Origin of the sequence: Aminobacterium sp. UBA4987 (genome assembly GCF_002396985.1) — a bacterium.
GTDB lineage: Bacteria > Synergistota > Synergistia > Synergistales > Aminobacteriaceae > Aminobacterium > Aminobacterium colombiense.
Genome location: NZ_DGZF01000008.1, coordinates 57,672 through 115,342 on the forward strand (window position 1 = coordinate 57,672; position 57,671 = coordinate 115,342).

61 protein-coding genes (2 of these 61 cut by a window edge) are annotated in these 57,671 nt (G+C 44.5%); 20 read left to right on the forward strand and 41 right to left on the reverse strand.

Annotated features, from left to right (window positions below; all coding sequences use genetic code 11):
- From B2U56_RS03730 to tpiA, 18 genes are all read left to right on the forward strand, one after another.
- Positions 1-788: the 3' portion of a UDP-N-acetylglucosamine--N-acetylmuramyl-(pentapeptide) pyrophosphoryl-undecaprenol N-acetylglucosamine transferase gene (locus B2U56_RS03730; protein ID WP_286952401.1), read on the forward strand. The gene continues 301 nt to the left of window position 1, outside the view; 788 of the gene's 1,089 nt are visible here — the last part of the coding sequence; its start codon lies off the left edge, out of view; it ends in the stop codon at positions 786-788.
- Positions 789-2,204, forward strand: a complete 1,416-nt coding sequence (gene murC, locus B2U56_RS03735; protein WP_213699932.1) for a UDP-N-acetylmuramate--L-alanine ligase — start codon at positions 789-791, stop codon at positions 2,202-2,204.
- Between the two features lie 3 nt (positions 2,205-2,207).
- Positions 2,208-3,107, forward strand: a complete 900-nt coding sequence (gene murB / locus B2U56_RS03740; protein WP_286952403.1) for a UDP-N-acetylmuramate dehydrogenase — start codon at positions 2,208-2,210, stop codon at positions 3,105-3,107.
- Between the two features lie 30 nt (positions 3,108-3,137).
- On the forward strand, positions 3,138-3,908 hold the full coding sequence (locus tag B2U56_RS03745) for a hypothetical protein (RefSeq protein WP_213699931.1): 771 nt from the start codon (positions 3,138-3,140) through the stop codon (positions 3,906-3,908).
- A 34-nt stretch (positions 3,909-3,942) separates the two neighbouring features.
- Complete coding sequence (gene ftsA / locus B2U56_RS03750) at positions 3,943-5,259, forward strand: cell division protein FtsA (protein ID WP_286952405.1); 1,317 nt, start codon at positions 3,943-3,945, stop codon at positions 5,257-5,259.
- 22 nt (positions 5,260-5,281) lie between these two features.
- Positions 5,282-6,445, forward strand: a complete 1,164-nt coding sequence (gene ftsZ / locus B2U56_RS03755; protein WP_286952407.1) for a cell division protein FtsZ — start codon at positions 5,282-5,284, stop codon at positions 6,443-6,445.
- A 107-nt stretch (positions 6,446-6,552) separates the two neighbouring features.
- Entirely contained in the window at positions 6,553-7,224 is a 672-nt protein-coding gene (locus B2U56_RS03760; protein ID WP_286952409.1) for an SPOR domain-containing protein, read from the forward strand.
- A 15-nt stretch (positions 7,225-7,239) separates the two neighbouring features.
- Entirely contained in the window at positions 7,240-8,466 is a 1,227-nt protein-coding gene (locus tag B2U56_RS03765; protein WP_286952411.1) for a molybdopterin molybdotransferase MoeA, read from the forward strand.
- A complete protein-coding gene (locus tag B2U56_RS03770; RefSeq protein ID WP_286952413.1) occupies positions 8,460-10,367 on the forward strand; it encodes a substrate-binding domain-containing protein in 1,908 nt (635 codons plus the stop codon). The genes B2U56_RS03765 and B2U56_RS03770 overlap by 7 nt, the downstream gene beginning before the upstream one ends.
- Positions 10,355-11,332 carry a GTP 3',8-cyclase MoaA gene (gene moaA / locus B2U56_RS03775; RefSeq protein WP_286952415.1) on the forward strand — a complete coding sequence of 326 codons (978 nt, stop codon included), beginning with the start codon at positions 10,355-10,357 and terminating at the stop codon, positions 11,330-11,332. Before B2U56_RS03770 ends, moaA begins: the two co-directional genes overlap by 13 nt.
- A 6-nt stretch (positions 11,333-11,338) precedes the next feature.
- A complete protein-coding gene (gene moaC / locus B2U56_RS03780) occupies positions 11,339-11,830 on the forward strand; it encodes a cyclic pyranopterin monophosphate synthase MoaC (RefSeq protein ID WP_286952417.1) in 492 nt (163 codons plus the stop codon).
- Positions 11,827-12,642 carry a MogA/MoaB family molybdenum cofactor biosynthesis protein gene (locus tag B2U56_RS03785; protein WP_286952419.1) on the forward strand — a complete coding sequence of 272 codons (816 nt, stop codon included), beginning with the start codon at positions 11,827-11,829 and terminating at the stop codon, positions 12,640-12,642. Before moaC ends, B2U56_RS03785 begins: the two co-directional genes overlap by 4 nt.
- Positions 12,632-13,522: an RNase adapter RapZ gene (gene rapZ / locus B2U56_RS03790; RefSeq protein WP_286952421.1), complete on the forward strand. Its 891-nt coding sequence runs from the start codon at positions 12,632-12,634 to the stop codon at positions 13,520-13,522. The genes B2U56_RS03785 and rapZ overlap by 11 nt, the downstream gene beginning before the upstream one ends.
- The gene (locus B2U56_RS03795; RefSeq protein WP_286952423.1) at positions 13,522-14,634 is read left to right on the forward strand and encodes a gluconeogenesis factor YvcK family protein; all 1,113 of its coding nucleotides are present in this window, start codon (positions 13,522-13,524) and stop codon (positions 14,632-14,634) included. Before rapZ ends, B2U56_RS03795 begins: the two co-directional genes overlap by 1 nt.
- 7 nt (positions 14,635-14,641) lie before the next feature.
- Positions 14,642-15,538: a DNA-binding protein WhiA gene (gene whiA / locus B2U56_RS03800; RefSeq protein ID WP_286952425.1), complete on the forward strand. Its 897-nt coding sequence runs from the start codon at positions 14,642-14,644 to the stop codon at positions 15,536-15,538.
- Positions 15,539-15,604: 66 nt separating this feature from the next.
- Positions 15,605-16,624, forward strand: coding sequence for a type I glyceraldehyde-3-phosphate dehydrogenase (gene gap, locus B2U56_RS03805; protein WP_286952427.1), 1,020 nt, complete (start codon positions 15,605-15,607; stop codon positions 16,622-16,624).
- Between the two features lie 3 nt (positions 16,625-16,627).
- Positions 16,628-17,821 (forward strand): phosphoglycerate kinase, encoded by a 1,194-nt coding sequence (locus B2U56_RS03810; RefSeq protein WP_273015499.1) that lies wholly within the window; start codon positions 16,628-16,630, stop codon positions 17,819-17,821.
- Positions 17,822-17,923: 102 nt separating this feature from the next.
- Positions 17,924-18,736, forward strand: a complete 813-nt coding sequence (gene tpiA / locus B2U56_RS03815; RefSeq protein ID WP_213700262.1) for a triose-phosphate isomerase — start codon at positions 17,924-17,926, stop codon at positions 18,734-18,736.
- Positions 18,737-19,147: 411 nt separating this feature from the next.
- Here tpiA and rsfS read toward each other — a convergent pair whose 3' ends face one another.
- The 13 genes from rsfS to xseB form a co-directional block, all read right to left on the reverse strand.
- Positions 19,148-19,507, reverse strand: coding sequence for a ribosome silencing factor (gene rsfS, locus B2U56_RS03820; protein ID WP_286952430.1), 360 nt, complete (start codon positions 19,505-19,507; stop codon positions 19,148-19,150).
- A gap of 19 nt (positions 19,508-19,526) precedes the next feature.
- On the reverse strand, positions 19,527-20,801 hold the full coding sequence (locus B2U56_RS03825) for an LCP family protein (RefSeq protein WP_286952497.1): 1,275 nt from the start codon (positions 20,799-20,801) through the stop codon (positions 19,527-19,529).
- Between the two features lie 5 nt (positions 20,802-20,806).
- A complete protein-coding gene (gene nadD, locus B2U56_RS03830) occupies positions 20,807-21,454 on the reverse strand; it encodes a nicotinate-nucleotide adenylyltransferase (RefSeq protein WP_286952432.1) in 648 nt (215 codons plus the stop codon).
- A gap of 19 nt (positions 21,455-21,473) precedes the next feature.
- Positions 21,474-22,790 carry a GTPase ObgE gene (obgE, locus tag B2U56_RS03835; RefSeq protein ID WP_286952434.1) on the reverse strand — a complete coding sequence of 439 codons (1,317 nt, stop codon included), beginning with the start codon at positions 22,788-22,790 and terminating at the stop codon, positions 21,474-21,476.
- A gap of 110 nt (positions 22,791-22,900) precedes the next feature.
- Complete coding sequence (rpmA, locus tag B2U56_RS03840; RefSeq protein ID WP_013048242.1) at positions 22,901-23,182, reverse strand: 50S ribosomal protein L27; 282 nt, start codon at positions 23,180-23,182, stop codon at positions 22,901-22,903.
- Positions 23,182-23,508, reverse strand: coding sequence for a ribosomal-processing cysteine protease Prp (locus B2U56_RS03845; RefSeq protein ID WP_013048243.1), 327 nt, complete (start codon positions 23,506-23,508; stop codon positions 23,182-23,184). Before B2U56_RS03845 ends, rpmA begins: the two co-directional genes overlap by 1 nt.
- Positions 23,509-23,534: 26 nt before the next feature.
- Entirely contained in the window at positions 23,535-23,846 is a 312-nt protein-coding gene (rplU, locus tag B2U56_RS03850) for a 50S ribosomal protein L21 (protein ID WP_013048244.1), read from the reverse strand.
- Between the two features lie 116 nt (positions 23,847-23,962).
- Complete coding sequence (locus B2U56_RS03855; protein ID WP_286952437.1) at positions 23,963-25,615, reverse strand: DNA repair protein RecN; 1,653 nt, start codon at positions 25,613-25,615, stop codon at positions 23,963-23,965.
- A 5-nt stretch (positions 25,616-25,620) separates the two neighbouring features.
- Entirely contained in the window at positions 25,621-26,502 is an 882-nt protein-coding gene (locus tag B2U56_RS03860) for an NAD(+)/NADH kinase (protein ID WP_013048246.1), read from the reverse strand.
- A 20-nt stretch (positions 26,503-26,522) separates the two neighbouring features.
- Positions 26,523-27,338: a TlyA family RNA methyltransferase gene (locus B2U56_RS03865; protein WP_286952499.1), complete on the reverse strand. Its 816-nt coding sequence runs from the start codon at positions 27,336-27,338 to the stop codon at positions 26,523-26,525.
- Positions 27,307-29,172 (reverse strand): 1-deoxy-D-xylulose-5-phosphate synthase, encoded by a 1,866-nt coding sequence (gene dxs / locus B2U56_RS03870; protein WP_286952438.1) that lies wholly within the window; start codon positions 29,170-29,172, stop codon positions 27,307-27,309. Before dxs ends, B2U56_RS03865 begins: the two co-directional genes overlap by 32 nt.
- A gap of 30 nt (positions 29,173-29,202) precedes the next feature.
- Positions 29,203-30,105: a polyprenyl synthetase family protein gene (locus B2U56_RS03875; protein ID WP_286952440.1), complete on the reverse strand. Its 903-nt coding sequence runs from the start codon at positions 30,103-30,105 to the stop codon at positions 29,203-29,205.
- Positions 30,095-30,319 (reverse strand): exodeoxyribonuclease VII small subunit, encoded by a 225-nt coding sequence (gene xseB / locus B2U56_RS03880; RefSeq protein WP_013048250.1) that lies wholly within the window; start codon positions 30,317-30,319, stop codon positions 30,095-30,097. Before xseB ends, B2U56_RS03875 begins: the two co-directional genes overlap by 11 nt.
- A gap of 103 nt (positions 30,320-30,422) precedes the next feature.
- On the opposite strand from xseB, the gene rpmB reads away from it, so the two are divergent.
- The gene (gene rpmB / locus B2U56_RS03885) at positions 30,423-30,617 is read left to right on the forward strand and encodes a 50S ribosomal protein L28 (protein ID WP_013048251.1); all 195 of its coding nucleotides are present in this window, start codon (positions 30,423-30,425) and stop codon (positions 30,615-30,617) included.
- 13 nt (positions 30,618-30,630) lie between these two features.
- Here rpmB and B2U56_RS03890 read toward each other — a convergent pair whose 3' ends face one another.
- Genes B2U56_RS03890 through nadE form a run of 15 tightly spaced genes read right to left on the reverse strand, consistent with a single transcriptional unit; the run spans position 30,631 to position 45,157 of the window.
- Positions 30,631-31,368: a thiamine diphosphokinase gene (locus tag B2U56_RS03890; protein WP_286952442.1), complete on the reverse strand. Its 738-nt coding sequence runs from the start codon at positions 31,366-31,368 to the stop codon at positions 30,631-30,633.
- Positions 31,355-33,718 (reverse strand): FtsK/SpoIIIE family DNA translocase, encoded by a 2,364-nt coding sequence (locus B2U56_RS03895; RefSeq protein WP_286952444.1) that lies wholly within the window; start codon positions 33,716-33,718, stop codon positions 31,355-31,357. The genes B2U56_RS03890 and B2U56_RS03895 overlap by 14 nt, the downstream gene beginning before the upstream one ends.
- On the reverse strand, positions 33,705-35,087 hold the full coding sequence (locus tag B2U56_RS03900) for a TldD/PmbA family protein (RefSeq protein WP_286952445.1): 1,383 nt from the start codon (positions 35,085-35,087) through the stop codon (positions 33,705-33,707). Before B2U56_RS03900 ends, B2U56_RS03895 begins: the two co-directional genes overlap by 14 nt.
- A complete protein-coding gene (locus B2U56_RS03905) occupies positions 35,084-35,362 on the reverse strand; it encodes a hypothetical protein (RefSeq protein WP_286952447.1) in 279 nt (92 codons plus the stop codon). Before B2U56_RS03905 ends, B2U56_RS03900 begins: the two co-directional genes overlap by 4 nt.
- A complete protein-coding gene (gene mltG / locus B2U56_RS03910) occupies positions 35,359-36,363 on the reverse strand; it encodes an endolytic transglycosylase MltG (protein WP_286952449.1) in 1,005 nt (334 codons plus the stop codon). The genes B2U56_RS03905 and mltG overlap by 4 nt, the downstream gene beginning before the upstream one ends.
- A 16-nt stretch (positions 36,364-36,379) precedes the next feature.
- Complete coding sequence (gene amrS / locus B2U56_RS03915; RefSeq protein WP_286952451.1) at positions 36,380-37,369, reverse strand: AmmeMemoRadiSam system radical SAM enzyme; 990 nt, start codon at positions 37,367-37,369, stop codon at positions 36,380-36,382.
- A 2-nt stretch (positions 37,370-37,371) separates the two neighbouring features.
- Positions 37,372-38,679 carry an AmmeMemoRadiSam system protein A gene (amrA, locus tag B2U56_RS03920; RefSeq protein WP_286952453.1) on the reverse strand — a complete coding sequence of 436 codons (1,308 nt, stop codon included), beginning with the start codon at positions 38,677-38,679 and terminating at the stop codon, positions 37,372-37,374.
- A 21-nt stretch (positions 38,680-38,700) separates the two neighbouring features.
- Positions 38,701-39,750, reverse strand: a complete 1,050-nt coding sequence (gene queA / locus B2U56_RS03925) for a tRNA preQ1(34) S-adenosylmethionine ribosyltransferase-isomerase QueA (RefSeq protein ID WP_286952455.1) — start codon at positions 39,748-39,750, stop codon at positions 38,701-38,703.
- A 17-nt stretch (positions 39,751-39,767) separates the two neighbouring features.
- Positions 39,768-41,198, reverse strand: coding sequence for a SpoIID/LytB domain-containing protein (locus B2U56_RS03930; protein ID WP_286952457.1), 1,431 nt, complete (start codon positions 41,196-41,198; stop codon positions 39,768-39,770).
- Between the two features lie 32 nt (positions 41,199-41,230).
- Positions 41,231-41,455, reverse strand: coding sequence for a DUF2905 domain-containing protein (locus B2U56_RS03935; RefSeq protein WP_286952459.1), 225 nt, complete (start codon positions 41,453-41,455; stop codon positions 41,231-41,233).
- Positions 41,443-42,501, reverse strand: coding sequence for a Holliday junction branch migration DNA helicase RuvB (ruvB, locus tag B2U56_RS03940; RefSeq protein WP_286952461.1), 1,059 nt, complete (start codon positions 42,499-42,501; stop codon positions 41,443-41,445). The genes B2U56_RS03935 and ruvB overlap by 13 nt, the downstream gene beginning before the upstream one ends.
- Positions 42,502-42,511: 10 nt before the next feature.
- Positions 42,512-43,117, reverse strand: a complete 606-nt coding sequence (gene ruvA, locus B2U56_RS03945) for a Holliday junction branch migration protein RuvA (RefSeq protein ID WP_286952463.1) — start codon at positions 43,115-43,117, stop codon at positions 42,512-42,514.
- The gene (ruvC, locus tag B2U56_RS03950; RefSeq protein WP_148211399.1) at positions 43,111-43,674 is read right to left on the reverse strand and encodes a crossover junction endodeoxyribonuclease RuvC; all 564 of its coding nucleotides are present in this window, start codon (positions 43,672-43,674) and stop codon (positions 43,111-43,113) included. The genes ruvA and ruvC overlap by 7 nt, the downstream gene beginning before the upstream one ends.
- Entirely contained in the window at positions 43,628-44,377 is a 750-nt protein-coding gene (locus B2U56_RS03955; RefSeq protein WP_286952465.1) for a YebC/PmpR family DNA-binding transcriptional regulator, read from the reverse strand. Before B2U56_RS03955 ends, ruvC begins: the two co-directional genes overlap by 47 nt.
- Before the next feature lie 33 nt (positions 44,378-44,410).
- The gene (gene nadE, locus B2U56_RS03960; RefSeq protein WP_286952467.1) at positions 44,411-45,157 is read right to left on the reverse strand and encodes an NAD(+) synthase; all 747 of its coding nucleotides are present in this window, start codon (positions 45,155-45,157) and stop codon (positions 44,411-44,413) included.
- Positions 45,158-45,365: 208 nt separating this feature from the next.
- On the opposite strand from nadE, the gene nikR reads away from it, so the two are divergent.
- Positions 45,366-45,773 carry a nickel-responsive transcriptional regulator NikR gene (gene nikR / locus B2U56_RS03965; RefSeq protein WP_286952469.1) on the forward strand — a complete coding sequence of 136 codons (408 nt, stop codon included), beginning with the start codon at positions 45,366-45,368 and terminating at the stop codon, positions 45,771-45,773.
- 45 nt (positions 45,774-45,818) lie between these two features.
- On the opposite strand, the gene B2U56_RS03970 is transcribed toward nikR, so the two are convergent.
- The 13 genes from B2U56_RS03970 to upp all read right to left on the reverse strand — a co-directional run.
- Positions 45,819-45,998 (reverse strand): hypothetical protein, encoded by a 180-nt coding sequence (locus B2U56_RS03970; protein WP_286952471.1) that lies wholly within the window; start codon positions 45,996-45,998, stop codon positions 45,819-45,821.
- Positions 45,999-46,065: 67 nt separating this feature from the next.
- The gene (gene argF / locus B2U56_RS03975; RefSeq protein WP_286952473.1) at positions 46,066-47,016 is read right to left on the reverse strand and encodes an ornithine carbamoyltransferase; all 951 of its coding nucleotides are present in this window, start codon (positions 47,014-47,016) and stop codon (positions 46,066-46,068) included.
- Positions 47,017-47,039: 23 nt separating this feature from the next.
- Positions 47,040-48,110 (reverse strand): (E)-4-hydroxy-3-methylbut-2-enyl-diphosphate synthase, encoded by a 1,071-nt coding sequence (gene ispG, locus B2U56_RS03980; protein ID WP_286952474.1) that lies wholly within the window; start codon positions 48,108-48,110, stop codon positions 47,040-47,042.
- A 17-nt stretch (positions 48,111-48,127) separates the two neighbouring features.
- Positions 48,128-49,165 (reverse strand): RIP metalloprotease RseP, encoded by a 1,038-nt coding sequence (gene rseP / locus B2U56_RS03985; protein WP_286952476.1) that lies wholly within the window; start codon positions 49,163-49,165, stop codon positions 48,128-48,130.
- Positions 49,155-50,357, reverse strand: coding sequence for a 1-deoxy-D-xylulose-5-phosphate reductoisomerase (dxr, locus tag B2U56_RS03990; protein WP_286952478.1), 1,203 nt, complete (start codon positions 50,355-50,357; stop codon positions 49,155-49,157). The genes rseP and dxr overlap by 11 nt, the downstream gene beginning before the upstream one ends.
- On the reverse strand, positions 50,354-51,178 hold the full coding sequence (locus B2U56_RS03995; protein WP_286952480.1) for a phosphatidate cytidylyltransferase: 825 nt from the start codon (positions 51,176-51,178) through the stop codon (positions 50,354-50,356). The genes dxr and B2U56_RS03995 overlap by 4 nt, the downstream gene beginning before the upstream one ends.
- Entirely contained in the window at positions 51,159-51,845 is a 687-nt protein-coding gene (locus tag B2U56_RS04000; RefSeq protein WP_286952482.1) for an isoprenyl transferase, read from the reverse strand. Before B2U56_RS04000 ends, B2U56_RS03995 begins: the two co-directional genes overlap by 20 nt.
- A 4-nt stretch (positions 51,846-51,849) precedes the next feature.
- Positions 51,850-52,488 (reverse strand): uracil-DNA glycosylase, encoded by a 639-nt coding sequence (locus B2U56_RS04005; protein ID WP_286952484.1) that lies wholly within the window; start codon positions 52,486-52,488, stop codon positions 51,850-51,852.
- Positions 52,485-53,339: a hypothetical protein gene (locus B2U56_RS04010; protein WP_414631797.1), complete on the reverse strand. Its 855-nt coding sequence runs from the start codon at positions 53,337-53,339 to the stop codon at positions 52,485-52,487. Before B2U56_RS04010 ends, B2U56_RS04005 begins: the two co-directional genes overlap by 4 nt.
- Positions 53,340-53,713: 374 nt before the next feature.
- Positions 53,714-55,021 carry a UDP-N-acetylglucosamine 1-carboxyvinyltransferase gene (gene murA, locus B2U56_RS04015; protein ID WP_286952486.1) on the reverse strand — a complete coding sequence of 436 codons (1,308 nt, stop codon included), beginning with the start codon at positions 55,019-55,021 and terminating at the stop codon, positions 53,714-53,716.
- Positions 55,022-55,071: 50 nt separating this feature from the next.
- Entirely contained in the window at positions 55,072-56,202 is a 1,131-nt protein-coding gene (wecB, locus tag B2U56_RS04020; protein WP_286952487.1) for a non-hydrolyzing UDP-N-acetylglucosamine 2-epimerase, read from the reverse strand.
- A gap of 16 nt (positions 56,203-56,218) precedes the next feature.
- Positions 56,219-57,106 (reverse strand): glycosyltransferase family 4 protein, encoded by an 888-nt coding sequence (locus B2U56_RS04025; protein ID WP_286952488.1) that lies wholly within the window; start codon positions 57,104-57,106, stop codon positions 56,219-56,221.
- A 14-nt stretch (positions 57,107-57,120) separates the two neighbouring features.
- Positions 57,121-57,671, reverse strand: partial view of a uracil phosphoribosyltransferase gene (gene upp / locus B2U56_RS04030; RefSeq protein WP_286952490.1) — the 3' portion only. 547 nt of this gene lie beyond the right edge of the window; the window shows 551 of its 1,098 coding nt (coding positions 548-1,098); its start codon lies beyond the right edge, outside the window; the stop codon is at positions 57,121-57,123.

The window sequence follows — 57,671 nt, forward strand, 5'->3', positions numbered from 1 at the left end:
TCCTTTTTGGCGGATATGTTTCTTTTCCACCTATGCTAGCGTGTTTATTACATAGGATACCGCTGGTTATTCATGAGCAAAATTCTGTAGCCGGGAAAGTAACTCGTTTAGCAAAGAAATTTGGTATTCCCGTGCTCTCTGGATGGCAAGAGTGCCGCCCTTTAGAAAAGGATCAATTTAATTATGTTGGAATTCCAATTCGTAAGTTTAAAAAGGTTGACCGTATAGAAGCTTGGGGTAAACTATATACAGGGGTTGATTTTCCAAAGGGCGCTATTGTTGGGGTGCTTAGTGGGTCATTAACGAGCTCACCACTTTTTAAAACTATATGTGAATTGGCATCTGCGCCTGATCTCAAAAACGTTACTTTTCTAGTAGTGGGAGGAAAAGGACGATGTCCCGATATAAATACTCTTATAGCTGTTGAAAGACAGTGGGATATGTCTATAATCTATTCGGTTGTCGATGCTGTTATAGCGCGAGCAGGGGCTTCTACCTTATCCGAACTCATGGTTCTTAACATCCCATCGCTTATTATCCCCTGGCGTGGCGCTTCTGATGGTCACCAAGTGCGGAATGCCGTGCTATTTGAGAAAGAAACTATGGGAAATTTTGTATGGGATGAGCAGGCCTCTGTATTTGAATTAAAACACCATCTCATTGATTGTGTTTCGAAAGTCGATAATGGTACGAAGCTTGACGAGAGATCTCAGAGGGGATTTGAAGATCGTAGTTGTGAAAGGATCTGGGATGTTCTAATCTCGTTAATGCGAAGGGAGAGTCTGTGATTGGACTTAATAATATCAAACTTAAAGGGAATTAACAGAATTCACCTCATGGGTGTAGGCGGGGCAGGCATGAGCGGACTCGCCCTCTTGCTGAAAGATCTTGGATACGATGTAAGTGGGTGCGATGTGAATTGGACGTCATATGTGGATAAAGTAATTCAGGATAATATTGGCTTTGTTCTTCATCACGGTAAAGAGCATCTTGATGATTTTTCCCCAGACCTAATTGTTTATAGCAGTGCTATTCCAGAAGATAACGAAGAGCTCCTTCATGCCAAAAGGAGGGGTATCCCCACAGCTAAAAGAGGAGAAGTGCTGAGCTGGATATTCGATTCCCAATATGGGATTGGCATCGCTGGAACTCACGGCAAAACCACAACCTCATCCATGATCGCTCTCATCCTTGAGCAGTCCGGGTTGAGCCCTACCTTAGCTATAGGTGGCGAACTTTGCGATATAGGAGTGAACGCTAAACTTGGAGAGGGTCCCTATATGGTTGCAGAACTTGATGAAAGCGACGGTTCTTTTGAAGGGTTTCATCCCAACATAGCTGTTTTAACAAATGCTGATTGGGATCATGTGAACCATTATCCTACTTTTGATAGTGTAATTGAAGCCTTTGGTAGGTTCTTAGTTAACCCTAAAGATGACGGTGTAGTTGTCCTGTGCGGTGAGGATGTGGGATTGACAAGGATACTTGATGAAAATCATCTTAAAAATGAAGTAATCACCTATGGTTGGGGCAGTGCCTGGGATTGGGGCGCTTATAACGTGGAACATGTCCCTGGCGGCGGAGTTTCCTTTTCTGTGGCAAAAAATGGGAAGTTTGTAGACGAAGTTAAACTTTCAGTTTCTGGAGATCACAATATAATGAATGCGCTGGCAGCTTGTGTAGTAGCAGATCGTCTTGAGGTTCCCTTCCCTTTGATTAAAAAGACCCTGAAAACTTTCCGGGGGGCAAAACGACGGTTACAGTATATTGGTTCTACAAATGGTATGGACATTTATGATGACTACGGTCACCATCCACGGGAAATAGCGGCGACTCTGAACACTCTATCCCAAATGTTTCCAGAAAGACGACTTAATGTTGTTTTTCAGCCCCATCGCTTTTCCCGTACAGCCGCTATGTACAAGGATTTTGCAGATGTTCTGCTCCTGGCAGATAGGCTTTTTCTATTACCAGTCTATGGGGCAGATGAGGAACCCATAGAAGGTATTGATTCCAATCTTATTTACTCCGAACTGCAGCTTCGCCAGTACAAGAACTGTATTCTTTGCTCCGATATGTATGATGCTGTCGCCCTTCTCAAAGAATCTATGGAAGAGGGAGACGTTGTCGTTACGGTAGGGGCGGGAGATGTTTCCGCGGTAGGTGAGATGCTTGTTGAAGTGAAGGAGAAACGGGTGGTTTAAGAAATGACCCCCTGCAATGTCGCATTATTGAAACGAAGTATAGCGGGACCTGTGAGAGAACATTTTCCTCTTTCGCCCCTTACAACCTTTGGTGTGGGGGGTAGTGCTGATGTTTGTATCTGGCCTGCTTCTACACAAGATCTTGTGACTCTTGTAAAAATGAAAGAGGATACTTCGCTCAATATTATAGGAGGAGGAAGCAATCTTATAATTTCAGATGGCGACATAAAGGGTTTCGTCCTTTGTACAAAATACCTATCATCCTTTTCTCTTTTTAGAAAGAACAATGAAGTAGACATAGAAGTTGGGACCGGAGTTTCTCTAGGAGTCCTTGTTTCTTTCGGGTTACGCTATGGTTTTAGCGGAATGGAGTTTGGTATCGGGATTCCTGGAACTGTAGGCGGCGCTATCATAGGAAATGCAGGTGTTCAAGGAGAAACTGTTTCAGATGTAATACAATGGGTTGAAGTTGTAGATGAGAGTGGAGAGGTGCTTCGTTTTAAGAAAGAAGAATTGCCTTGGGGCTACCGACGATCAGTTCTTCAAGAAAGAAACTATATAGTGACAGCGTGTGGTTTGCGTTTACAGGCAAAAGATTCATATTGGGTGAAAGAAAAGGCTGATAATTTTTTGCAAAAAAGAAAATCCCAGCCTCGCGGTTTTAAAAGTGCCGGATGTATTTTCAAAAATCCTGACGGCGAGAGTGCCGGGAAGCTGTTAGATGAATGCGGCTGCAAGGGACTTCGAGTAGGCGGTGCCATAGTATCTGAGGCCCATGCCAACTTCATTCTCAATATGGGTGATGCTAAGGCAGCGGACATCTGGGCTCTGATAGAAGAGTGCCGAAGAAGAGTGTTTGAGAAGACGGGGTATGTTCTAGAGCTTGAAGTGAGGGGCTTTTGAACATGAAGTGGAAAGTAGAGGAGGTTGCATGTGAAACGCTTGCTATTACTCCTTTTTTTGATATTGGGGATAGTGTATTGCGTCGAATCCAATTTTTTATTGCTATCTTCACAACGTATGGAATTACATCTTCCTGACCCCTATTCTGAACAAGTGTTCTGGAGTCATTTCAGTTCGGATTATTTACGTTTCTGTCCCGCTGTCTTTTTCTGCCGGGATAAGGTAAAAGAGAAGATTGAACGGGAAATTCCTGTTGATTTATCAATAAAGTTTCGTTCTTTTAGGGATATACAGGTATCCGCACAACCCCTGGATGTTTGGATCGTTTTGGTGCAAAAAGGGACACGCTGGTACATGTCAAGAGATGGCAGAATATGGGATGGAGATAGCGTCGCAAGCAAGTACATCTATGGAAATAATGTGGATATTGACGTTCCAGTATGGAATTTAAAAGATAGTCTTCCAATTCCTATAGATGGCGCAGGAGAGCCAGGCCGAGTTATCTTTCAAAGTGCTTTGCCTCTCAGTTCTCTCAAAAACTGGGTCGAAGAAATCAGAAAAAATAACTGGGGTGCGCCAATCAAGAAAGTTGAGCTTGGAAGAAAAGCAGGTAGCTACAGCTTCACAATTGAAGTAAAATGGGAAAAACGTTTTGTGAGTATTTATCTTGATGAGAATACAGAGAGGTGGCCAGTTATATCACAGGCATTACCAAAGGTTATGAAAGATCTGCCTTCTGGCAATGAAATTGTAGAGATAGACGCGACCTATGGGAATAAGATAGTGGTTAAAACGCTATGAATTTGATCGATCGTAGGAAGGGAGCGGGAATAAAGTGTACACAGAGCCAGAAATAATAGTGGGGCTGGATCTAGGTACCAGTAAAATAGCAGTTGTTGTAGCGGAAAGGGATTCCCGTTTCCAGGATGCCCAGATTATAGGTATTGGCTCAGCTCCTTCTTTGGGTATCCGCAAGGGACTTATTGTAAACCTGGAACAGGCGGTGCAAGCTGTACGGATGGCAGTACAGGATGCTGAAAAAATGGTTGGTTTCGAAATCGACGAGGCGACTGTGGCTTTTAGTGGCATTGACGCTGCAAGCATAACGTCGAGAGGTATGGTTTCCTTGGGGCGAGTACCTCGACAAGTAGGCATCCAGGACATTGAGCGTGTTATTGAAGCGGCCCAGAGTGAGCTTTCGGTTCCTTCAAATCGCGTGACTCTCCATACCATCCCAGTAAAATACTCCCTTGATGGAAACAGCGGTATAGATGATCCCCTTGGAATGACGGGAATACGTCTGGAAATTGAACTGCAGTCAGTGATCGTACCTACATCTGTTATACAGAATATTATTAATTGTGTTGAGAGCGCAGGATTGAATGTCAACGGACTTGTGATTAAATCTCTGGCTAGCGCCCTTGGTTCCCTTACGGATGAAGAAACACGTACCGGTGCGGTTTCCCTCTGCGTTGGAGGAGGCACAACCGGAGTGGCTCTCTTTTCTGACGGACGTCCTGTCCGACTTACAGTTATCCCCATTGGCGGAGACCATATAACTAATGATCTAGCTTATGTGCTTAAAATTCCTATCAGCAAAGCTGAAAACATCAAACATCAGATTTCTCTTATTCTCGATGAAAATGATGATACGGTAGAAGTTGAAGCGCGGGGACGAACAAAGCTTCTTGAGGTTTCAGAGGCTGTTGATGTGGTTTCTTGCCGTCTTGAAGAGCTTTTTGTTGATCATGTGTTAAAGACCTTTTCTGACCAGAATGTTCATATGTTTCCTGCGGGGATTGTGCTTTCGGGCGGTGTAGCTAAAACAGGCGGGATTGAAACTTTCACTACTGAAGTGATGAATTTGCCAGTTCGTATTGCTGATCCCCTTGATAGTTTTCAAATGCCTCCTGGGCGGAATGATTGTGAGTACACCACTTCTTCCGGAATCATTAGATATATTATGAATAAAGAGCGGAACCCCTATCGGTATATCGAAGCGCCAATTGAGGTTCTTCGATCAGGAGGAATGTCTGCCTACCTGGCAGCAAAAAGAGGAGGACAACAGAGAAACACTAAAAGCGCAAGCGGGGGGGAAGGCTTTCGCCATTTCCTCGAGATGGTGAAGAAATCGATTAAAGAACTTTTCTGATGTATTGTGGGGTGGATGCGGAATGGAGCATGTTTTTCAGATAGACAATGCGACACGGCCTCATCGGGAAAATATTAAAGTTATTGGGGTTGGAGGCGGTGGCGGTAATGCTTTAAATCACATTATCCGAAATGGCATTGAGGGTGTGGAATGCATTGCTGCTAATACAGATATGGCGGCTCTCGGGCTTTCTGAAACGAAAACAAGAGTCATTTTGGGAAGAGAACTTACTCGAGGGCTTGGTGCTGGTGCTGACCCGGACGTGGGATCAGAGGCAGCGAAAGAGTCAATGGAAGAGATACGACAGCTCATTTCAGGCGCAGACATGGTTTTCCTTACAGCAGGCATGGGGGGCGGAACGGGGACAGGTGCGACTCCTGTTATCGCAGAAATAGCAAAGGAGTCAGGAGCTCTTGTTGTTGCAGTAGTAACGAACCCTTTCTCTTTTGAAGGGAAGAGAAGAAGGAACTATGCCAACGATGGCACGGCAATTCTTAAAGAGAAAGTAGATGCTCTTCTTGTGGTAGAAAACGATCGTCTCCTTGAAATTGCAGATAAAAAAACAGGTCTGACAGAGGCCTTTAAGCTTGCAGATGAAGTGTTACGTCAGGCGGTGCAGGGAGTGACAGATCTTATCTTAAAGCCCAGTCTTATAAACGTTGACTTCGCTGACGTGAGAACTGTCATGAAAAATGCAGGTTCCGCTATTATGGGGATTGGTGAGGGACATGGGGATAACAGGGCTGAAACTGCGGCGAAAGCTGCTATTAACAGTCCGCTCATGGCCACTCCTATGGATGGCGCAAAGGGAATACTCTTTAATATAACTGGCAGCAGTGATATTGGTATCCACGAAATCCAGCTGGCAGCAGAAGTGATAAAGGGAACTGCAGATGAAGATGCCACAGTAATCTGGGGGCACACCATTGATGAATCTATGGAAGATCGGATGAAAATAACTGTCATTGCGACAGGGTTCTCTTCTGAAAAAGATCGACGTGCTCCAGTAAGAACAGCGAAAGCGGTAAGTACCAGTAAAACAACTTTGCGTTCTCCAGGTGTTGTCTTAGAGGAGGCCGAGGTTGTTTCAGCACCAGAAGAAGATCTATTTACCATGAGCGGCGTTCCCAAAAACACCTATGACGTTCCTTCAATTATCAGAAGGTCGTCACGTTCCTCAAAATAACCCTCGTCAAAGGGAATTTTATTTAAACACGACAACGGGCGGGGGCCGTTTTAAGATGGCTCTTGCTCGTTTCTTCTTGTAGAACTGAAAAAACAGGAGGTTTTCCCATGTCAGCACGAGAGAATCGCAGGCAGAGAGACAAAAAACCTATGCTTCCCTTTGGAGACCTGATGCTTCCTATTATTGGCCTCATAGCTGTTGGTCTCTTAATTGTGGGCATCAAATTCTTTTTTCTTTCAGAGCCTTCTCGAGAACAACATAAACCAGTTATAGTTCAGGAAAAAACGACTACGACGGCGGCCCCATCTTCAACAGTCGCATCTACAGCTGATGAGACCCCAAAAGCTGCACCTGATAAAGCTGAAAATGCTGTCCCAGTGGCGGGATCTACAGCTCCAACTGCTCCCCAGGTTGCAGCACCTGTTACCCCCCAGACTGCATCGGAAGGCGGGACGCAGAAAACTGCTGCAGTTACTGCTGAAAGCACAAAAGTGGTCATGGCAGCTCCAGCTCAGGATGGGAAGCTCGTAACTGGGGGAGTGGAGAATAGTGCCTGGGGTATCCAAATAGGCTCATTTAAGAGCAATGAATCGGCAAACCGCTTAAAGGAAAAAGTTGAAAAAGAAGGGTATAAGGCCTTTGTGTCCAAGGCTCTTGTCAGCAACAGTACTTTTTACAGAGTGACAGTCTGGGCTGGAAATGAAAGAGGTGAAGCTGACAAACAGGCAAATCAATTAAAGCAGGCAGGCCATCCTGTTCTTGTCGTTCGTCTGCGATAGAAAAGGAGAAAGGAAATGTCCGGTTTTGTTGAAAATTTAACAGATCGGTTAGAAAGCATCCTTAAAGTATCTGAGGTCCTACGTTTCCCGTGGGACCTTTCTTTTGACCTTCTAAATATTGAGCAGTGTCTAGGTGGCTTCCTTGCCGAAGATATAATATCTTCGATAGAATCTCCTCCTTTCACAAGAAGTTTACGGGATGGTTATGCAGTCCTAAGTGAAGACATTTCAGGGGCAACTTCTTCTTATCCAGTCTATCTGAATTTGATTGGTGAAATTCCTATGGGAAAGGTGCCGGACAAGGTTCTTAATCCAGGGGAAACTATGGCTATTCATACGGGAGGAATTTTGCCAAAGGGCGCTGATAGTGTAGTTATGCTCGAAGATACAGCAGCAAGCGGCCCTTGGATAGAGGTTCGCAAAGGGGCGCAGAGGGGAGAAAATGTAATTTATAAAGGGGAAGAAATTTCCTTGGGAGAAAAAGTGCTTTGTCGCGGCGACAGAGTATCTTTTAAAACCCTGGGCATTCTTGCTACCATGGGGAAAATCCTAGTGCCTTGTCTGAACCTTAAAATAGGCATATTTAGCACGGGGGACGAAATAATGGAGGCTAAAACAGATCCATTGCCCCCCGGGTGCATTCGAGATGTAAATAGCTGGGTACTTTGGTCTTTTCTCAAAGATCAGGGGTATGATGTGACATCTTTAGGAATTATACGAGATACAAAAGAGGCTTTACAGAACGCTTTATATGAAGCTCTTCATGCATTTGACGTGATCCTCATTAGTGGAGGTTCTTCAGTGAGTGTCAGGGATTATTGTTCTGAAGTGCTCGAAACGTTGGCAACACCAGGATTAATTGTACGAGGGGTTCGAATGTCGCCAGGCAAGCCTGTTTTAATAGCAGGCTCATTAAAAGAGAAGAAATTAGTAATGGGACTCCCAGGTCACCCTCTTTCCTGTATGGTAGCGGCAAAAGTTCTGCTTATTCCCCTTCTTGACCTTATTGCAGGAAGAATATCCAAGAAAAGCGCATTTTCCTTAGAGACAACAACTGATATCATAGGGTGTACAGGTATAGAAAAATTTTATCCCGCAGCGCTGCGGAATAATCGGGTTGTTCCCATCCTGGCTAAATCAGGGTATGTAGGAGCCCTAAACCATTCAGATGGACTTATTCGTTTGGGTGAGGAGGTAGAAACAGTTCGCCAGGGAGAAAGGGTGGAGTTCATACCATGGTGAAAGAATGGAGGGAACATGTTTCCATTGAAGAAGCATGGTTGGTTTTTAGACAGAATTTCTCTTCTCTTCACAAAAAGAACAATGTCCCCGTAGATGAGTGTACAGATCTAATTCTAGCAGAGGATGTTTTTTCGAAGAGGAATGTACCTCATTTTAGCGCCTCAGCTGTGGATGGTTACGCTCTTTCTACTAAAAAGACAGCAAATGCGTCTTCGGCAACGCCAGTGTTTCTTGATAGAGAGGAATACCAGTGGATTAATACTGGGATGGCTGTGTCTCTTGAATATGACGGAGTCTTAATGGTTGAGGATTCCTCTGTGAAAGACGGGAAATTAGCCGTATATAGAACTCTTTCAATGGGAGATAATATTCGTCCAGTAGGGGAAGATGTGACATGTGGACAAATAATAGCCCGTGCCGGAGACAAAATTTCTCCTGCATTAGCGGCACTCTTTCTTGCGTCGGGGTATTCTTTCGTTCCTGTGTGGAGCAAACCTAGAACACTGTATATTCCAACTGGTGATGAAATAGTTTCTGGCAAGACATGGTTAAGTGAGGGAGCAGTCTGCGGAAAGGTAGTAGAGAGCAATTCTACCATGTTGAAAGCTTATTTCCACCGTTGGGGATTTCCCCTCGACGTAACAGATCCACTGCCAGATGACCCTCAAATCATCCGCAAAAGCATTCTCAATGGGGTGGAGGATTATGACCTTCTTCTTGTAGGGGCAGGTTCCGCTAAAGGAGAAAAGGACTATACATCGACTATCCTTTCTGAAGAAGGCACCATGCTTTTCCACTGGCTTTTGATGAAACCAGGGCGTCCAGCAATGGCAGCGAAGGTGAAGGGAAAACCTGTGGTAGATCTTCCTGGATTTCCAATGTCAACAGCTGTTGTTTTATGGACCCTTGTTTTCCCCCTCCTCCAGCTTTTAGCAGAAGGGAATTTCGATGAAGCCACAGTTTTTAAACAGGCTATGGGTGCGGAAACAGAAGAAACAATGAAGCTTCTGACTCCCTGTTCGTCTGTACCCGGCCGAAATGAATGGCTGCGGATAAAGGCAATAGCCTTGCAGGGAGAGAAAAGGGTATTTCCTCTCTCGTCAGGCTCTAGTACCATGTGGACCATGTCCGAGGCAGATGGTTTTGCCCTTTTGCCCAGGCCTGTGGCAGAGTGTCCGGCTGGAACGAACTTAAAAGTATGGCTGACTCGCAAAATAGATTGGACTCGCCGTCTTCTTTTTCAAGGATCGAATGACCCCGCTTTTGAACGTCTGGGATCCTATGTGCATAAAAGGGGTGGTGAGCTTATCTATCGTTCAGTAGGAAGTCTTGGCGGTCTGTCTGCATTGGCAAGGGGAGAGTGCCATATTGCCGCTTGCCACCTTCTTGATCCAGAAAAAGGATCGTATAACGACACATACATTGAAAAACTTTCTAACGGGAAGCAGTGGAAACGTCGCTTGCTCTTTTACAGAAAACAGGGGATCCTAGTGGCACCTGGTAATCCCCTTCATGTTTTTACTGTTGAAGACCTGGCAGAAAAAGGAGTTAGATTTATAAATCGTCAACCAGGGGCGGGCACTCGTGTGCTCCTCGATGTTCTTTTGCAAGAAAAGGGGATAGCTGTTTCTGATGTTAATGGATATTCAATTCAGGCTACTACCCATTTCGATGCCGCAAATCGTATTGCTTCGGGGGTAGCAGATGCTGCACTGGGCATTAAGGCTGCTGCTGATGCTCTCGGCCTTGATTTTATTCCTATAACAGAAGAGCCTTACGAGCTTGTTTACCCCCAGGAATATGAAGACCATCCATGCATTCAGGCTCTTTTGGATGCCCTGGACGATCCAGAGTGGAGGCGGGACGTAGATAAGTTAGGGGGATATCGATGGAACTCCTGAAGGATTCCTTCGGTCGAATCCTGCATTACATTCGTATTTCAGTAACAGATCGCTGTAACTTCAGATGTCAGTACTGCATGCCTCGTGAAGGCATTAAGTGGATCGACCATAGCAATATCCTTCGATATGAAGACTTATTATTCCTTTGTAATGTCCTTGCCAATATGGGAGCAGGCAAGCTTCGTTTTACTGGCGGGGAGCCTTTTGTAAGAAAGGGGTTTCCTTTATTCCTTAAAAAAGTGCGAGAGGAATTCCCGCAGGCGGCCCTTTCCGTTACTACCAATGGGTCAATGCTTGCATCTGTAGCAGATGATATTTTATCCCTTAAACTTGAAAGTATAAATATAAGTCTTGATACCCTGGACCCGCAAAAATTTAAACTCATAACAGGCACCGGCAACGTTCAGGATGTTATTCGGGGAATCAGGTCAGTAGCCATTCATAGCGACACTATAGTGAAACTCAACACCGTATTGATAAATAGGTTTAACGAAGATGAGATAGGCGATCTTTTATTATTTGCAGAGAGGGAAGGAGTATTGCTTCGTCTCATAGAGTTTATGCCCCTTCATGGGGATGTTTGGAATTACAACCGTTTTATTTCTGCAGATGACATCCTTTCATCCCTTCCGGATGCAAACAGTTGGCGGGACGACACCTCAGAAAGTAAAGATAATGCAGGTCCTGCCCGCTATCTAGTGAATACTCTGACAGGGCAACGTCTTGGAGTTATAGCTGCGGTAACCCATCATTTTTGCGATACATGCAATCGTCTCCGCATAACGGCTACAGGGCAAGTTCTACCATGTCTTTTTAGCCAAAAGGGGGTTAACATTAGCAATGCATTACGAGAACGGGATGAAGAAATGGTAAAAAAGGGTATTATAGAGGCAATTAAGATGAAACCCCGACGATGGCTTGATATGGAGTCGGGAGATGAACATATGTCTCGGATTGGAGGGTAATTTGACATGGAGCCATTTTCCCACCTTGATGACCTTGGACACCCGCGAATGGTCGATGTTGGCGGAAAAGAAAGGACTGCACGCGAGGCTCTTGCCGAGGGAGTGGTTTTATTGCCTCAAACTATTCGAGACGCCCTTCTTTCGGGAACCACAGATAAGGGAGATGTAATGAAAGTTGCGGAAGTTGCAGGAATAATGGCTGCAAAAAAAGCTTCGGAACTTATCCCCCTCTGTCATAATATAAGTCTTGACAAGGTAGAGATCCACTGTGAGCTGTTGCCTAAAGAAAACAGGATTAAGATAACGTGCAATGCGGCTTCGAAAGGTGTAACTGGAGTAGAAATGGAAGCTCTTACTGGCGTAATGGCAGCAGCCCTCACAGTTTATGATATGTGTAAAGGCATAGATAAGGGTATGGTGATACAAAATGTGCGATTGCTTCATAAAATTGGGGGCAAAAGTGGAGATTATAGGGTTTCAGAGGAGGAGCATGAATGAAACTTCTCGGTATTTTGAGTAATGAGGATCGGCGTGAGTATGGAATATGCTATGTCAACAAGCGAGGAGATGGTCAATCTTCTGTTAATGGGAACCTGGCCACTCTTTTCATAGTAAAGCCAGGAGATATGCCTGCTTATGAAGGTGCGGCCTGTATCTTACGGGTCTCCCTTCTTAAAGATCTGGAGATAGGGAATTTGTTGGCCGTTGCAGAAAGTGACGTGTTGCTTCGTATAGAAAGACAACACGCCCCTTCTCAGTGGGAACTTTCTGTGCAGCAAAGTGGTTTTATTTCTGTATCTTCGGAAATAGAAACATGGAGATCTCTGCGTGTTGGTGTTTTAACGGTGAGTGATAAAGCAAGTCAGGGTTTAAGGGATGACACTGCTGGTCCTGCTTTATCCAGAGCGGTAACTCTCATTGGCGGCATCGTAGAGGAACAGGCCATTGTTCCCGATGAAAAGGAAACCATAGAAAAAAAACTCCGCCACTGGGTCGACCAGAAGGATCTTCATATTATTCTGGTGACAGGAGGCACAGGTCTATCAGAGCGAGATGTAACGCCAGAAGCTCTGGAGGCCGTAGCCCATAAAAAAATCCCGGGAATAGGGGAGTTTATGCGAAGTCGTACGGTTTACTATACACCTCGGTCTATTCTTTCCAGGGGGCTTGCTGTAACAAGAGGGAAAAGCCTGATTATTGCTGTTCCTGGAAGTCAGAAGGGGGCTCTTGAGTGCTTTGAGGCCGTTGTCCCAGTGCTGAGACACGGCGTTGAAATACTACGAGATTGGGAGAAGGAATGTGGACATTAAGAATAACAGAGTTCGCCGGTGTCTTATTATTACAGGGATGTCAGGAGCCGGAAAATCGACGGTATTGAACATCCTGGAAGATCAGGGGCTATTTGCCGTTGATAATATCCCTCCAGCATTGTTGCCGCAGCTTCTGGAGCTCCTTTCCCAACATCGGGCGGCAGTGCAGGAAGGACTTGCAGCCGTTGTCGACGTTAGGGGGGGACGGCTTCTTAACGACCTTTTTTCTGTCGTTGATTCTCTTAAAGGGACCATCCCTCTTGTACAGGTTCTTTTTCTGGATTCCTCTGATGAAAGCCTAGTACGGCGTTTTGAAACAACAAGAAGGAGACATCCGCTGGGAGACCATATACCTGTTCTCGAGGGCATCCAGAAAGAAAGAGTCTTATTGGCTCCAGTGAGGGAATATGCTGATGTGGTACTTGATACATCTGGGCTCTCCATACGAGATCTCAAAGATCGTCTTATAGCTGAATTTATACGGACTGAAGCTATTGCGTCCGTAGTATTCTCGTCCTTTGGTTTCAAATACGGGATTCCACAGGATAGTGATTTCATGCTGGATGTGCGATTTTTAGTGAACCCTCACTATATTCCTCTACTCAGCCATCTAACGGGAAAGGATCCCGATGTCCAAAGCTATATTTCAACCCCTGAGGAAACTCGCCTATTTCTTGCCCGTTGTTATGAGTTTTTGGATTTTCTCATTCCTGTCTACCTTTCATCAGGGAAATCACCCTTTCATATAGCTGTGGGTTGCACCGGCGGCCAGCATCGCTCAGTAGCAGTGGTGGAGTGGCTTTCTGAATATTATAGTAAAAAGGGCGTGCGGTGTGTGGTAAGGCACAGGGATATAGAACGAGGCCAGGTGGGAGACTAATGGATTGGCGCATAGCATATCTCCTAGGATTAATCACAGCTTTTCTAACCTTGTTTGTTCTCTCTTTTAAAAATAGGAAAGTAAGTTTTTTTCGCCCTTCTCCTAAAAAAGATGTTATGGCAAAGGCAGTAGAGTATAGACTGTCCATGGGGCCTCACATTGTAGCTGTTGGCGGTGGAACGGGACTTTCTACCTTGCTTTTGGGGCTTAAATCTTTCACAAGAAACATTACAGCAGTAGTGGCTGTCACAGATGAGGGAGGAAGTTCCGGCCGATTGCGGCAGGAATGGGGCGTTCTCCCCCCAGGAGATGTTCGAAACTGTATTGTTGCCCTGGCAGAAAATGATAATGCCCTTCGCAATATTCTTGATTTTAGATTCGATAGAGGAGATCTTTCCGGCCATAGCCTTGGGAACCTCATCCTTTTGGCAGTTACAGAGCTTTCCGGCGACTTCCGTGTTGCCGTAGAAGAAATGAATCATCTTCTCGCCATTCGAGGTAAGGTCTTACCGGTAACAACTGAGGCAGTTTCCCTTATAGCTGAAACAGTGGACGGGCAGCTATGCCGTGGGGAACTGCAAATTTCTTCCTGCGGAAAAAATTTGAAGGATATATGGCTTGAGCCACGAGACGCCCGGCCACTTACTGATGTGATACGGGCCATAGAGGAAGCAGATCTTATTGTTATGGGGCCAGGAAGTCTCTTTACCAGTGTATTGCCGAACTTGCTTTTGCCGAAAGTTGCCCAGAAAATTCAGGAATCGCCTCTTCCCAGAGTTTACGTTGCCAATCTCATGTCTCAGCCAGGAGAAACAGATGGAATGAATATACTGCACCACTTAGAATGGGTTGAAAGAGCGGTGAAGGCAGTTCCGGATTATGTGGTGGTCAATAACGGGTCGATACCGGAAGCCCTCCTTCAGGCCTATCTCAATGAAGGAGCGGTTCCATTATATTTAGATGAATCTCAACGGGAAAGGATTCTGGAAAAAGGCTGTCATATTATTGAAGGAAATTACGTTAAGGTCTATGAAGAATCTGTGGTCCGCCATGATGGGCAGGGCCTTTCAGAAACTCTTATGAGAATATGCAGAGATTTGAAAGAAGTGTAGCCACGCCATGAAGAGCATTAGTGAAACGATGTGGGACGAATGGGTTTTCTCTCCTGTTTCCAGTACAAATGCAGATTCAGAAGTAGCAGGAGTCCTTTGGGGACTTATGCCTGCGTCACCTGAATTTTTAACAAAGGAACGATTAGTTGTCCTTTCAGGGCGGCGACTATGGGTATTCCGGCGTTTAAGAAGAATCTGGTCCCATTCCCGATGGGGGCAGAGAGTTGAACTGCCAACGATCCTTAACGTTCCAGCCAGTTTTAAGGGAAACGTAACTCTTTCCATTCCCCAAACACTAATAGCTGAAGTTGTTGTCTGGGGAGAGAACGCTAAAAGAAAAAATGATTGGGCATGGCTGCGGGGAGTATGGGGAAATTGCGGCTCTTTATATGTGCCTAAAAGCGGATATTACCTTGCCTTCCGCTTCAGGTTCTATAGATTGATGGACATGGTCTTATCCCTTTTGAAAAACAAATATTTCCCCATGGGCAAGCGTATGGTGGACGAACAATATGAATTGCTTTTACGAGATCAGGAGAAAATTGTTACATTGCTAAGTAACTTTAAACTTTTTGATACATCTTTGAAATTAGAGGAAAAGGCCATTGTTCGGGCTATGCGTGACAGAGCGAATAGACTTGTGAATTGCGATGCTTCCAACATACGAAAAACTCTTGAGGCTGCTGAGTGGCAGCTTGAAATAGCTAAAGTCTTTCAGAACGAAAAGGTCTGGGCGACTTTGCCAGAACCTTTGAAAGAGCTTATAGAAACACGGATGCAATATCCTAGCGCGACTTTGACAGAGTTGGGACAATTACTTTCAAAACCAGTGAGTAAAAGTACTGTCAAATACCGTTGGCAAAAGCTAAAGGAAATGGCTGAGCAATTGCCTCACGGTATATAATAAGTTTCGAGAAATAATATTTTATTACAATTTATTACAATGTATATATAGAAAGGGTGCTGCATAATGAAGAAGGTTAGAGTTGCTATCAATGGTTTTGGCCGCATTGGAAGACTTGCTTTACGTGCTATGTATCAATATGACCAGGAGGGTCTTTTTGAGATAGTGGCGACAAATAGCCGTACAACCCCCGAACAGAGGGCTTATATGTTTAAATACGATTCCATCCACCGCCGTTTCCCCGGCGAGGTTCAGGTTGATGGAGACGATCTCATCGTCAATGGCAACAGGGTAAAAGTTCTAGCCCATAAGGATCCTTCTGAATTGAACTGGGGCGATCTTGGAGTTGACATCGTGATAGAGTCTTCAGGCATCTTTAAGGATCTCGAAGGAGCTCAGACACATTTAAAAGCGGGAGCAAAAAAAGTTGTTATTACAGCGCCGGGAAGTGGAGAAGGGATCCCTACTTTTGTCATGGGCGTTAATGAAGGTCTTTATGACCCTGAAAAGGATCATGTGGTCTCAAATGCATCATGTACCACAAACTGTCTCGCTCCTGTGGCAAAGATCCTCAACGAAGAGTTCGGCATAGTCCGAGGCCTTATGACAACTACCCATGCCTATACAAATGACCAGAAATTGATGGATTCTTCCCATAAGAAACTCCACCGCGGCCGAGCTGCAGCTCTCTCCATGGTTCCCACATCTACTGGAGCAGCTAAAGCGATTGGACTTGTCATTCCTGAGCTCAAAGGCAAGTTGAACGGCATAGCCCTTCGTGTTCCCACTCCTGACGTTTCAGTTGTAGACCTTGTTGCTGAACTTAACAAAGAAGTATCAGCCCAGGAAGTAAACGAGGCGGTGAAAAAACGAGCAGCAGGTGACATGAACCATTATGTGGTGTATGAAGAAGACGATCTGGTCTCCTCTGATTTTATCGGAGATCAGCACTCTTCTATCTTTGCAGCTCGGCATACCATGTCTATTGGCAACATGGTAAAAATCTTGGTCTGGTACGATAACGAGTGGGGCTACACCTGCCGTTGTATTGATCTTGTAAACTATATGATCAAGAAAGGGCTGTAAGGAATGAAGCTACGAGAATTCTCTCGTCAAGATGTAGAAAATAAAAAGGTACTCATGCGGGTAGACTTCAATGTTCCTTTAAAAGATGGGATAGTTACTGACGTGACAAGAATTAATGCTCACGTTGCCACTATTCGCCAACTTCTTGATTGGGGAGCAAAAGTTACCCTTGTTTCTCACTTAGGACGCCCGAAGGGTAAAAGGGTTGATTCCCTGTCTTTAAGCCATGTTGTAGAAAAGATTGAGAGTGCCTTGGGATGCCCTGTGACTTTTGTAGATGACGTCATTGGAGAGAAAGTAAAAAACGCGGTAGACTCTGCCCCTGCTGGTACGGTCATTCTTTTGGAGAACTCCCGGTTTTACCTAGAAGAGGAAAAGAACGATTCTGATTTTGCAAAAAAACTCGCACATCCCTTTGAAGTATTTGTAATGGACGCTTTTAGCGCTTCTCATAGGGCGCATGCTTCAACAAGAGGTGTAATGGAATACCTTCCTTCCTTTTCCGGGCATCTCATATCCAGAGAGATTGAAATGCTCAGTGCTGTAAGCGAGGCCCCTGAGAAACCTTTTGTATTGATTCTTGGTGGAGCGAAAGTATCAGATAAGATAAAAGTAATTGACCACCTTCTCACTAAAGCGTCGGCAATTCTTATTGGCGGCGGCATGGCCTATACTTTCCTTGCAGTTCAGGGTAAAAATATCGGACATTCCCTCTATGAAGAGGACAAGGCAGATTTTGCTCGTCAAATGCTGAATAAAGCCAAAGAGATAGGCGTAGATATTGTACTTCCAGTGGATACAGCTGTGGCTGATTCTTTAGAAAGTGATGCTCCCAGAAAAGAGGTTTCTGTAAATGAGATTTCTCCTTCTGATATGGGGCTTGATATTGGCAAAGAAACAGCCGCTTTGTTTGCTTCATATATTGAAAAGGCCAAAACGATCCTTTGGAACGGTCCCATGGGCGTATTCGAAAACCCTGTTCTTGCAGAAGGAACCCGTCTTGTTGCAGAAGCGGTAGAAAAATGTACAAAAAATGGTGGTGTAACTGTAGTGGGTGGCGGGGATACGGCCTCAGCTGTCAAGAAATTAGGATTTTCAGAAAAAGTAACTCACGTTTCGACCGGGGGCGGCGCAAGCCTGGAATTTTGTGAAGGGAAAATATTGCCCGGCATTGAACCTCTATTAGAAACACAATAAGCGAAGGCCAGATAAAAGATAGATCGCAACTAGAGGAGACGGGAAGCCAAAAGCTCCCGTCTCAATTTTAAAAGAAGCTCAAAAAGGAAGGAGTTTTTTCCTGTGAAAAAGATATTTCTTTTTGGAAACTGGAAAATGAACAACGGCCTGGAAGAAACGAAAATATTCTTTAAAGATCTCACCGCGCAGATATGTGAGGACGCAGTCATTTGTGACCAGCTGGAAAGAAGTTTTTTAGAGGTTTGTATTTTTCCACCTTTTACTTCACTGTATGTAGGCTCAGAAATTCTTGCTCAAAACGTTAAAAAAGGGATTTTTCTCGGGGGACAAAATGGCTTTTATGAAGATAAAGGGGCGTTTACTGGCGAAATTTCACTCCCAATGCTTAAAGAAACGGGATGTAGTCATGTCCTCATTGGCCACAGTGAGCGAAGGCACATAATGGGTGAAACAGACGACCTTATTCATAAAAAATTGCAGGCGGCTCTCCATCATGGTTTAACACCTGTTCTTTGTTTTGGAGAGACTCTTTCGGAGAGAGAGTCCGATTTAACCTTTGAAGTAATAGAGCGGCAAATTCTTAAGGCCGTCAATGGCCTTACAAAAGAAGAGATCAAAAAAACAATTTGGGCATACGAACCTGTTTGGGCCATAGGCACAGGCCGTACAGCCAGCCCTGAAAATGCAGAAGAAGCATGTTCCTATGCCCGCACACTTTTATGTAATTACGGTAATATTGACATTGAAGGGGAGGGACATCGAGACGTCCATATACTTTATGGCGGCAGTGTAAAAGCAGCAAATGTTGCGAGCCTTCTTGAAGAACCTGATATTGATGGAGCCCTTATTGGCGGAGCGTCCATTACAGCAGATTCTATGCTTGAAATTATTCACGAATCACTTCATAGAGGATAAAAAATAATTCACAATATAATTTCATTCTATATTTAATGGAGGTCCAAAATAAAAATCAGGACCTCCATTTTCTTCTTTATGTTTAATACTAAATAATAGATAAAATAAAGGGAAATAAACAGCAAATTACATCTTTTTAGAGGGGGCCTTTGAAGTTTCAAGATAATGCCGGCTAGCACACTTGATTTGATCTTTTGCGCAACATAAGGTACATTATATGACACCATCTAAAACTACGCTCCTTTACTTCTCTCCTCTGGAATAAAATAATCCCTCTCTTTATCTTCAGTATTTAGCTCTTGTAAAAAATAATAAAAAGAGATCCGCAGGTAGTTTACGGATCTCTTTGCTCTTTGAGCTTCAAATTCTACTTATAATTCTTTTAAGAAAAAAATTGAGCTTTAAATTTTATTAGTCAAGATATTCGTATGAATAAGAAGGACAATCTCCCCAGACCTTTTCTAAATGATAAAATTCCCGTCCTTTGCGGCTAAATATATGAATAACAATGTTTCCCGCATCTATCAGGCACCACTGGGTGCTGTTGCGTCCTTCTATAATCGATGACATCCCTTTTTTGTCGAGTGCTTCTTCTGTTGAGTTTAGCAGGGTTCCCATATGAATATCTGAATTGGCCGTCACGAGTATAAAGGTATCTGATATGGTTGATTTTTCCCCAAGATCCATCAGGGTAATATCTAGGCCCCTTTTATCGGCCAGAGCGTCAAGTAAAAACATATATTGGTTCATTAACTCCATTTTATCACTCATTCGCGGATAATCCCTCCCTTTACTGTTTTGTTGTAATGTTCTTTACCCTGTTTAATATTGTATCCTTATCGTGTCCAAGTACAAGCGTTACGTGGGCTATTGTTTCGTTTACTTGTACAAGCTGATTCGAAATACCACAGATCTCTTTGAGTATATTTGCGTTTTGCTGTGTTTCATCGCCCTTTTTGGTCGGGTATTGTATGCTTGAATAATGGTAGTCATAATGTTTGGCATTTCCTACATAGGCGACGTCAATTCCGGCTTTTTGGAAATAGGAAGAAGCTGTCTTGCCTAGTCCCGCTTGCCCGTCTCCGTTAAGAATAGCTATAGGCATATTCAGCTTTTTTACAAGTTCCATTAAGTTCTGTTCTTCTACTGTCTGTATAGCTGCTGTTTGAGTTGCGGCTTCTTCTGCGGCACTTTCTTCTCCAGGCAACGGGCCGCTGAGTAAGGTTGATGCCGCAGCGAGGTCTCCAAGCCAGTAGCTTACATTAGATATATAAGCGGCTTTCCCTGGCAATGTAAAAAATGCCATATTTTGAGTATTTATATCTCGGAGATAGGAAGTCAACTGTACTGCCTGGGTCATTGTCATGTTCGTATTGACGAGATTAAGGATCTCCTTTGCGAAGTCTGGCAGCTTTGGCAGCATCTCTGGTGATTGTACCTTTTTCATGACTGCTTTGATAAATTGCTGTTGTCGCTGTACTCTTCCAATATCTCCCAAGGCATCATTTCTAAAACGTACATATTCAAGGGCTGTCTTTCCGTTCATTTGTTGCAGTCCTTTGGGTATATTGATGAAAAGTTTTCCTGCCTTATCCTGATAGTATAGTCTTTTTTCCACGTTGATCTCTACTCCACCAATCATGTCAACTATTTTAGGGAAGCTTTCATAGTTGACCAATACATGGTAATTAACTGGAAGACCAAGATAATTGATAATTGTTTGCCGTAACAGGTCAGTTCCACCGTAAGCATAGGCGTGATTGAGTTTTTGCCAGCCATGCCCCGGGATTTGTACTCGTGTATCTCTTGGAAGAGACATGAAACGAACTATTTTATCGTCTATGTCAATGGTCGCAAGTCCAATGGTATCAGAACGATGTCCTCCTTCCACATCATCAATGCCTACTACGAGAACATTTATATTCCCAGTTTCCTTGTCATAGGAAATACTTTCTTTTATATGTTCTGGTTGAGGGGCAACAATGTTCTGCAGTCGAAAGAAAACACCTGCTCCTATTGAAAGTACAGCTAAAGTGGCAATTAACGCAATTTTGGTGATTTTCATTCCACTCACCGCCCAATCCTTTTGTATAGACCTTTTTTATAGATATACCGTTCTACAAGCTCCGGCACTAAATAGCGTATGTTTTTTCCGCTTTCAATGCGTTTCCTAATTTCTGTGCTGGAAATGGAAAGAAGAGGCGTTTCAAGAGGTATAACATGTCCTTTAAACTCTTCTGGCAATAGATCAGGAAGTAAACCCAATTTTTCTGTTTGGTAGCCTGGTCTATTAACTGCAACAATCTTGCATAACGTAGGAAGAGTCCTGTATTCTTTCCATGTAGTGATGTTTAGCACGGCATCAAGGCCAGTAATAAAGAAAAATTGAACGCTATCCGGCGCGTACCAATGGCGCATCTCCCGCAACGTGTCTACTGTATGGCTAGACTCTTTGCGGTCAATTTCAATCCTCGACAGTTTGAAATGAGGATTGGCAAGCGTTGCCAATAGTGTCATAGTATAGCGATCTTCCGCTAAGGAAACGCCCTTCATGCGTTTATGTGGCGGATCTCCGGTAGGGACAAATATTACCTCATCAAGACCCAACGCAAAAAAGGTTTCTTCCGCTGCCAGAAGATGACCATAATGGATGGGATCGAATGTCCCACCCATTATTCCTATTTTTCTAGTTCGAATCACATGTCCGTCCAAATTCACAAGTATTGTCCTCCCGCTTTTACTCTTGAACCTGTTCGGGTTGGTATTCGAATTCTATTTCCCCTATAACCACAGTATCTCCTTCTTTGGCACCTTCTTTTTCCAAAAGCTCTTCAATACGATATTTTTTGAGAAGCCTTGCGAAATGATACAACGCGTCGTCTTGTTCAAAATCGTAACGCTTCAGTATTTTTTCCAGTCCTTCATGGATGACTCTGAATCCAGCGTCATCTTCAAGTTTGACAACACGGGCCTTTTCAAATCTTCTTCTTGAAGTTGCAGTTCTTTCTTCTGGGTGTTCCAGAGTTTCAAATAGACGTATCTCGCTGTGAGGCCTGGTATGTTCTCTGCACAGTGCTACGATATTTCCCATAAACTCGGCTATCCCTTCGCCAGTAATGGCACTTGTGTTGTAATAGGGGATATTCCTGGCTTTCATAAAAGACTCTATAGCTGGGGCATTTTCACGGCCTCGCTCTATATCTATCTTGTTGCCCACCACCATATAAGGCCTTTCTAGAAGACTTTCCTTATAGGCTTTAAATTCACTGCAAATGACTTCCCATTGGTAAAGCACATCCTCTGGGGTGCCCACACTTAGGTCAAGAACATGAATAAGAACACGGGTCCGCTCTATATGGCGGAGAAAATATATACCCAGCCCTTTATTCTCGTGCGCGCCTTCTATTAGTCCAGGCACATCTGCGACTACAATTCGATCGTCATCTACCGCAAGGATCCCTAGATTAGGAGAAAGTGTTGTAAAGGGGTATCCAGCTATCTTAGGCCGCGCATTGGAAATTGCGGCCAAAAGACTTGATTTCCCTGCATTAGGAAGGCCTACTAATCCGACATCTGCAATGAGTTTGAGTTCAAGCCGCAGGTTTCTTTCTTCTCCTTCATCGCCTTTTTCTGAGAATCTTGGAACCCTTCTCATAGAGGTTGCAAAATGCATATTCCCTCTGCCTCCCTTGCCTCCCTTTGCTGCTACTACCTGGTCGCCAGGTTCTACAAGGTCGGCGAGTGGTTCGCCAGTATTCTCATCGTATACTATAGTACCACAGGGGACGAGAATAATAAGGTCTTTACCTGTCTTACCGACTTTCTTTTGTCCTTGTCCAGATTCACCATGTTCTGCTCTAAATTTCTTTTCAAATTCGAAGTCAGCTAAGGTATGAATGCCCTCTACTGCTTTGAGAATGATATTACCACCGTTGCCGCCGTTAGCTCCATCTGGGCCGCCTTTTGGGACAAACTTCTCACGGCGAAAGCTAATGCAGCCGTTTCCGCCTCGTCCGGCTCTGACCATAATACGTACTAGATCAACAAATTTCATACTTTACCACCATCCGGTGTTCTAATGAAAAACAAGGGCCGATCTGCAAGGCCCTTGTTTTTATATACAAAATATAAACTTAAATGACATAAAATTTATCGTCATAAGGGTTACATAGTTTCTATAGAAACAAATTTCCTGTCACCTTTTGTATGATATTTCACAACTCCTGCTGAAAGAGCAAAAAGAGTGTCATCCTTCCCGCGCCCCACATTCAAGCCTGGATGGACTTTTGTCCCGCGCTGACGAACAAGGATATTTCCGCCTTTCACTACTTCACCTGCGTATTTCTTTATTCCAAGCCGTTTGCCAATGCTGTCTCGGCCGTTTGTTGTGCTTCCCTGACCCTTTTTATGAGCAAAGAACTGCAGATCAAAAAAATTGATACGCATTATTTTCGCACCTCCATAAATTTAACATAACCGGCATAACTTTCAGAAATTGTCTTTAGAGATAAAACTATTGTTTCAGCCAGCACCTGTATCTCTTTTTTTTCGGTTCTGGGCCACCATATCTTTATGGTGGCGTTTTCTTCATCCACTAAAAAAGAAGCTTTCTCGACGCAGGCCACCTCTTTGATTCCCACTGCTAAAGCTTGAACAAGTGCTGATATTCCTGCACAAACAATGTCACTTCCTGCTTTAGCGTATCCAGAGTGCCCCATTGCTTCCACTGAAACGATCTCCCCGCTTTGTCTTGTAATAGTAATAATTGTCATAACTGTGAGAGATCGTTACGCCTTATCTAGGCGTTGATGGAGTCGATTTTAACTTCTGTAAAATTCTGACGATGTCCCCTCATCCGTCGGTAATTCTTCTTGCTTTTATACTTGAAGACAAGAATCTTTGGGGCTCTTCCGTGCCGAACGACAGTAGCATTTACTGTTGCGTCAGAAAGATAAGGTGTCCCCACCTGAACTTCACTGTCATTAGATACCATAAGAATCTTATCAAAGACCAGAGATGCCCCTTCATCTACGTGAAGGCTTTCGATACGCACTACGTCTCCAGACTCTACCCTATACTGTTTTCCACCTGTTTCTACAATAGCATACATTAAGAAATGTCCTCCTCCCGCTGGGTATGTGTAGGTAGCTTTCGCTTTTAAACCTATCCCAAGCGTTATTTATACATAAGCTTTAGCATTGTACGTTTCTTCGAATAAGAAGTCAACTATTGAGATAGAAGTTTACCGGCATGTTCCTGGGCTTCTAGAAGAGTTGTGTTTCCCGAAAGCATCCTGGCAATCTCAAGTACTCGCTCGTCCTTTTCTATTTCTTTAATAAAGCTTTTATTCTCTTGTCGGGCCACTACAAAGTGTTGTTCAGCTAATGCCGCTATAGTAGCTTCATGGGTGATCAATATTACCCGGCACTTTTCTGCAAGTTCTCTGAGCTTGTATCCGGCTAAGACCGCGGCTTTCCCCCCCAGCCCAGCTTCAACCTCATCAAATACGAGGGTTCCAGGAAGTTGGCTATCAGGAAGGGCCAGTTGCAAAGCTAACAGCAGCCTGCTCAACTCCCCTCCTGAGGCTATTTTCATTACTGGTCCAGGAGGCATCATTCCGCTTGCCATTAAAAACGATATTTCATCAGCACCGGTACTTTTAATCTTGCCAAGGTCTGAGAGGGTTATTGAAAATGTTATATCCTCCATGGCCATGTCCCGGAGAGAATGATTGACGGCCTCTTCAAGGGAACGGGCTGTTCTTTCCCTCTTCTTCCTGAGCTCAAGTGCCAGTCTGCTCGCTTCTCTTCTCAGTTTCTTCGCTTCTGCTCCACTTTGCTCTGAGCGTCGATAGCTCTCATTGAGCCATGTCAGGTTCATTTCAGCCTCTTTGCAATAGTTGGTAAGTTCTTCAAGGGTCCTGGCGCCTGCCAAACGCTTAAGCTTTCGCAGCGTTCCTAATTTATTTTCAATTTCTTCCTGCTCGGCATAAAGATCCGAAAGTGATTGTTCTGATAAAAGAACGGTTAAACTTTGGGAAAGTTTCTGTAAGAAGACAAGGGCGCTGTTCCCCAGCTCTTGATATTTAGAGCCCTTTTCAGTATCAGGGGAAATAATCTGAGTCAACTCGAGGCACAGGTTCTCTATAGAGTCAGTGATGCCCTCCCCAGTTTTTCCTCCTGTTAACCACGCGAGTATCTGCTCTAGTTTGGTATGTTCATCTATGCTTTTAGATATCCTTTCAAGACGTCCCTCCCATATCGCCTCGCTGTTGGGTTCAGGAGAAATGCTCTTAAAGGACTGAAGGATCGAATTGGCATTCTCATATCGATCTATAACTTCCTTTTGTTTCTTTTCTATGGACCGCAGCTCCTTCTCTTTCAACAGAGCATTAGAAAAGACGGAACGTAATTCGTTTTTCAGACAAATTATTTCTTCGCCGCCATAACTGTCGAGTATGTCCCGTTGTCTGTCTGAATCAAGAAGCTCAAGTTGTGCGAACTGGCTTTGTATGCGCAATAGGGGTGCTGCCACTTCATTAAAAAGTGAGAGAGGAAAAAGCTTTCCCTGTATGAAGGTCTTTCCTCGTCCATTTCTTGTAAAGACTCGTTTTAAAAAGAGGTTTCCCTCTTCAGAGCTTATCTCTTCTGGTAACCGAAGGGTTCTAGGGCAGAAAAAAAGGGCAATTACTTCTGCTTCTTCCTCACCGGCCCGAATCAGCTCAGATTGGGCCCTCTTGCCACTGGCAAACTCCAGAGCCCTCACAATGCTGCTTTTCCCCGCGCCGCTTTCACCAGTAATGGCTATAAAACGCCCCTTAAAGTGTAGGTGGGCAGAATCCAGCCCTCCTATATTTCGTAACGAAAGCTCTTCGAGCACCGGCCTCACTCCTTGTTTTCGTTTCGCTCGATACCTTGTCCCCACTTCAGCTTTTCCTGTAGGAGATCAAAGTATGTTCTTTGAGGCAGTGTCACGACATTGACAACTTTATCTCGGGAAAGAGAAAGCTCGATACGGTCACCTGGCAAAATCTCATATCCAAGCTGCCCATCCTGGGTTAGCATAAGGTCACGATGGGTTCCACGAGGGATGAGGCTGATAACGTCATTTTCTCCTACGATAACGGGACGGGCATATAAGGTGTGGGCACAGATGGGAGCAAGCACCATACAAGGAACATGGGGAGGCACAATGGGCCCTCCCGCTGAAAGAGCGTATGCGGTTGAACCTGTAGGAGTGGAAACAATAACGCCATCTGCCGGTAACATATTGAAATAACGATTGTCTATGCGGATTTCTATAGTAATGACTCTGGCAAAGGCCCCTTTGGTAAGAACGAGATCGTTGAGGGCATAGAGCGTATGCTTGCGCCGTCCTTCCCTCCAGATAATTCCCTCAAGGATACGATGCTGCTGCAGTGCGTATTCTTCACGTAAAATCTGTTCCAGGTCAGCTTCGGCTTCTTCTGGTTTCCCGCAAGCTAGAAATCCTAGGTGTCCGAGATTAATACCATATAGGGAAATAGAGTGATTGAGTATATATCGGCTTGCCCGTAGAAAGGTACCATCACCGCCAATAACCACAGCGAAGTCTATTGTGGATTTCCATACGTCGTCAGGAGTCGCTTGCACCCCCAATATGGAAGCTTCGTGGGGTGGAAAGAGAAAAACTATTCCTTTCTTTTTCCCCCATTGAACAAGACGGTTGGCCATATCGAGTGCACCTTTCTTTTGTGTGTTGACGAGCATGCCAATCTTCTTTTCCATCAATTCTCTTCCCTTTCTTCTCAATTTATAAGAGTTCTATGGCTTTCTTCTACTAGTGTATCAAAATCAATGGCATGAGAATTCCCATGCCCATTTTTTTGCAGGTAGAATAAAAACTCTATGTTTCCTTTTGGCCCTTTTATGGGGGACCATGTAGCTCCCTTAAGCCACAACGTTGTTTGTTCTTCTATAAAAAAAGCAACCTCCGTGAGAATATCTTTATGAATTTCGGGCTTTCGAACGATTCCACCCTTACCAAGGCGGTCTTTCCCTGCCTCAAACTGTGGTTTTACAAGACATATTATACTTCCTCCCTTTGAAATAAGACTGTCAACTACAGGGAGGAGGAGCTTCAATGAAATAAAGGAAGCATCAATGGTCACCATGTCCAGAGGCTCATCAAAATGCTCCCGCTGCAAATAGCGGGCGTTAGTTCGTTCCATAACGACCACTCTTGAATCGTTTCGTAATTTCCAGGCTAACTGGCCATAGCCCACATCCACTGCGTAAACTCGACGGGCCCCTCTAGCAAGAAGAACATCTGTAAAACCACCGGTAGATGCTCCCAAATCCATGCAAACCTTGCCTTTCGGATCCACAGGAAAAACCTCGAGAGCCCGTAGAAGTTTATAGGCGCCTCTGCTCACCCATTCACTCTCGTCTGTTCTTATTTCAAGAGGTGCGTCTTCCGGAAGCAAGGTTCCTGCTTTATCTATTTTTTGCTGGGATGAGAAGACCTTGCCTTCCAGAATGAGAGCCTGAGCCTTCGCCCTTGTAGCAGCCAGTTTTCTTTCTACAATAAGTTTATCGACTCTTTCTTTGAGTTTCTTCTTTATAACAATTCACCACTCTCTGATACGTTAAGCCGCAGAATTCTCTTTGAATTGCGGGTGTTCCGTGAGGAACGAAGAGATCGGGGATCCCTAAAGGGAGAACACGGGCTTTAAAAGCGAATTCTGCGCTTCTGGACGCAATGGCTTCGCCTACCCCGCCGAATTTATACCCCTCTTCCAAAATGATTACGAGGTTATCCTTTTGGAGGGTTTTGTCAAGGGTGGTCCAGTCCAGGGGTTTGGCACAGCGAAGATCCATAACAGATGGGGCTGGTACTCCTTCCTCTATGGCCCTTTCCCGGCTTTTTAGGCAAAGATCAATGGTTGCCCCCATCCCTATAAGGGTCCACTCCTTACCATCCATCAGGATTTCACTCTGAAAAGGGGATAATGCCGGCGTTGTCTCATGACGAATTATTGCTTCCGGGGCAATTCCCCTTGAATATCGGATGATTGTTGGCTTATGGTGAGCCAGGCCGAACTGAAAGGCTTTTTCGAGATCTATCCTGTCTCTAGGAATAAGCATATTTACGTTAGGTATAGTTTTGCACCAGGCAATATCAAAAAGTCCCTGATGCGTTTCTCCGTCTTCACCGACAAGGCCTCCTCTATCCACGGCTATGACCACAGGGAGATCTTGAAGGGCGATATCGTGGGCCAGCTGATCCATAGCCCTTTGAAGAAAGGTGGAATAGATGAACACAACAGGTCTGAGCCCGCCGGCCGCCATCCCGGCCGCCATGGTAAACATGTGCTCTTCGGCTATTCCCACATCAAAGAAACGGTCGGGAAAACGGAGGGCAAATTCATCGAGGCGGGTTCCATTCTTCATGGCTGCTGTGAGACAGACTATACGGGAATCCTTTTCTGCCATTGAGCATAATACTTCAGTAGCGGAAGCACTCCAGCTTGTACCTGTAGTTTTTTTTACAAATCCATTTACAGGTACTCCATGATAGGTGTCAGGATGTTCTTCAGCACAGGGAAGCCCTTTCCCCTTTTTCGTCACTACATGGATCAGTACGGACTTATGATAGCTTTTTGCCATTTTAAGAACCGTTTCCATTTCCTCTATGTTATGTCCGTCAAAGGGGCCCCAATAATTGATATCAAGTTCGTCAAAGATATTGTCAGGTTTCACCAGGGATTTTATATGGTCCTTAAATTTAGCCAAAACATTTTCTATTGACTGACCCTGAGGTATAGAGGCGCAGGACTCTTTAATATATTTCTTCAAGCTGTTATATGCCTGGCTAGAGCTTAATTTGGCCAAATGAGATGCAAAGCCTCCAACACGATGGCCGATGGACATTTTATTGTCATTCAGTATGTATATCACTTTGGTATGGGCGTCTTTTGTGTAGTTTAAGGCTTCAAAGGACAATCCATTCAAAAGAGCTCCATCGCCAATGACAGCCACCACATGGTGCTTTTGGTTCTGAATATCACGGGCTTTACAGTACCCTAGGGCAGCGGATAAAGAAGTACTGCTATGTCCAACGTTGAAATGGTCACAGGGGCTTTCTTCACGCTTGGGAAAGCCGCTTATTCCACCCCATTGACGAAGGGTGGCAAACTGATCTTTTCTATCAGTGAGAATCTTATAAGCGTAGGCCTGATGTCCTACGTCGAAAATAATTCTATCTTCAAGGGGGTTGAATTGCCGCAATAGTGCCACGATAAGTTCAACGGCGCCAAGAGACGATGCTAGATGTCCCCCGTTTTTGGTTACAACTCGTATAATCTCTTCCCGTATATCCTGGCATAAAAAATCCAGAGCTCCGCGGGACATATCTTTTAGATCACGATAGTCTGTCAGTTTGTTCAAAATTCGCATGATTTTTGCAGTGTTGCCTCCTTTACGATGTCAACGACTTCGTTTGGAAAGGGAGAGAGCCAGTTTTTGGAAAAAAACTGCTGAGGAACCTAGCATAAAGAGAGATTCTGCAGCCTCTTTACTTTCTTTTAAAGCCATTTTACGAGCCTCTTCCAATCCGAACTGTGTGACAAACGTAATTTTTTGTTGCGCCGCATCTTTACCGGGAGTTTTCCCTAGTTCTTCTGGTGAAGACGTTACATCTAGTATATCGTCAACAATCTGGAACGCCAAACCCAAATGGCGTCCGTATTTTCCAAAAGCTCCCGCTATTTCTTTAGAAGCTCCGCCCAGAATAGCTCCCGTAACCAATGATGCCTGAAGAAGCACAGCTGTCTTTTGTAGAGCAATATTGGCTACAAAGGAAAGTGACGAAGTAAAGCTTGCGGGGTCGGTATCGAGAACTTGCCCACCACATATTCCGGAAGGTCCTACTGCCTGGGCAAAAATAGAAAGCGCCTGAACTATAGAAGAAGGGGGCACTCCTCTATCCATGAGCCCATTAAGAGAATATTCAAAGGCCCATGCCAGGAGGGCGTCACCAGCAAGAATAGCCAATGCGTCGCCATAGATCATATGGTTTGTGGGTTTTCCCCGTCTAAGAGAATCATTATCCATGGCCGGAAGATCATCGTGTATTAAAGAAGCAGTATGAACCATTTCCAGTGCTAATGCCATGGGAAGAACCTTTTCTTTTTCCCCTCCCACTGATTCTGCTGCTTTGACACATAATATGGGACGAAGTCTTTTTCCCCCTGCCTGAAGAGAGTATGTCATGGATTCCCAAAGCCGGGGGGGAATGTTTTCAGGTCTTGATGAACACAGAGAGTTAAGGTGGTCCTCAAACCATACTCGGTTTTTTTCAAGCTCTCTTTTTACCATGTCATTCATCATTGTTTTCTTTGAGCTCCATGTTCAACGGCTCTTCTTTTCCAGAGTTGGTTAGAAGAAAAATTTTTTGCTCGGCCTGTGTTAAATAGACCTGGCATTCTTTTACGAGGCTCACGCCCTGCTCAAACAGCTCCAGGGCTGCTTCAAGAGGCAGTTCATCTTTCTCTAATGTATGTACGATCTTTTGTATTTCATCTAATTTCTGACTGAAATTCATAATTGATCCCCCTTTTTTACATAGAACAATTGCTCTACCTGCCTAACCTGTGATAAAATCCACCTGTTCGAACATTATTTCCTTCGGAGGAGGCGGAAAATCAATGGCTAGAGTTTGTGAATGTTGCGGCCGCGGACCTGTTACAGGAAACGCTGTCAGCCATTCCAATCGTCATACAAGAAGACGTTGGCTTGTCAATCTGCAGAATGTGAAGGTTGATCTTGGCGCTGGCGAAACACGACGCATGAAAATTTGTACAAAATGCCTTAAATCTGGCAAAGTCAAGCGGGCTGTATAGTCAGCCCGCTTTTTTATTCTGTCCAGTAAAGATACACTGCAAGCCTTCCTTTGTCTACTGAGATTTCAACGTAATCCTCTCTGCTTTTTTCGAGCCTGTTGCTTATAGCATAAGGCCGCACCATTTCAAGGGAAACATTTTCCAGTTCCCAGCGAGTTCCCCGAATAGATACACCTTCCACCTTTTCTTCCAAAGCGAATAGGGATATTATCTCTGGTTCGGGTCTATCAAAACAGAAAGAAACCTGCTCTGCTCCCTGAAGAATAAAGAGCGCTTCCTTGTCGTCACAGAGGCTTCGAATATGAACACCCCAGTCTTCAGCCCACAGGGCAGAAAAAATATTGCTCCAGGTATGGTCAAGACGGCCTCCCCAACATCCTGTAAGTACAACTTCCGGCGAAGAATAGGTTTCGCCTATTCTTCTAAGTGTAAGCTGAAGGTCAGTATATTCCTTATCTACAGGATATGTTTCTATATGAACCCCCATTTTTTCAGCCCATGTCCTCCCTTCTAGAGAGCTGCTGTCACTGTCTCCTACAAGGTAGTGGGGCACAATGCCGGTCTTCTTGCATATGTCGATTCCCGCGTCAGCGCACCAGATTTCGTCAAAAAGCGAGGCAGTCTGCACAAGCCACTCCACTGAAGGTGCTCGCCCACCTGCTATGAGAAGGATGGTCGGAACTTTGTTAAAACGGCTTGAACGCAGCTCCCAGCCATTTAAGTGAAAAATCCCAGTTTTAGATGTGTTCATCTAAAATCTCCAGTGCCCTTTGATCATCTACAAGAATTTCACGCGGCTTAGAACCTTCAGGAGGCCCTACGATCCCAAGCTGTTCCATCGTGTCTATAAGGCGGGCGGCCCGAGTAAAACCTATACGGAGCTGCCTCTGCAGGCGGCTTGCTGAGGCGATGCCAGAGTCAAGGATAATTTGCATAGCTTCTTCGAGCAAAGGATCATCAGTAAAAGGAGAGTCGGCACCAGAGCCATCTCCACTGCTCCCCCCCTGTTCTTCTATATCAATATACTCCGGTTTACCAAAAAGAGCCTTCATATAATTGATGAATTCAAGGGATTTGGCATCTTCTATATAGGGAGATTGGAGGCGCACCGGCTTGGGGAACCTGGGGCTGACAAAAAGCATATCCCCTTTCCCTAGAAGTTTTTCTGCTCCGGAAACATCAATGATAGTTCTGGAATCCGCCTGAGACGGCAATGTAAATGCGACACGGGCTGGGATATTCGCTTTAATAAGCCCTGTAACCACATTTACAGATGGTCGCTGAGTAGCGAGCAAAAGATGGATACCTGTAGCCCTTGCCATTTGTGCAAGCCGGCAAATATAGTCTTCCACGTCTTTTTGAGCGGTAAACATCAGATCTGCAAGCTCATCCACTATTATGACTATGTGTGGGAGCCTGTCTTTGGGTATTGCTTTTTCGTTGTATCCCGCCAGATTTCGAACCCGAGCTTTTGCAAAAATGTCGTATCTCTGCTCCATCTCCCGTACTGCCCATGCCAGGGCTTGAATAGCTTTTTTAGGAGATGTCACTGGTTTGGCCAACATGTGGGGCAAATGCTCATAAATGCTGAGCTCAACCCGTTTGGGGTCGATCATAAGCAATCTGAGTTCTTCCGGTTTACGACAATAGCAAAGTCCTGCGATACAGCTATTTACAAATACGCTTTTTCCCGAACCTGTCGTTCCTGCAACAAGAAGATGGGGCAAATCTTCCAGACCGATAATAAGGGGCCTTGAGTCGACTCGTACTCCCATTGGCAGTGGAAGGTTGTAGTCGGCTTGTTCAAAGGCTTGCGATTCAAGAATTCGTCTTAACAGTACACCTCTCCGTTTAGGGTTGGGAATCTCTATTCCTACATAGGGTTTTCCCGGAATAGGTGCTTCTACCCGTAAGGCAGGGACAGCAAGTGCTACAGCAAGATCATTTGCCAATCCTGCAATTTTACTAACTTTTATTCCTGGCGCGAGCTGCACTTGAAACTGAATGACTGTGGGGCCGATAACTATTTCTGCCAGTTCTGCCTGTACGTCAAAGTCGGCTAATGTGGATATAATAGCCTCCGCCTGCTCCTTGGCTTTTTGTTCTCCTAGATCCTGCTCTGGCGGCTCAGGAGCTCCAAAAAGTTCCAGGGGGGGCGGGAATTTTCCTGCGGTTATTTCTTCTTTCATGTCTTCTTTCTTTATATCGATTTCAGGTAACGCTTCTCCTTCTACGCCAGTAGAGTCTTCCTCTTTCAATATCATTCGAACATTTGGTGATAAGTCCACGTCTTTTTTAGTTTCGCTATCAAGATGTCCATCTTCTTTGCCATAAGTTCTCTCGAAGGAAGAAGTTCTTTCAAAAGTTGTAATGACTGGCAGATCTTCGTATTCGGCAATGTTTTCTTTATCAGTTTCTGTAGTCCCCGCAGCTTCCATAGCGGCTGTTCTTTCATCTGCTGAGGCATTTGTGTTACTTTCATTTTCAATTTGCACAGTTTTTTTAGATTCTGAAGGCCGGAGATTCGTAATGCCGCTTAGCACGGTTCGCCCGAAAGCTAAAATAGTTCTTGTTTTTATAAAACCATAAAGAACGGTAGATGTAAAAAGAGCTGCAAAGCAGAAAAGGAGAGTTCCAAAAAAACCTCCATTGACTAAAAAGAACTGTGTCAGGTTTTGTCCAAAAAAACCAGGCTTCAGTACGCCCCATACTGATGGGCCGTTTAATCGTTCCAGAAGGCCTAATACGAGTGCGCCTGTCGTAAAGAGAAAGAGTGTGGCCAACGTCTGTACTGCCAGCTGCTGGATCTTTCGATGCAACAAAATGGAAAGACAGACATAAGCGCCGAATATGAGAATAATAAGAACGGCCCCTCCCCCTCTTTGTGTAAGAATTTGTCGAATGAACAGACCGAATTCTCCTGTCCAAAAAGAGAAAAGAGACGCTATGACGTAGATATCGCCAATAAGTAAAAAGAAAAAAAACAGACGCATCCCCTTCGCCAGGCGGCGAATTCTATCCTCGCGAATTCTTTGTCGTTCTTCATTTTTTTGTTTAGGGCGTCCGCGTTTTTTCCCCTTTTTAAAGTTAAAGAGTTTCATGGTCTGTCGAGCTTCCTCCAACTGTCATCTTTTTTATAAGCAGTGATGGTTGTCCATCTGTCACTGGAACTGATTGACCAGCTTTGCCGCATGTGCCTGGAAGAAAATGCAGATCTTTTCCTACCCCTACTATATCCATAAGGGCTTCCGGCCCATTTCCTGTGAGAAGAGCACCCTTTACAGGATGGATTATGCTCCCCCTTTGAATAAGATAACCCTCCGTCACCTGAAAAACAAAATCTCCTGTTGTAGGGTTTACTTCTCCTCCACCCATCCTCTTTACATACAGGCCATAATCTATGCCTTTGATCATTTCTTCAGGTTCATTGTTTCCTGGAAGAATAAAGGTATTGCTCATGCGGGGGATAGGCGGATTTCTGTATGAACTCCGCCGTCCATTGCCTGAAAGAGGTAAATTATCTTTCTTTGATGAGACCATATCTGTCAAGTACGCCTTTAAAATCCCGTTTTCTATGAGAACTGTTCGCTTTGCCGGCATCCCTTCATCATCGATAGAATAGCTGCCATAGAGTCCTGAAATAGTGCCGTCGTCAATCATGGTCACAAGAGGGCTCGCCACTTTTTCTCCCAGTTTATTGCGATACACGGAGTAGTCCTTTTGAATAATGTCTGCTTCCAGTCCATGGCCGCAAGCTTCATGAATAAGAGTTCCGCCTGCTTCTCCGGAAAGCAAAACAGGCATTGTCCCTGCAGGGCAATCAGGAGCGTCCAGCATTAATAGAGCCTCATCGAGGGCCCTTTGAGCGAGGGCGTCTGGATCGTGGTGTTGCCAAAAGAGATCAGGAGATTCTGCCCTTGCCGCACTTTCATATCCTGTCTGTATCTGTTCCTCTTTTTCTACTACAACCTCTACACTAAAGCTTGTATAGGCCCTTTCGTCTTTTCTCAGTTCACCTTTATCGTTAATGATAGCGATCTGACGGGATGAAAGGGTATAGTTTATGGAAACTTGAGTCACAAGAGAGCTTTTTTGCCGAAGAGCCTGGTCGATACAATGGAAAAACTTCTGGTCCGCTGGTTGGGGAGGGATTACTTCTCTTACAACTCTTTCGAGAAGGTTGTTATCCAAAGTTGTTGATGGGATGATAATCCCTATATTTAAAGCTGCTTCCTGCAGTGCGGTCAGGCCGTCTTTGAGCGTTACACCTGGCATATGGGCAAAAGATGTCAAATCATTGAATAATATCCTTGCCCCTACCCCTTCCCTGAGGGAAGTGCTAATTTCTTCCATAGTTTTATCTTCAAAAGAAGAGCTATGGAATGAAGAGGATTCAAAAAATAAATCTGCAAAATCTATGTCATGACGATGGAGTGATTCTAGTGCTTCTTTTAGCGCCAAATGGCTCATACTTCGTCTTCTCCCTCTCTTTTCTCGAATTCTTTTATCTCTTCTATCTTAACAGGAATTCCCTCTTCCGAGAGCTTTTCCATAAGTATTCTCCCTTCTTCTGCTCTTTCATGGGGGCAAAAGAACGATAGAATTCCTTTTTGAGAGTCGTCTGTACGTATAAACCCAATCCCATCGTATTCAGATACTATCCAGCTTATAAGAACTATGAATGCAGGATTCGTCGAAAGGATAAGCTGTATCATATCAGAAGGGGTATTTACCGTTTCTTTCATTGTTTTTCGCCCCGTATCTTTCGAATGTTGGCCAAATGGTCCTTGTATGTTTTAGCAAAGATATGCTCGCCGTTTTTCCTTGCTACATAATAGAGATACTCAGTTTTTTCTGGGGCTAATGCCGCTTCCCATGAAGCCTTGGAAGGTACACAGATTGCAGTGGGAGGAAGTCCTAGTTTTTTATAGGTATTATAAGGGGATTCCACTTCCAGATGCTTGTAAAGCACTCGCTGAAGAACCTCCCCCTCCCTTTTCCAGGCATAGACAACTGTTGCATCGATTTGCAGAGGCATCTTTATCTCGAGCCTGTTTTGAATGACCCCTGCTATAAGTGCACGCTCTTCATCTCTTTTAGCTTCCCGTTCAATGAGGGAGGCTAGTATTGCTAAATCTGTAACTTCCTGAGGAGAGTTACCCTTTACACGGTCACCGAACTTTTCCCACCATAGAGCCGTTCCAGCCTGTATCAAGGCTTCAGGGGATGTTTGTGCTACATAATATGTATCTGGAAGTAAAAAAGAAGCCCGAGTTTCTGCATCGGCAGGGAGTAATGACAGAAGGGAATTATCAAAAAACTCGTCCTTCAGAAGAATGGAAGCCAGTTCTTTTGCTTCTGTAAATTGAAATTGCTCAGCGATGGAAAAAATATCAGATCCGGGAATTAAAGTCATTTTATCCTGAAAAGGAGTGGCTTTTCCCAACTGTCTTGCTACTTCCCATGGTGAACCTTTGCGTATGGAATACATACCAGTTTTAATTTTTCGGTCAATGCCTAACCGACTCATCCAAAATGCAAGCTCCTTCGAATTCCCTACAACACCAGCGTCCTGAAACTTGGAAGCGATTTCTCTTGCGGTCTGGCTTGGCAGCACGAGCACAGAAACAGGCTCCCCTCTCCCTAAGGGAAACTGTTCATCCCACCTTTGAGGTGATTGCATGCTAATAAAAACAATATAGATAGAGACAATAAGGAATAACAGACCATCAATGATTTTATCCATGCTCTCGCTCTCCTTTTTAAGTAAGAGTAACTATATGATTTCCACACAGTGAACAGTTGCCTTTTTCATCCAGGTTTATAATGTGTGTCTTATATCCATGGCGTTCTATGACTGCCGCCCCGCAGTTGGGGCAGAGAGTGACTGCTGGAGTATCAATATTGCCTAGATAAACAAAGGGCAAATATTGAGCTGCCCGTTCTTTTGCTTCATTCAACATGTTCAGAGGTGTCGCTGGATGATGCCATTTGTAACTGGGGAAATATCTGGAAATATGCAAAACTATATTGGGGGACACGGAAGCTGCCCATTGAGCAAGAGGCTCCAGCCATAGGACATCGTTGTGAATTCCTGGAACGATAAGGCTTGTAAGCTCCACATGAACATGAGCTTTAGCCATAGCTTCCACTGTTCTTTTTACACTTCTAAGGTCGCCGCCAAGAAAAGAATACGTTTGAGGATCAAAGGCCTTTATATCAATATTTGCTCCATCTATGTATGGAAGCAGTTCTTGCAAGGGCTCTGGGTTGATCATGCCATTTGAAACAACCACTACAGAAAAGCCCTCTTTTTTAAGTTTGATAGCTGATTCGAGCACATATTCGTACCAGATAAAAGGTTCATTATATGTAAAGGCGACAGATTTTATATTTTCTTTTTTTGCAATGTCAACCAGCTCAGAAGGCAGAAGAAAAGAAAGAGAAACAGTGTCAGAACATGTGGATATCTGCCAGTTCTGACAAAATTGACAGCGCATATTACACCCGATGCTTCCTAAAGAAAGAATGGAAGTACCTGGATTCCAGTGAAAAAGAGGTTTTTTTTCTACTGGATCAATGCCTACAGAGGATACAAAACCATAATTTAGGCTGACAAGCCCCTTGTCTTTCTGGTTCATCCGTACGCCGCAAAAGCCTTTTTGGCCATACCTTAAAGAACAGTGGTGAAAACAAAGATCGCAGACAACAGTGCCTCCTTCTTTATGCCACCAGGATGCTTCGTAAGCCATGGTCAGTCCCTTCTTTCTGGGAAACGCTGTACCGTGAATCGATATATGGTTACATTGTCAAGAGAAAAGATTCCAGCTTTCTGGGAAGCGATGGTCAATTGCTTTTCTACACTATCCACTCCCTCAAGATCCGGCAGAAGAACCCCTTTTCTCATTCCCTTGGAAACGATGACTCCATATCGTTTAGGATCCAGGTCATCTTTTGAATCAATTTTTTCTGGTTCTGAAAGTATATCCACAGAAACGACGATATTTTTTAATTCTTCTGGTTCCACCGGCGCAAAACGGGGGTCTTCTGACGCAGCTGCAATAGCATTTTCTATTACTTCTTCTGAAAGGGATGAATATGAGGAAAGAATAGTGCCAATACACCCTCGCAGATGACCTTCTTTTGTTTTTAAAGAAACGAAGCAGGCTCCCTTCTGGTCTAGTGCTTCTTCTGGAGACCAAGACTTTTGCTCATCTTTTGTCGGTTTCCGTTTTTCTTTTACATACATTTCTATGGTTTTACGAGCTAGCCCTGGGTAGGTCTTTTGGGGGATGGCTAGAGCTACAGCATAGCCGACTCCAAAGGGCGCTTCATAAGAGAGAAGTTTTGTCGTATGGCCAGAAAGACCAAGAAAGATGAGTACTGACCGCAGGCCGCATTCCCCGGCTTCTTCAATGGTTCTCATAGGCAAACTGAGAAGAAGATCTGGATCAGAGTGTTGAATTGCGCGAACTACCTGTTCATCAAAGAATGCGCCAAGAGGTGAATATCCGGCTGGGGCGCCAGGTTTAACTCGATGAGAAAGATCGCCGCTAGCAACAAGTCCCCATTGAAGGGCGTCACGGAATTGATGAAGCATTTCCCCGACTTTAGCCGATTCCTCAAGGGTCAGCCCTATAGGATTAGCCAAAATGAGGTTGGGCAAAGAACCCCATTTTTTATAAAAAAAGTATAGGGGGACAAGGGAAGCATGATCAAGATGCCCTTTCTTTTCTTTTATGACTTCCACTGGTACACTTTGTTTGAGATAGTTGCTTATTAACTCTGTTTTTTCTTCGTTGCCGTTAATTTGCATTGAAATTTCAGGAACACCAAATAATGAAAGATCCCCTTTATAGAGCTGAGCTTCAAGAAAGAAAAGTCCCCGAGTGTAAGGAGCATGGGGAGAAAGTAAAAAGAGAATATCCGGCTTCTCTTTTTCAAGCCTTTGTGTCAGATCAGACATGCCTTGAATAGTACGAACAGCTTCTTTTTCATTGCCACGCCCAACTTCCGGAATAATGATAGGCGGATGAGGAACGAGACAAGCCCATTTCCACATAGCAGCACCACCCTCCTTATCTTACTGTATCAGCATGGCATCTCCAAAAGAGAAGAAACGATACCCCATTTTCACTGCTGTTTCATAGACCTCCATAATATTGTCGTACCCCGCTAAAGCGGCTACAAGCATAAGAAGGGTACTTCTGGGAAGATGAAAGTTTGTAATAAGACCGTCAATTACTGAGAATTGGTAACCAGGATAGATAAAAAGAGAAGTGTTTTTTCTACCGTACTGGACAACGTTTTCATCATGGGTTGCCATGCTCTCCAATGTCCTTGCAACTGTAGTGCCTGAAGCGATAATCCTGCGACCCTCTTCTTTGGTTTTTCGTATGAGGGCCGCTGTTTCCTCTGGTACCTCGCAATATTCTTCATGAATTACGTGTTGACGAATGTCTTCTTCCTGGACAGGTCTGAAAGTACCTAAGCCAACATGAAGAGTAACCCAGGCAAAAGTTATGCCATGTTTATCCTCAAGATCCCTCAGCTGATTTTCTGTAAAGTGCAAACTTGCTGTGGGTGCTGCGGACGATCCGTTGCGTTTTGCAAAAACGGTTTGATAGTCTAGTGCTGTAGCCGTGGTGCTTTTTATGTAGGGCGGAAAAGGAATTTCTCCCACTTCTTCCAGCAAAGACAGCACATTACATTCTTCTGGGAATCGGACAACACGAACTCCATCAGCTAATGCTCCCTGTATCTGTACCGGTATGTCTTCCCTGACGATAACGATACTTCCTGGTCTAAGCCGCCTTCCCGGCCGAACCAGAGCTTCCCATCTTTTCCACAGCCCGTCCAGCGGCTTGAGAAGCAGTATTTCAGCTCGGGCACTGCCCTTTTCTTTAACGCCAAAGAGGCGGGCGGGAATAACTCGCGTGTCGTTTAAGACTATGACATCTCCTTCCTTCAAAAAACGATGAAGTTCGTAAAAGCGAGAATGAATCATAGTTCCGCTGTTCTTATCGAGCACAAGAAGTCTCGAATGATTGCGAGGAGAGGCAGGAGTTTGTGCAATACGACCTTCAGGAAGATCATAAGCATAAGATTCTATGTCGTAAAGGTTTGGTGCCATAAACCGTCATCGCCTTCTTATCGTTGTTTAAGATTTGTACCTGGGTAGTAATGCTGAAGTATTTTAGCATATTTCCACCCCTGCTCAGCGAGACTCTTGGCTCCCCATTGTGAAAGGCCCACACCATGCCCCCAGCCCTTGCCAGAAAAAACAAAGGTTCCCTTAGATGGTCTTCTTGAAGAGCTCTGGGCAGAAACTTTAGATGGCGCCCCGGCTGCTTTTTGTTGGGTGCCCTTCTTTAATACTTGCAAAAGATATGTCTTTTTCTTTTCTGGGTGCATAAGCATGTCTATCATTTCATTAGCGGAAAAAGCACCTTGCTGTGTCAATGTGATGAGGCTCTGCTCTTCTTCCCAAGTCATAGGGCCATTAATGTCTCCAAGGTCTTCTTTTTTTAATGACGTGGGCTGGCTCCCAGTTGAAGTATTGCGTTGAGGCCCTTGGATTGTAGAACTGCCAGTCTCCCCATTAATAGTGAAGAAGGTGCTTCTTAATTGTGTCGGGCCGACAGCCATTCGGAATTGATGTGTCTTTATCTCCTTCGTACCATGGCTCCCCTTTGCTATAAGGGTTACAGGGCGGCCAAAAGCATCCCGCTGATTCACTTGGAGATCTATGACATCTCCGACGTTTGCTCCAGTTTTATTGAGTGCTTCCTGGATTTGCTGTGAAGAGAGAGTGAGATTCCACGATGAATAGGGAGAATCATAGGAAGCGGCTTCCTTGACACCTCTCAAGTATGGAATGGAACTGCTCCATACTTCAGCAACATTGGCAGTAGCGCCCCCACTGTCTGAATGAAAGGGGGTAAGGGCTAAATCAGAACCATAAACTACGACAACGCCTTTTGTTTCTTTAATGGCCTGGTCCGTTCTGGAAGTTTCAGCATTGACTCCCCGATAAACCTGGCAGTTTGGGGTTGCCGTGAGATCAAATCCCTTACTCCCATATTTCCCCCTGTTCTTTAAAGCATAGGTTCGAGAGATGACAGCCTGAGCCTTTAAAGCCTCAAGATGCCAGGCAGGATTTGTTTCCATTTTTAGAACTCCTCTCAAGTAGTCTTCTACGTCTAACACATTGACCACATTAAAGGAGTTGCCATTGCTGAGAATGCGAATAATGCCTCTGTACTCTACTTTGTTGAATTTTAAGAAGCCTTTAGAGCTTAACTCCAGAGGAAGTTTAAGAGAATGTTTGCCAATCTTAACTGTATTTTTGCTTGCGTATCCAATAGTAATATTATTGTTTGCCCGAAATTTTTTACCGTTGCCGTCTTTCAAGATGATTGGAGACTTCGCCGAAATGGTTGTCTGTGAAAGACCTATTCCCACGCCAACTCTTATGGGGTTGGGTTCTGCTTCTGCACGGGAGCTGCTTATTAGGGGGGCATCTGAAAAGCTGGCCCCAGCGAGTATTAATAAAAAGATGATCCAGATCATTCGTTTCATGGGAGAGTGGCTCCTCCTTTTCTCTTTTGTTGTTATTTCATCCACCGTCCAATAACATTTAATACGATCGTTAAAACGACGCTGACAACCAGCATAGTTGTAATTGGGGCAAAGACTGTCACGTTTTTTCGAGTATAGGTAATGTCTCCAGGCAGCTTCCCCAGTGGAATATTGAACCTGCCAAGAAAAAGGACAACAACTCCGGCGATACAAAGTATGATTCCCGTAGAAATAAGAAATTTGCCTACTCCTTGCATATGCCAGATTCCTCCTCTTGATAAAGCTCTAGTTGATCGCTTATAGTCTCAGGAGGGTTCTTGCCTAGATAAAGATAACCATTTCGTGTGGCCTTTCTCCCTCGTGGCGTTCGTTCTATCAGCCCTTTCTGAATAAGGTAGGGTTCATAAATATCCTCGATAGTCTGACCTTCTTCGTTCAATGCGGCTGCTATTGTTGAAAGGCCAACTGGTCCCCCATCGAAAAGTTCAACAATAACTTGCAGTATTCGGCGGTCGCCGTCATCAAGACCAAGGGTATCCAGGCCGAGCATATTCAAGGCAACAGATGCTACTGCTGTATTGATAGAAGGGGATTGACGAACCTCTGCGACGTCTCTTACTCTTTTAAGCAATCTGATAGCCACCCGCGGTGTTCCTCGAGACCTCCGTGCTATTTCATAAGCGGCTTCCTCTTCAATTTCAATTCCCAGAACCTTTGCGCCTCTTTGAACTATTTCGGAAGTTTCGTCTTCATTGTAGAGAGCCAGTTGCTCTACTATGCCAAATCGCGCCCGAAGGGGCGAAGTGAGCAACCCAAGTCGCGTTGTCGCCCCCACAAGGGTGAAGGGCGGAAGGGTCAAACAGATGTTATTGGCCAATGGTCCCTTCCCAACGATGATATGGAGGCTAAAATCCTCCATGCTTGGATAAAGAATCTCTTCAACATTTGCAGGGAGTCTATGTATCTCGTCGATAAAAAGCACATCAAAAGGTTCTAGATTCGATAAAATCGCGGCAATATCGCCAGCTTTTTCCAAAGCTGGCCCCGTGGTAACTCGGAGCTGCCCCCCCATTTCATGGGCGATGATTCCAGCCAGGGTTGTTTTCCCCAAACCTGGAGGGCCATAAAAAAGAATATGGTCAAGGGCTTCTTTTCGTTGTCGAGCCGCTTGAACATATATTGATAGCTTATCTTTAAGTTTTTGCTGTCCAACAAAATCCTGTAGACTTGATGGGCGAAGAGTGAGCTCTTCTTCAAAATCTTTTTTCTGAAGGTCGAAAAAGTTCGTTCTTTCCTCTGTCACGTTTTTCACCTCAGTTTCTTTTCAGCTCACGAAGGGCTCTTTTAAGCAGAACGTCCTCTTTTGTTGTGTCAAATTCAGATCCCATTTCTCTTTTTAGACGATTCATAACGCTATAGACCTCGTTTTGTGTAAAACCGAGAGACCGAAGGGCTGCCGCTACTGTGTTTTTAACCAATACGGATGGAACCTCTTCTTCTGTAAGTTCGGCAAGCATCTCTTCCGATAAATGGCGTTTCAGTTCAAAACATAGTCGTTCAGCGGTTTTCTTCCCAACTCCAGGAACCTGAAGAAAAGTGTCTATATCGGAAGTTGCAACTGAGCGTATTACCTGAGCTGGAGAAAGTGTTCTTAGTACGGCCAGCCCCACTCGGCCTCCTACCCCCTTTACAGTTAATAGCTTTATAAAAACTTCCCGTTCCTGCTCACTGGAAAAGCCAAAGAGAGTTGCGCCATTTTCAGAGACCTGCAAGTAGGTCGTGAGGCGTATGGTTTCATTGTCTTCACATAGTCGAAGTGCGCTTCCTGAACAGAGTATGTCGAAACCAAGGCCGTTTACATCAAGTATAACGTTTTCTTCGCCGATATGGAGAACTTTCCCTTCGAGACTTCTCAACATAAAAATCCACCCGCTTTCGCTTTTTTGCTGTAAGAATGAAGGGCTATGCCTGTAAGGGCTATGGCTATAGCATCAGCCGCATCGTCAGGTTTTGGAATTTCCTTGAGATTCAGCATGCGCTGTACCATTCTTTGCACTTGTTTTTTATCAGCAGAGCCAAAACCGCAAACAGCAACCTTTATTTGAGATGGTTTGGGTTCATAAACAGGCAATTTATATTGAGATGCCAAAAGCAGAACTATGCCACGGGCCTGCCACACATATTCTGCAGTGGTTGTATTTCTGCCGAAAAAAAGTTTTTCCACTGACATAAAATCTGGGGAGCAGCATTGAATCCGCTCCCCAAGTTTGTTGTAAATCATTTCGAGCCGCAGAGAAATATCGGTTTTAGCGGGAGTTTCAATGCAGCCAAACTCCTCTGCGAAGAAGGAATGGCCTTCCTTTCTAACCAACGCAAATCCTAAACGGCCTAAACCAGGATCAATCCCAATACAGGAGATAGAAGCTTTATTACTCAATTTGTTCCATAATTTCGTCTGGAATGTCGAAGTTTGCATAAACATTCTGAACGTCATCATGATCTTCAAGATTTTCGAGCAGCCTCAAGATTTTTTGCGCATGCTCAACAGTATCAACAGCAACGGTGTTGTTAGGAACCATTTCAGACTCTGCGCTGGCCACTTCATACCCAGCGGCTTCAAGGGCTGCCTGTACATTACTGAGTGCGGCGGGTGAGGTATAGACAGTATATCCGCCTTCTATCTCTTCAAAATCTTCAGCTCCCGCTTCCAGGCAGGCAAGCATAATAGTTTCTTCGTCAATGTTTTCTCCTTTGACCTCGATAACGCCCTTCCTCTCAAACATCCATGCCACACAGCCTGATTCGCCAAGAGATCCGCCACCCCTTGCGAGAAGGGCTCGTACATCAGCGGCAGTACGATTGCGGTTATCGGTCAGAGCTTCAATCATCAGCGCGACACCGTTGGAACCATAGCCTTCATATGTAATCTCTTCGTAGGAAGCTCCGTCGATTTCTCCTGTACCTCTTTTTATGGCTCGTGTGATGTTGTCGTTTGGTACACTTGCGGCTTTGGCTCTATCTATAGCCGTTTTAAGACGAACATTCATCGAAGGATCTCCGCCACCTTCTTTAGCAGCAACAATAATAGCTCGTACCAATTTTTGAAAAAGATTTCCTCTCTTTGCGTCTTGGGCAGCTTTCCTATGTTTTATATTTGCCCATTTTGAATGTCCGGACACGAACAATCACCTCTTCTATAAAATTCTAATTCATTATTTTTTCGGTATAATACAAACCGGCGGCAGCTCCCGTTTGTGGGCTGAGCCGCGGTAGCGTTCTTCTATGCGTTTCCTAACTTCCTCTTTTACGTTTCCTGTTGCAATATATGAATCTATCTCATCATAGGTAAGACCCATTTCTGCTTCGTCAGTTTGTCCTTTCCAGAGGCCTGCTGAAGGGGGCTTGTAAACAATTTCCTCAGGTATCCCTAGAAATGTGGAGGTTTCTCGAACCTCTTCTTTCAAAAGATCCCCCAAAGGCCAGATGTCTGCACCTGAGTCGCCATGCTTGGTGAAGTAGCCGGCAACAATCTCTGCTTTGTTGCTGGTTCCGCAGACAAGGTAACCCATTGATTGAGCAAGGGCATAAAGGGTTGTCATCCTTAGCCTCGGTTTAATGTTCGCTAGGGCTAAAGGGTTAATGTAGACATTAGTCTCTTTAAGACGTTGAACAAGGGTGTCATAGGTGGCGGTAATGTCTACTATAGTGGATGGGATGGAAAACAGTTCTATTAATTTTTCTGCATCCTGCTGGTCTTCTGAAAGGCTATGGCATGGCATTATGACTCCAAGCATATTGGTGCCAAAAGCCCTTCTTAAAAGTACAGCTACAAGGGCAGAATCTATTCCCCCGCTTAGCCCAACAACACAACCTTTAGCCTTTGCCGCAGAAGCTTTTTCCTCCAGCCATTTTTCTATAGCGGCAACAATTGTTTCCGGAGAGCGAACATATGTTTGCATTATAAATTCACTTTCCTTCCTTCTCCGTTTTATCTCATTCTAGCATATATAGCCCTTCATCAGAGGACAGGGACATCTGCATAGAGGGACAGGACTACCAATTTTAACATGAAACCACCTCATGATCACAGATTTATTCAAGGGTTAGAATCCTTTTTTATCATTTATAATGGTGTCAACTAAGACTATATGAGGAGGCTGCTTAGCATTGGAGAAACTAGTAAGGTTTGGGGTCGCTGTACCAGAGTCATTGCTGGAAGAGTTTGACCATTGGATAAAAAGGTCAGGAATGCCTAATCGCTCAAATGCATTACGGCAACTCATCAGACAGTCTATTTCAAGAAACCGATGGGAAGAAGGTACGGGGACAGTTTTTGGAACGCTCACTATTCTTTATGACCATCATTCCCATGATATATCTGCAGAGCTGACCAATGTTCAACACGATTTTGGGGATGTCATTGTCTGTACATCCCATGTTCATCTTGATCATGCCCATTGCCTCGAAGCCATTGTTTTACGTGGTTCTGCCAAAGAGATTCGGGAATTCGTAAAGGCTATTTCTTCCATCAAAGGCATTAATACGGCAGATCCTGTTATTACAACGACAGTGTAAATGAAAAAAGGGCGGCATCCTGCCGCCCCTCACTTATTAAACACCTCAGCCAGATGAGCAGGATCCGCAGGATCCTCCGCACCGTTTTTTGCCAAGAGTTTCCCCTTCTAATAGAATGAGGATTTTCCCCCTGCACTCAGGGCACTTAATGGAAGAATCTCTGCCCTCTTGCTCAAAAATCTTTCCGCAGGAAGCACAACGAAAAACCCTCTTTGTTTGTTCCAAATGTATTCCTCCTAACCATTCATTCTTACTGACATCATACCCCACAGGGGTTTATTTATCAAGAGAATTACAAGTTTCCTATTGTGGCCACTATCACAGCTTTAATAGAGTGGAGGCGGTTTTCAGCCTCATCAAAAACTTTTGATGCCCTTGACTCAAAAACCTCTTCTGTTACTTCCTTCTCTTTGTAAGCCGGTAAGCAATGGAGAAAAATTGTATCATTCCTTTTTGTAGCTTTCATGAGCTGGGCATTGACCTGATAAGGCCGTAGTAACGCTTCTCTCTCTGCTTGCTGGGCTTCTTCTCCCATGGAAGCCCAAACGTCAGTATAGATTGCGTGAGCGCCAACAACGGCTTCATTTGGGTCTTCTATAAGGGAAATGCTTCCTCCAGTTTTTGCTGCCATTGCCTGGCATTCAGCATAAAGTTCTCTTTCAGGGAAAAGAGTGGAGGGAGAACAAATAACAAAATGGAGTCCAAGTTTTGCGGAGCCTATCATAAGAGAATTGGCCATGTTATTCCTGCCGTCTCCAGCATATACAAGGCGAAGTCCCTGAAGATTCGTTCCAAAATTTTCTTGTAAAGTCAAAAAATCAGCAAGGATCTGGGTGGGGTGATATGTATCAGTGAGGCCGTTCCAGACGGGAACGCCAGCATAGGCAGCCAGCTCTTCAACGAAAGACTGTTTAAAACCCCTATATTCAATGCCGTCAAACATTCTTCCCAAGACGCGGGCAGTGTCCTTGACATCTTCCTTGCCGCCTAGATGAATATCGTTTTTGCCAAGGTACTCAGCGTGTCCCCCTTCATCTATACATGCTACTGTAAAAGCACAGCGGGTGCGGGTCGAAGATTTTTCGAAGAGGAGGGCAATGTTTTTCCCTTGTAGTAAGTTTCCTCGGATGCCGGCTCTTTTTTTGGCTTTTAATTGAGTAGCAAGATCAAGGAGATAATAAATTTCCTGTTCTGTAAAATCTTTCAGTGTCAAAAAATGTCTTCCCTTGAGACTCAATGGCATAGCTGTCTCTCCCCTCTTTATCCTTATTTATCTATTTCTCTGTTTTTCTTCAACGATTCCACTAATAAAACTAATTTGTGGGGTATTTCATCAAGAGAGCACTCCCCCACAACATGTCCCTTTGTAAACAAGATCATTCCGGAAGGCGACCCCGCAATACCGATGTCCGCACTTTTTGCTTCCTGGGGGCCGTTGACCTCACATCCCATAACAGCAAAGGTCAGACCATCAGGGAAATCTTTTAAAAAAGGTTTTATACGTTCGACTATTGAGGCAACATCAATACGGCGCCGGCCGCAGGTCGGGCAGGAGATGAGGTGTACTCCATGCTCTCTCAAACCAAGAGTACGCAAAATCTCGTATCCGGCCTCCACTTCGTCCACTGGATCGCCTGTCAGACTGACCCTTATTGTGTTTCCCACCCCCTGAGCAAGCATAAGGCCTATTCCAGCTGCACTGCGAACAAGACCTGTTATGCCAGGGCCTGCTTCTGTTATTCCTATATGGAGAGGAAGATGAGGGTATTTTTCACTCAACATAAGATTGGCCCTGACTGTTTCTTTCACATCTGTTGATTTTGCAGAAAGGATAATACGCCCAAAGTTTTCTTTTAGCAATAAATTTAACTGTTCCTCTACTGCTATTACCAGGGCCAATGCACGGTCTCCCTGAGCTTCCAGCAATTGGCGATAATTAATTGAACCGCTATTGGCCCCTACCCTTATAACAATGTCTCTTTCAAGGGCTACTTCTATTAGTTTCTGCAGCTTGAAAGGCGACATGTTCCCAGGATTAATTCGAATAGCGGGGCATCCGGCATCTATAGCTTCTATAGCAAGGTCGGGGTCAAAGTGGATATCCGCCATTACAGCCATATCTAAATCTTTATTCAATTGTGAAAGCTCTGCCTTCAGATCTGCATGGGGAAAAGCTACGCGAAGTAGCTCGCATCCTGCATCCTGTAATGCCTCGCATTGCCCCAGGGCCTTGTTGTAGTCTGATAGAGGCTCTTTGAGCATGCTTTCAACCCGCACAGGGGCGTTTTGTCCTATTTTTAGACCCTTTATTTTGACATGGTGATATTCCATACTCATAACAATTCCTCGATATACTATAGATTAAAAATTTTGCTGATGTCTTTCCATGTTATAAAAAGAATCAATGTGATCAGCAATATAAATCCAGCAAGATGAATAAAGTTTTCAATACGTTCGGGAAGGCGCTTTTTAGTAACTATTTCCCCCACTATAAAAACAAGGCGCCCACCGTCAAGGGCAGGAAAAGGGAAGAGGTTTATTAATCCCAGATTAAGGTTGATGAGGGATAGGAAAGAAATAAAGGGCCATATGCCCTGTTTTGCGGCCTCTCCTGCCATAGTGGCAATGCCAATAGGGCCGGAAACGTCCACGTCCTGGGTCTGCAGAACCCATCTGACGATCCCTTGTATCATTTCTACACTCATGTTCACAGTGTAAGAAAAGGCGTTGGTCCAGGCCGATAAAAGGCCATAACGCATCATTGGTGGCCGAATGCCCAGTAATTGCGCCCCATATTTTGCTGAATACGGTATTGCGACTTCCTTTAAGAGCAACTGTCCGTCCCTTTCAATTTCAAGGGTAACGGGGCCCTCTTTTGCCTTATCACGAATAGCTTTAGCCATGCTGGGCCAATCTGAAACGTGTATGCCATTGACAGTTCGTATAATATCACCGGGCTGCAGTTCAATGTGTTGAGCAGGAAGATTTTCCATAATGTCCCCTACTACAGGAGAGCTCATATCGATGACCCCATGGGCAGAAAGGAATATAGCGGTTAGGGCCATGGCCAGAAGGATATTGACCAAAGGTCCATTTAAAAGAATAAAAAAGCGCTGCCATGCTTTCTTATCGTTGAAGCCTTTCCCTTCTTTAACCTTTTCCCCCGGTTGTTCCTCGTCCATTCCGGCAAGACGGACAAACCCGCCTACAGGGAAGGCTCTAATTGACCACAAGGTCTCCCGTCCCTTCTTTTGCCAAAGTACCGGACCCATCCCGAAGGCAAACTCGTGAACCTGAACTCCGCAGGCCTTTGCGGTTCTATAGTGTCCATATTCGTGAGTGACAACGCAAATACCGATGACTAAAAGAAAGGATAATAAACTAACGATCATAAGATTTTCTCTCCTTACCGCACCTGCCAGCACTTCTTATCAATGCTCGGGCACTCTCTCTCCCTCTCTCTAAAATTATAAGGCATTCTTCAAGGGTTTGTGGTGCATTATCATTATAACTCGATAGAACCTGCTCTATCACTAGGGAAATTTGCGTAAAACTTATCTCTTTTCTTAAAAAAGCGTCAACTGCTACTTCATCAGCTCCCACGAGAAGGGACGGATAGGGACCTTTTTTCCGCGCTGCTTCCTTAGCGAGAGCCAGACAAGGAAATAACTTTTCGTCTGGTGGATAGAATTGTACCGTAAGGGAATGGACTGAAAGAGGCATAACCTGAGGCAATGTGGATAAACGTAAACGTCCTGGGTAACTTAACGCAGTTGCCGCGGCAAGGCGCATGTCTGGAGTAGAGGCGGCCATTTTAAGAGTGCCGTCTGTAAAACGCACAATACCATGGACAATCGAGCCGGGACAAATAACGGCTTTTACCTGAGTATGTTCTAGATCAAATAAATACATAGCCTCTATTATCTCTATACCTTTATTCATAAGGGTGGCACTGTCTATACTCACTTTGTATCCCATATCCCAAACAGGATGAGCCAGTGCCATTTCAGGTGTGACATGCCTTAGAGCTTCCTGATCGTAAGCTCTGAATGGACCGCCGGACGCAGTAAGGTAAATTTCTTCTACAGTTTGTTTGTCCTCTCCTTGCAGGCATTGCCATATGGCATTATGTTCGCTATCAAGTGGACGAAGCTGATCTGTGCGCTGCACCTGGGGCATAACCCATGGTGCGGCTACTACAATACTTTCTTTATTGGCCAGAGAAACGTTCTTATCAGCCAGAAGGGCTTTTTGAAGGGCTTTAATAGCTGCTGTGCCTGAGGATGCAAAGACGACATGATCTATTTCGGGGTGGGTTACAATATATTCCAGGTCATCATCTGTTTCATAAACAGGTACTTCACTTTGAAGTGTACGCAAAACTGAAGCTGCTTCCCGATCTGTCAGGGCAGCTCCTATTGGATGAAACTCATGAATGAGATCGTTCATTTTTTTGGTATTGCGATGGGCTACAAGAAAAATTATCTTAAATTTTTCGGGGAACGCCCTGCAAATATCGAGAACAGACGACCCCACACTGCCAGTTGCGCCTATAAGAGCTATACGGCAAGGATTTTTGCTCAACCAAGAATCACTCCAAACAGAAAGAATGTAAGGGTTCCATTAATAAGAATGCTGTCAAAACGATCAAGTACCCCGCCATGGCCTGGTATAAGCCGGCCACTGTCTTTCACTTCCACTTCTCTTTTTATAAGAGACTCCCCAAGGTCTCCCAATTGTCCGGCGAACCCACATATTATCCCAATATATAGAAATGGGAATGGAGGCATAGCGCTGTAATAGGCTATAAGTACCGAAGCAAGAATGCTTCCCCCAACTCCTCCGCCGAAGCCTTCCCATGTCTTTTTAGGGCTGACTGCTTCACAAAACTTGTTTTTCCCCCACTGTGATCCTACAAGGTAGGCCGCTACATCGCAACTCCATGTGCAAAAAAAGAGAGTGAAAAGCAAGAGTCTTCCGAGAGGAAGGGCTCGTAAAAGGACCATAAAGCTCCAGGGGAAGATAATATAAATAAGGCCGGAAAGGGTTCCGCCTAAATTCCATATAGCGTAGCTGGAATGGGAAAACTGCCGGCGCAAAATTTCGATCAGCAGCAATATAAAAGCTGTTAGTGTCAAAACCATTAAAATAGAAATAGGACGAAAATGTTCTGCAGAGGCAAGTAATATAAGGCCTCCAGCTAAAAGTCCGATTCCTTTGGAGACACGAAATTTTTTTGATAGAAGCTGATAGAATTCCCATAAAGAGAGAAGACCTATCAATGACGCAACAGCAAACCAGTAATTGCCTCCCAGAAAAATAGAGAAGAGTATGATAGATGCGAGAACGAGCCCGCTAGAAGAGCGTATCGCGAGCTCCTTAGTTTTATCGTTGAATGCCGCCATAACGTCGATCCCTCTTTTCGTAGGAAAGTATAGCTTCTTGCAATGCCTCTTTGTTGAAATCGGGCCATAACAGGGATGAAAAGTAGAATTCGCTATAACTTCCTTCCCAAAGCCAAAAATTACTGAGACGATATTCTCCGCTCGTTCGAATAATTAGATCAGGGTCTGGAAGATCAGGCAAATATAGATGAGATCGTATGGTTTCTTCTGTGACCTCTCCTTTATATCCATCTTTTAGTAACTTTTGAACTGCATCCACTATTTCTTGCCGACCACCATAATTCAAACAAACTATAAGCTGAAGGCGTTGTCCTTTTTCTGTTTCATTTTCTGCCTCATGGATAATTTCTTGAATGTCTTTCGGCAACTCCTTTATCCTTCCTGCGAAGCGAAGGCGAACATCTTCCTTTACAAGTTCCAGCACTTTTTTATTAATGTAATATCGAAAAAGGGACATAAGTCCTTTTACTTCGGTTTGTGGGCGCTTCCAGTTCTCTGTGGAGAAGGCGTATAGCGAAAGATAAGGAATGCCAAAATCCGCTGCCGCTCTAACTGTGCGTTCTACCGCTTTAACCCCCGCACGATGGCCCAACAGCCGAGGAAGATGGCGTTTTTTTGCCCATCTCCCATTTCCATCCATAATGATAGCTATATGTTTAAGTGACATGTTGTCATTGGCCCTCCCTGGGGGATAACTGGTCTAATTTCTCTTTCACAGCGCGAATATCCTGCCATGTCAGGTCTTTAGGACTGCCTTTTTTTCTAGATTCATTTCTCAGAAGATAACTAGGATGAAAAATTGGCATGAGATCAATTTCCCTCCATTTGAACCATCTTCCCCTAAGATTGCTTATTCCCTCAGATGTTTTGAGAAACCACTTAGTTGGGGTATTCCCGAGACACAAGATAATAGATGGGCAGATAAGGGCTATTTGGGCCTCCAGATACATATTGCAAGTCATCATTTCCTCAATTGCAGGAACCCTATTGTGGGGGGGCCGGCATTTGACCACATTGGTTATATATACATCTTTTCTGGAAATGGCTGCGGCTTTTAATATTTTCGTTAAAAGCTGTCCAGCTTTGCCGACAAAAGGTTTGCCTTGTTCGTCCTCCTCTTCTCCAGGACCTTCCCCTACAAGCATCAAAAGTGTTTTTGTGCTTCCTTCACCAGGAACTGTAGATATTCTTGTTTTGTGCAATCCGCATTTGCTGCATGAGGATATTTGCTGTATTAATTCTTTCCACGCAAGTTTCTGTGCTTTTTTTATATCTTCTCCAGTTGGAATGTAGCATGTTTTTTCTGTCATTCTAAGAACACTCCATTTATCAGAACGTTAACTTCTCTAATGTCCATGCCTGTAAAATACCGTACGGCCTTGGCGCTTTTCCAGCGGATTCTCTCCCCTATAGTGCGAAAGGTGACAGTTCCAAGGGATAAGGTTACCGTTACTGTAATTTCTATGGCATCATCGATGGGGCGGACTTTAATATCCTGAATGGCCCTTACCTGCCCAGTCCGTTCTGTAAGATATCTCACAATATCTATAATGGCCTGAGGTTCAATGCTTAGTTCTCCGTAAAAATTAAAAGGAGGGCGCACGATGGTACGTTCCCCTTCTTCCTTGTCAACAGTTTTGAAAAGGTCTCGAAGATGCCCCACAAGCTTGCCGGCAAAGTTTCGTCTTATTTGAGCCCTTGACACAGGAATGACGTGCTGACCTTTGGTCAAGCGCTCTTTACGTGCGCTTTTAATGTCCTCTGCTGATGCCACATCACCTATATGGATAAATCTTTCTGGTTGAGGAAGATTAAGGATACGCACGATCTTCAAAGCCATAGCCGTGGATGTAGCGATAATCATCACGGTACAGGGCGCCTGTTTTTCTAGAAAAGAAACAACTTCTTCTCTATGTTCGGGAAATTCGAAGAGGGCACGACGAATGGCTCTGACAAGATTCTTTTCTGACTTGGCACTTTTCCCTGTCATAATTCTGCCACGCGCAATGACCAGCCCGTCATCTATAATATAGTCAACGTTATTGTCCGTTGCTACGTACTGGGCCCTTTGACTTTTACCTGTACCAGCCGGCCCTACGAAAGCTATAACGTGTATCATTTGAAGAGAGTTTCTTGCTGTTGTTGAATCCAATTTATTCATCACCCTGTTCAATATAGTCAGGAAATGTTCTTTATAACAGGTCAAATTGCCCCTGCGGTTTTCCTGATAAAGCCCCTGCAAGAGAAATTATCGGTTTGATCTCTTAATACTAATTTTACCAGTATTGGAGCAATTTGGTGAAATCTGGTTTAATTTAGTTCCACGCCATGGCTTCTCTGCTTAAAGTGTTTATGAGCTGTATAAACCCATTCTTCTTATCTCTCTGCCAAGACACTATTTTAAAGAACAGGTACCATTCAAGTTTTTCTTTAATAATATACGTAAAACGGGATGAAGAATCCTTCTCATCCCGTAACGAGGTGTTATATCCTAAGTCAAAACAAACTTTCAGCAGTTTGGAAAAGAGCCACTGATTAGGATTCTTCCTTCATGACAGCTCCGTTGACCTTTGTCCCCACAGATTCTGTAGGCATAATTTCAACTTGCCCTCCCAATTGTTGGAGTTTCTTATCCATATCTTCATACCCTCGCCACACATGGCCTATATGGTACACGCTGGTTTCGTCCTTTGCGGCCAGACCTGCAAGGATGAGGGCCGCTCCAGCTCTTAAATCCGTAGCGCTTACATCGGCTCCCACAAGGTGCTCAACTCCTGTAACCACAGCGGTGTTGCCCTGCAACTCTATTCTAGCTCCCATGCGGTTGAGCTCGCTTACATGAAGAAAACGTGCCTGGAAGACTCCTTCCTGGATCACGCTCGCTCCATCGGCGAGGGCAAGAGTAGCCATAATCTGAGGCTGCAAGTCTGTTGGGAAGCCCGGGTAGGGCATGGTTTTCAGTGAAACGGCCTTTAGCCGTTTTATAGGGTGAACAATAACAGAATCATTCTTTACTGTGAAAGATGCTCCGCCCTCTTCTAATTTTGCTATAAGAGAATCGATATGTTGAGGTATAACATTCTCGATCTCAATTTCTCCACCTGTCATAATACTTGCCAAAATGTAGGTGCAAGTTTCTATACGGTCAGGAATAACTATCGTTTCTGCATCGTGAAGCTCGTCTACGCCTTTAATTCGAATAACCCCGGTTCCTTCCTCTTCAATAATAGCTCCCATTGACTTCAACGTTTGGACAAGATTAGTAATTTCCGGTTCTCGCGCAGTGTTTTCCAGAATGGTTTCCCCTTCTGCAAAGACAGCTGCCATAAGAAGATTTTCTGTTGCACCGACAGAGGGAAAATCAAGATAGATACGACAACCTTTCAATCCGTTTGCAGTAGCATGAACAGCACCATGGACCAAATCAATTGATGCTCCCATGCGGGAAAGGCCTTTCAGATGAAGGTCAATAGGACGGCTTCCTATGGAACAGCCGCCTGGCAATGGTAAGACTGCACGTCCGCAACGTGCCAGAAGGGGACCAAGAACCAATGATGAAGCACGCATTTTACGTACCAAATTGGAGGGGGTTTCCCAAGAGAGATCATCGGGAATAGAGATAGACATTTCTCCTTTTTCATATTGTATCTCAGCACCGAGTCCCCGCAAAAGATCTGCCATAGTTAAAACATCATGGAGACGAGGAACTTTGCGTATATTGAGCGTTCCGCTTTTAAGAAGAAGAGATGCTGCCATTATGGGGAGAGCAGCATTCTTAGCTCCCTGAGCTTCAATTTTCCCACGAAGAGGAACTCCACCTGTAATTTTCATTTTATAGTCCACTGCGATCACTCCTGGTCACAATATAAAGGCATAAATAAATTGCATCTATTTTAAACGATATTCCCTGGATTAAAGAAATTGAAAATATGTTTTTCTATTTTTTCTGCGGCAGTTCCATCTCCAAAAGGGCTTTTGCTTTCTGCAACAAGATTATCATATTCCCTCTTATTAGAGAAAAGCCGAAGTGTTTCAAAAATAATTTTTTCCTTATCTGTTCCCACCAGAATTCCGGTTCCCTCATCGATAGCTTCCGGCCGTTCAGAAAGATTTCTCATGATAAGTACTGGTTTCTTCAGAAACGAGGCTTCCTCCTGAACGCCTCCACTATCGCTCAATATAAGATAACTACGGTTCATTGCCTGTATAAAATCTGGGTAATCAAGGGGATCTGTAAAAACAACCCGTTCACTTTTGCCAAGACAAGACTTTATAACATCTCTCACCGCAGGGTTTTTGTGGAGTGGAATTAAAAAATAAACATGAGGAAGCTCGGTTAAAAGATGTTTAATTGCCTTACATATTTCTTTTAGGGGTTCGCCCCATGATTCCCTTCGGTGAGCTGTCATAAGGACAAGAGGCGCATCCTCGGGCAAAGAATACTCTTTTTGCGGGGCATGGCCTCGATTTTGCCTAAGGGTCCAGGCAAGAGCGTCTATTACAGTATTTCCCGTTACGAAAATACGCTCTTCCGCTACGTTTTCAGAAAGTAGATTGTGCTTTGCCCTATCTGTGGGGGCAAAGAAAAGAGTTGCCAGGCGATCTGTAATAACTCGATTAGCTTCTTCTGGGAAGGGCTGCTCAAGATTCCCGCTGCGCAGCCCCGCTTCTACATGTCCCACTGGGATTTTTCTGTAAAAGGCTGACATCGATGCGCCCAAGGTTGTCGTTGTGTCGCCATGGACCAAGACAAGGTCAGGTTTTTCTTTATCGTAAATCTCACCAGTGCCAACGAGAACACGGGAGGTAATATGGTCAAGAGTTTGGCGAGCTTTCATAATTTGTAAATTTTCATCGGCATGTATGTCAAAAAAAGAAAGAGCCTGATCAAGCATATCAGAGTGTTGTCCCGTTGCGAGTACAAGGGTTCGGTAGGCAGTGCTTTTTTTCAAAGTGAGAATGACCGGTGCCATCTTTATGGCTTCCGGTCTTGTTCCTATAACACAAATAATAGTGCGAGTCATTTTTTCCTCCTTGACCTTACAAAGTGAACCATCCATAAAAGAACATTCCTAGCTCAAGCAAAGCCCAATGAAGAAGTGCCATGATGCACAGAGTGGCTATTGATGACAACCCGCGATCAAGCAATCTATGGTGCAGGTGTCCACGGTCAGGCATAAAGGGCGAGCTGCCATCTATGATTCTGCGAAGGATGGAGGCAAGCGTGTCGACAACTGGGACTCCCCCCCATAGTAACAGCAATAAGGCTAGCTCACTAGCGGAAATGCGAGAATAATTTCCGCTTTGATAAAAACTGAAAATAAGCTGTGAAGCAAAAAGATAACCTAATAAAGTGCTGCCTCCATCTCCGAGGAACGTTCTGGCTTGAGGAAAATTCCAGTGTAGAACTCCTACTGCCGCAGCTGCTATTGGCCACCAGATTTCAGGGGGCCCAAACCGGGAAGCCATAAGAGCCGCAATTATGAACATAAAAAGACAAAGCCCGTTTAACCCGTCAATGATGTTGTAGGCGCTTGTTACACCAGCAATCCAGACTATGAGCAGCAACCGATGAGAAAATGGTATATTAAAAAGCAAAAGCACGAAGGTGGCAGCAAAAAGATGCAGGATTAATCTAATCTTAGGATTTAATGGTTTTATATCATCCCAGTAGCCGCAAAGAAAAACAATAGTTGCGCCTATTGATAAAAGTTTGAGAAAAAAGCTTTCTGGGGCACAAAGAAGGATCCATAATAAATAGCCCATCCACAAAACAATACCTGCGCCCCTGGGAATATTGCCCAAGTGGATCTTTCTTCCTCCAGGGACGTCGAGAATTCTATATCTATTGGATAATTTCATGGAGAGAGGGGTCATTCCGGCTCCCCACCCCATCATAAGAATACATATAAATATAAGGCGAAGCACAGCAGCACTCCGATTTACTTAGTACCAAAGAGTCTATCACCGGCATCACCCAGACCAGGTACAATATATCCACGATCATTGAGGTAATTATCAAGGGCTGCGGCATAAATATCCACGTCTGGATGGGTTTGGTGAACTCGTTCCACACCCTCCGGCGCAGCAATTAGGCAGACAAGGGTTACTTTGCGTGCGCCTCTTGACTTAACAAGGCTGATGGCTGCTGCTGCAGACCCCCCTGTTGCCAGCATCGGATCAAGGATAAATATATCACGTTCGTTAATATCGCTTGGTAGTTTACAATAATATTCAACGGGTTCTAGGGTTTCGGGGTCGCGATACAGGCCAATGTGTCCAACTTTGGCATTGGGGATGACTTGCAGAATCCCGTCTACCATCCCAAGCCCGGCCCGAAGCACAGGAACGATTGCTAATTTTTTCCCTTCTAGGGTATAACCGATGGTTTTCTCTATAGGGGTTTCTATTTCTATTTTTACAAGGGGCAGGTCACGAGTAATTTCATAGACCATAAGTCCTGCGATCTCTTGTACAAGCTCTCTAAATTCTT

Bases quoted from the DNA above. Each gene is read 5' to 3' on its own strand.
- argF (WP_286952473.1), bottom strand. From the start codon at position 47,016: ATGCCATTGAGTCTCAAGGGAAGACATTTTTTGACACTGAAAGATTTT.
- rpmA (WP_013048242.1), bottom strand. From the start codon at position 23,182: ATGCGTATCAATTTTTTTGATCTGCAGTTCTTTGCTCATAAAAAGGGT.
- dxs (WP_286952438.1), bottom strand. From the start codon at position 29,172: ATGCGAATTTTGAACAAACTGACAGACTATCGTGATCTAAAAGATATG.
- B2U56_RS03935 (WP_286952459.1), bottom strand. From the start codon at position 41,455: ATGCAAGGAGTAGGCAAATTTCTTATTTCTACGGGAATCATACTTTGT.
- B2U56_RS03860 (WP_013048246.1), bottom strand. From the start codon at position 26,502: ATGGAAAAGAAGATTGGCATGCTCGTCAACACACAAAAGAAAGGTGCA.
- ruvC (WP_148211399.1), bottom strand. From the start codon at position 43,674: ATGCAAACTTCGACATTCCAGACGAAATTATGGAACAAATTGAGTAAT.
- ftsZ (WP_286952407.1), top strand. From the start codon at position 5,282: ATGGAGCATGTTTTTCAGATAGACAATGCGACACGGCCTCATCGGGAA.
- B2U56_RS03890 (WP_286952442.1), bottom strand. From the start codon at position 31,368: ATGAACACATCTAAAACTGGGATTTTTCACTTAAATGGCTGGGAGCTG.
- B2U56_RS04005 (WP_286952484.1), bottom strand. From the start codon at position 52,488: ATGACAGAAAAAACATGCTACATTCCAACTGGAGAAGATATAAAAAAA.
- B2U56_RS03930 (WP_286952457.1), bottom strand. From the start codon at position 41,198: ATGAAACGAATGATCTGGATCATCTTTTTATTAATACTCGCTGGGGCC.
- B2U56_RS03895 (WP_286952444.1), bottom strand. From the start codon at position 33,718: ATGAAACTCTTTAACTTTAAAAAGGGGAAAAAACGCGGACGCCCTAAA.
- nadE (WP_286952467.1), bottom strand. From the start codon at position 45,157: ATGCAAACATATGTTCGCTCTCCGGAAACAATTGTTGCCGCTATAGAA.
- B2U56_RS04000 (WP_286952482.1), bottom strand. From the start codon at position 51,845: ATGTCACTTAAACATATAGCTATCATTATGGATGGAAATGGGAGATGG.
- xseB (WP_013048250.1), bottom strand. From the start codon at position 30,319: ATGAATTTCAGTCAGAAATTAGATGAAATACAAAAGATCGTACATACA.
- obgE (WP_286952434.1), bottom strand. From the start codon at position 22,790: ATGAAATTTGTTGATCTAGTACGTATTATGGTCAGAGCCGGACGAGGC.
- moaC (WP_286952417.1), top strand. From the start codon at position 11,339: ATGGAGCCATTTTCCCACCTTGATGACCTTGGACACCCGCGAATGGTC.
- ruvA (WP_286952463.1), bottom strand. From the start codon at position 43,117: ATGTTGAGAAGTCTCGAAGGGAAAGTTCTCCATATCGGCGAAGAAAAC.
- moaA (WP_286952415.1), top strand. From the start codon at position 10,355: ATGGAACTCCTGAAGGATTCCTTCGGTCGAATCCTGCATTACATTCGT.
- mltG (WP_286952449.1), bottom strand. From the start codon at position 36,363: ATGGATAAAATCATTGATGGTCTGTTATTCCTTATTGTCTCTATCTAT.
- amrA (WP_286952453.1), bottom strand. From the start codon at position 38,679: ATGTGGAAATGGGCTTGTCTCGTTCCTCATCCGCCTATCATTATTCCG.
- B2U56_RS03875 (WP_286952440.1), bottom strand. From the start codon at position 30,105: ATGATGAATGACATGGTAAAAAGAGAGCTTGAAAAAAACCGAGTATGG.
- whiA (WP_286952425.1), top strand. From the start codon at position 14,642: ATGAAGAGCATTAGTGAAACGATGTGGGACGAATGGGTTTTCTCTCCT.
- murB (WP_286952403.1), top strand. From the start codon at position 2,208: ATGACCCCCTGCAATGTCGCATTATTGAAACGAAGTATAGCGGGACCT.
- B2U56_RS03795 (WP_286952423.1), top strand. From the start codon at position 13,522: ATGGATTGGCGCATAGCATATCTCCTAGGATTAATCACAGCTTTTCTA.
- ispG (WP_286952474.1), bottom strand. From the start codon at position 48,110: ATGAGTATGGAATATCACCATGTCAAAATAAAGGGTCTAAAAATAGGA.
- amrS (WP_286952451.1), bottom strand. From the start codon at position 37,369: ATGGCTTACGAAGCATCCTGGTGGCATAAAGAAGGAGGCACTGTTGTC.
- B2U56_RS03765 (WP_286952411.1), top strand. From the start codon at position 7,240: ATGTCCGGTTTTGTTGAAAATTTAACAGATCGGTTAGAAAGCATCCTT.
- B2U56_RS03785 (WP_286952419.1), top strand. From the start codon at position 11,827: ATGAAACTTCTCGGTATTTTGAGTAATGAGGATCGGCGTGAGTATGGA.
- B2U56_RS03995 (WP_286952480.1), bottom strand. From the start codon at position 51,178: ATGGCGGCATTCAACGATAAAACTAAGGAGCTCGCGATACGCTCTTCT.
- queA (WP_286952455.1), bottom strand. From the start codon at position 39,750: ATGGCACCAAACCTTTACGACATAGAATCTTATGCTTATGATCTTCCT.
- rsfS (WP_286952430.1), bottom strand. From the start codon at position 19,507: ATGAGTGATAAAATGGAGTTAATGAACCAATATATGTTTTTACTTGAC.
- B2U56_RS03770 (WP_286952413.1), top strand. From the start codon at position 8,460: ATGGTGAAAGAATGGAGGGAACATGTTTCCATTGAAGAAGCATGGTTG.
- B2U56_RS03760 (WP_286952409.1), top strand. From the start codon at position 6,553: ATGTCAGCACGAGAGAATCGCAGGCAGAGAGACAAAAAACCTATGCTT.
- B2U56_RS03905 (WP_286952447.1), bottom strand. From the start codon at position 35,362: ATGAAAGAAACGGTAAATACCCCTTCTGATATGATACAGCTTATCCTT.
- B2U56_RS04010 (WP_414631797.1), bottom strand. From the start codon at position 53,339: ATGAATAAATTGGATTCAACAACAGCAAGAAACTCTCTTCAAATGATA.
- rseP (WP_286952476.1), bottom strand. From the start codon at position 49,165: ATGATCGTTAGTTTATTATCCTTTCTTTTAGTCATCGGTATTTGCGTT.
- rpmB (WP_013048251.1), top strand. From the start codon at position 30,423: ATGGCTAGAGTTTGTGAATGTTGCGGCCGCGGACCTGTTACAGGAAAC.
- gap (WP_286952427.1), top strand. From the start codon at position 15,605: ATGAAGAAGGTTAGAGTTGCTATCAATGGTTTTGGCCGCATTGGAAGA.
- B2U56_RS03810 (WP_273015499.1), top strand. From the start codon at position 16,628: ATGAAGCTACGAGAATTCTCTCGTCAAGATGTAGAAAATAAAAAGGTA.
- B2U56_RS03900 (WP_286952445.1), bottom strand. From the start codon at position 35,087: ATGAGCCATTTGGCGCTAAAAGAAGCACTAGAATCACTCCATCGTCAT.
- rplU (WP_013048244.1), bottom strand. From the start codon at position 23,846: ATGTATGCTATTGTAGAAACAGGTGGAAAACAGTATAGGGTAGAGTCT.
- wecB (WP_286952487.1), bottom strand. From the start codon at position 56,202: ATGACTCGCACTATTATTTGTGTTATAGGAACAAGACCGGAAGCCATA.
- B2U56_RS03845 (WP_013048243.1), bottom strand. From the start codon at position 23,508: ATGACAATTATTACTATTACAAGACAAAGCGGGGAGATCGTTTCAGTG.
- B2U56_RS03825 (WP_286952497.1), bottom strand. From the start codon at position 20,801: ATGAAAATCACCAAAATTGCGTTAATTGCCACTTTAGCTGTACTTTCA.